The sequence below is a fragment of the Enterobacter sp. E14S genome, assembly GCF_055666685.1.
This window is the reverse complement of record NZ_JBVODQ010000002.1, coordinates 1-56383: the sequence shown is the minus strand read 5'-3', so window position 1 is coordinate 56383 and position 56383 is coordinate 1. Positions and strand designations below refer to the sequence as shown.

The following is a 56383-nucleotide window of genomic DNA, read 5'->3' as shown; positions in this document are numbered from 1 at the left end:
GTACCTGACCAAGAAGCTACAGGTGCTGGGCAAAACGGCGTTTATCTCCGGGCCGGGGGACAGCCGGAATATTTTCCTCAGCAACGCCGCCCGCTATCAGGTGTTTATTGCCGTCTCGCGCAGCGGCGAAACGGAGCAGGTGCTGGATAAAGCGCGGATTGCCAAAAACGTCGGTATGACGATCGTCGCGTTTACCCGCGCCTCGGCCAATACGCTGGCGGGGATGGCGGACGTACATTTTGCCCTCTATGACGAAGCGGTACACTTCGCCGCCGAAGCCGCGGGGGTGACGTCGTTTGAGTCGAATCTGGTGCTGCTGATGGATTTACTGCTGCTGGAAGCAACGGGGTGATATTCACCCCGCCGTAATCAGATTATGCGGTTGGTTTTGAGATCGCGCAGGAAGCCGCCCCAGCGACGCTCGTAGAACGGCGTGATGTGCTCGGTAATAAAGTGGCTGATGCCCTTCTCACCGTTCTTCACCTGGCAGATATCAATCGGCTCGTCGCCCGGCAGCGTGTCGGTCGCCACGCTTCCCGCGGCCTGAATGATATCGTCGATATCGCCGTCCGCCTCAATACCAATCAGCAGAACCGGATGCTCGTCCGCACGCTCTTTAATGGAGCAGAGAAACGCGCGTCTAACCGGTTTCAGGGTTTTGAACAGCGTCGTGAGGGAATCAATCATCTGCGCGGGCGGCTCGGCTACTTCAGACAGCAGCAGCGTTTCGCCCCCTTCCAGCACTTCCTGGGTGCTGAGCGGGTTGCCCTCTTCACCTATCAGATGGCTGATTTCACGCGGGGTAAACTCTTTCCCGGTCGGCAGCTTCGCGTTAAGGAACAGCGTCTGGCCCAGCGTCATTTCGAACAGGGTACGCACCGGCATCACCACGAACGCCTGTTCGTCTTCTACCGCTTCCTGCAGAGCTTCCAGCGAGGTAAAGAACGGGATCACCGACGTGCCGTCGTCTTTCTCCCAGTGCAGCAGATCCAGCGCGCTATCTTCGACAACCTGCTCACCTTCCGCCGCGGTGCCCGGCACCCAGACGGTGGATTCCAGCAGCGTGCGGAAAAATGCCGGACGGTGTGCGGGCTCGGTCGCCGCCTGCTCCAGCAGGGTTTCTAATTCGTTTTTGGTTTCGGACATAATAATTCCAGATGATGCATTTCCCCTCACCCCGGCCCTCTCCCTCAAGGGTGAGGGAGCAAACCATCCCCTCTCCCCTTGGGAGAGGGTTAGGGTGAGGGCAATAAAGATTACTCAGCCGTCAGCAGGTTCGCCACGGTACGCACGCCCAGACCGGTCGCGCCAGCGGACCACTGCTCAACCGCCGCTTTACGGTAGGTTGCGGAACAGTCGATGTGCAGCCAGCCTTCGTGATAATTCTCAACGAAGTGGGACAGGAAGCCTGCTGCGGTGCTGGCACCCGCAGGGTACGCCGCGCTCGCCGTGTTGTTCAGCTCGGCAAAGTTGGACGGCAGCTGGCTGCGGTGGAACTCGGCCAGCGGCAGACGCCAGAACGGTTCGTTTTCGGCAGCGGCGCTTGCCAGCAGGCGAGCGGCCAGCTTATCGTCGAAGCTGAACAGCGCGTGGTAGTCGTTGCCCAGGGCGGTTTTTGCCGCGCCGGTCAGGGTCGCCATGTCGATAATCAGCTCGGGCTTCTGCGCAGACGCGTCGATCAGGCCATCGGCCAGCACCAGGCGGCCTTCGGCGTCGGTGTTCATCACTTCGACGTTTTTGCCGTTGCGATAGCGAATGATGTCGCCCAGCTTGAAGGCGTTACCGCTCACCATGTTGTCCGCGCAGCACAGATACAGCTTCACGCGCTTGTTCAGACCGCGGGTAATGGCGAACGCCAGCGCGCCGGTGATAGTTGCCGCGCCGCCCATGTCGGACTTCATGGAGTCCATAAATGCGCTCTGCTTCAGGCTGTAGCCGCCGGTATCGAAGGTGATGCCTTTACCCACCAGGCAGGCAAATACTGGCGCCGCTTTATCGCCGGTTGGGTTGTAATCCAGCGCCAGCAGGACCGGAGGACGCTCAGAACCACGGCCCACGGTGTGGATACCCATATAATTCTGCTCGCGCAGGTCTTCACCTTTGGTGATGCGGTAGGACATCTTGTCGCCCGCCACGCCGCACAGCAGGTCAACCGCGCGCTGCGCCAGCTGCTCAGGACCAAGCTCTTCCGCCGGGGCGTTGATGGTGTCACGCACCCAGTCGATAATTTGCAGGCGGCTTTCCAGCTCTTTCTGACCGGCGGCATCAAGGTTTGCCCACTCAATTTTGCGGGTGCCTTTCGGGCCTTTGTAGCCTGCCCAGAATGCCCAGCTGCGGTCGGTGTCCCAGCCTTCACCTTCCAGGGAGACATGTTTAATGCCCAGACCATCAATTTTACGCGCGGCACGCTGGATCAGGCCCAGATCATCTTTGCCCGTCAGGTGCAGGGTAATGCCGTCGTTGTTGATGCTGTAGGTGGCTTTCTCGCCCCAGCGCGCATCGGCTGGCTGCGTAGAGAGCGTAATCTTCATCGCTTCGGTCATTTTATTTATCCTTATTAGCAAACGGGCCGCCTGAAGGCAGCCCATAGAGTCTCTTTCCACTAAATGATTCGCGTTGCAGGAAGGCGGCAAGCGAGTGAATCCCCGGGAGCAGAGATAACTCTGTGACCGGGGTGAACAAGCGCAGCCAACGCATCGGCAACGTGAAGCATGACGTGGAAATTATTCTGCTTCATCTAACCAGACTAACAGAATCGCCTCCAGAATTTTTTCATTGGATGCGTTTGGATCGTCGTCGAAATCCTCTAGATCGCAGATCCACTGGTGCATGTCGGTGAATCGTACGGTCTTCGGATCGAGATCCGGGTTCGCGTCGTAGAGCGCTTCGCCGATTTCACGGCTGTCTGTCCACTTCAGTCCCATATCAGTGCTCGCGTGCGTGGTTGATGGTGTAGCGTGGGAATTCCACGACCAGATCTTCATCGGTCACCGCAGCCTGGCAGCTCAGGCGGCTGTCTGGCTCCAGACCCCATGCTTTATCCAGCATGTCGTCTTCGTCTTCGGTGCTCTCGGCGAGAGAGTCGAAACCTTCACGCACGATGCAGTGGCAGGTGGTGCAGGCACAGGATTTTTCACAGGCGTGTTCCACTTCGATACCAGCGCGCAGGGCTACATCGAGAATGGTTTCACCGGTCTTCGCTTCCAGAACAGCGCCATCCGGACAGAGGTCCGCATGAGGCAAAATTACAATCTTTGGCATATTAAACCTCGTCCACGGACTGGCCTTTCAGCGCGACGCGGACAGATTTGTCCATGCGGCGAGCAGCAAAGTCCTGGGTTTGTTTATCAACGTTTTTAATGGCTTCTTCTATTGCGTCAGCGTCATTGCCTTCTGCTACTGCGCTTAAATGCGCGGCAGCGTCGTCAATCACCTGGCGCTCAGCGGCGCTTAACAGCGCGGCATCGGCAGCGAGCGCGCCGTTCAGGCTCTCCAGCACGCGGGCGGCTTCAACTTTCTGTTCAGCCAGCATACGCGCCTTCACATCCTGCTCGGCGTAGCTCATTGAGTCCTGAATCATGGAGGCGATTTCGCCATCGGTCAGGCCGTAGGACGGCTTCACCTGAATGGACGATTCCACGCCGGTGGATTTTTCCATCGCCGTGACGCTCAGCAGACCGTCCGCATCCACCTGGAAGGTAACGCGAATATGCGCCCCGCCCGCAGGCAGCGCCGGGATGCCGCGCAGCGCAAAGCGCGCCAGAGAGCGGCAGTCCTGTACCAGCTCGCGTTCGCCCTGCATCACGTGGATGGACATCGCGGTCTGGCCGTCTTTGAAGGTGGTGAACTCCTGCGCGCGCGCCACCGGAATGGTGGTATTACGCGGGATCACTTTCTCCACCAGGCCGCCCATGGTTTCTAACCCGAGCGATAGCGGGATGACGTCCAGCAGCAGCATTTCGCTGTCCGGCTTGTTGCCGACCAGGATATCGGCCTGGATTGCGGCGCCCACGGCAACCACTTTGTCCGGGTCGATGGAGGTCAGCGGCGTGCGGCCAAAGAATTCGCCCACGCGCTCGCGCACCAGCGGCACGCGAGTCGAACCGCCCACCATGACCACTTCCAGCACCTCGTTCGCCTCAACGCCCGCATCTTTCAATGCGCGACGGCAGGCCAGCAGGGTGCGTTTCACCAGCGGGGCAATCAGATCGCTGAACTGGTCGCGGGCGATCTCACCCTGCCAGCCCGCAACGTTTACGGTAACCGTCTGCGCATCGCTCAGGGCGATTTTAGCGTCGATGGCCGCATCCAGCAGTTCACGCTGCACGCGCGCATCGCTGCGATCGCTGATGCCCGCCTGCTCGCGAATATAATCCGCCAGCAGATGGTCGAAGTCATCGCCGCCCAGCGCGGAATCCCCGCCGGTCGCCAGCACTTCAAACACCCCGCGGCTCAAGCGCAGGATCGAGATATCAAAGGTACCGCCGCCGAGATCGTAAACCGCAATCACCCCTTCCTGACCGGAGTCGAGGCCGTAGGCAATCGCCGCCGCCGTCGGTTCGTTCAGCAGGCGCAGCACGTGCAGGCCTGCCAGACGCGCGGCGTCTTTGGTACCCTGACGCTGTGCATCGTCAAAATAGGCCGGAACGGTGATGACTACGCCGTCCAGATCGCCGCCGAGCGTCGCCGTCGCGCGCGCCGCCAGCGCTTTGAGGATGTCGGAGGAAACGCGAATCGGGTTCAGCAGACCGGCCGCGGTCGCAATCATCGGCAGGCCGTTTTCACTGGCCTGCAGCTGATACGGCAGATGCGGATAGCGGGTCTGAATATCGGCCAGAGAGCGGCCCATCATGCGCTTGACGGAGCTGATGGTGTTGGCCGGATCGCGCGCGGCGTTGGCGCGGGCGTCATAGCCGACCGCGTGACCCTGCTGCTGGTAGTGGACCACGGAAGGCAGCAGATGGCGGCCCTGCTCGTCGGCCAGCGTTTCCGCCTGGCCGCTGCGCACGGTCGCCACGAGGGAATTGGTGGTGCCCAGATCGATACCCACCGCCAGACGACGCTGGTGCGGTGCGGCACTTAAGCCAGGCTCACTAATTTGTAATAAGGCCATAATTGCTTCCGAAATTAAAAATCGAGCAGCTTTTCTTCGAGTTGTTCAGCACTGCTTCGCAGTTTATCGAGAAAACGGAGTTTGCGCACAGTGTCTGCCGCCGCGTCCCAGGTCTCGTTGTTCAGTTGCTCCACCATCTGCTGATGGCGGGTATCGAACATGCCCTTCACGCGCGTGATGAAGCTTTCCAGACGCGCTTCGTCTTTGGCCTGTTCAATCTCATCCAGCTCTTCGCGAAGCTCCAGCTGTTCCATCAGAAACGCGGTGTCGCGCACGGTATGCTGTTCGCTCGCCAGATCGAAACCGTGGAGCGAGAGCAGATATTCTGCACGCGCCAGCGGATGACGCAGCGTCTGCCAGGCCTGGTTGATGGTCGCAGAGTGCGATACCGCAGCCAGCTGTTCTGCCTGAGTACCACTGGCGAATTTATCCGGGTGATACTGACGCTGAAGATCCTGAAAACGGATCGTCAGCGCCTGGAGATCAATCGGGTATTGAGCGGGTAGTCCGAAGAGAGTGAAGTAATCCATAACAATCTCAGGGGTAGCCTGTTAGAACAAACCCCACGCGCAGCAGGTAAGCCACGGTGGGGTTTCGGATGACGCGCGGTTAAACGTGGAAGCTTTCGCCGCAACCACACTCGTCTTTGACGTTCGGGTTCGTGAATTTGAACCCTTCGTTCAGGCCTTCTTTAACGAAGTCCAGCTGAGTGCCGTTGAGGAATTGCAGGCTTTTGCCATCGACCACCACCTTCACGCCCTTGTCTTCAAACACGGTGTCATCAGACGCCGGCTCGTCAACAAACTCCAGTACGTAAGCCATACCAGAACAGCCGGAGGTACGTACGCCCAGTCGCAGGCCAAAGCCTTTACCACGGTTCGCCAGAAAAGAGCTTACTCGCGCGGCAGCGCTGTCGCTAAGGGTAATCGACATACTCAAACCTCAATTATTTTGCTTCACGTTTGCTTTTGTAATCCGCAATGGCGGCTTTGATCGCGTCTTCTGCCAGAATTGAACAGTGAATTTTCACCGGTGGCAGTTCGAGTTCTTCAGCAATATCCGTGTTCTTGATTGCCTGTGCTTCGTCCAGAGACTTGCCCTTCACCCATTCGGTAACCAGGGAGCTGGACGCGATAGCAGAACCGCAGCCGTAGGTCTTGAAGCGCGCGTCTTCAATGATACCTTCATTGTTGACTTTAATCTGCAACTTCATCACGTCGCCACACGCCGGTGCGCCAACCATACCGCTGCCGACAGATTCGTCGCTGTTGTCAAAAGAGCCAACGTTGCGCGGGTTCTCGTAATGATCGATGACTTTTTCGCTGTATGCCATGATTGAATTCTCCTTATGTACCGATTAGTGATGTGACCATTCAATGCTGTTCAGATCCACGCCCTGCTTGAACATTTCCCACAGTGGAGAAAGGTCGCGCAGACGGCCGATGGAGTTGCGAACCAGCTTGATGGTGTAGTCAATCTCTTCTTCGGTAGTGAAACGACCTAAAGAGAAACGGATAGAGCTGTGCGCCAGCTCGTCGGTCATGCCCAGCGCGCGCAGCACGTAGGATGGCTCCAGGCTTGCAGACGTACAGGCAGAACCGGAAGAAACGGCCAGGTCTTTCAGCGCCATGATCAGCGATTCGCCTTCAACATAGTTGAAGCTGACGTTGAGGATGTTTGGAGCGCCCTGCTCGAGATCGCCGTTCAGATACACTTCTTCCATATCTTTCACGCCGTCCCACAGACGGTTACGCAGCGTGCGCAGGCGCGCCATCTCGGTTTCCATCTCTTCTTTTGCAATGCGGTACGCTTCGCCCATGCCCACGATCTGGTGAACAGGCAGCGTGCCGGAACGCATGCCGCGCTCGTGACCGCCGCCGTGCATCTGTGCTTCGATGCGGATACGCGGTTTACGACGAACGTACAGCGCGCCGATCCCTTTCGGGCCATAAATTTTGTGGCCGGAGAAGGACATCAGGTCCACTTTCAGCTGGCTCAGGTCGATAGGCAGTTTGCCCACGCTCTGGGTCGCGTCAACGTGGTAGATGATACCGCGCGCGCGGCACATTTCGCCGATGGTCGCGATGTCCTGAACGACGCCGATTTCGTTGTTGACGTGCATGATGGAAACCAGAATGGTGTCATCACGCATGGCCGCTTCGAGCTCTTTCAGGTCGATGATCCCGTTGCTCTGTGGCGCCAGGTAAGTCACTTCGTACCCTTCACGCTCCAGTTGGCGGCAGGTATCCAGCACGGCTTTGTGTTCGGTTTTGCTGGTGATGATGTGCTTGCCTTTTTTCTGATAAAAGTTGGCTGCACCTTTGATCGCCAGGTTGTCGGATTCGGTCGCACCGGAGGTGAATACAATCTCACGCGGGTCGGCACCCACCAGGTCGGCAATCTGATTACGGGCGATATCAACCGCCTCTTCAGCATGCCAGCCAAAACGGTGTGAACGGGAAGCTGGGTTACCAAAGTTTCCGTCCAGGGTCAGACACTGCATCATTTTCTCGGCAACACGCGGGTCCACCGGCGTGGTTGCGGAGTAATCGAGATAAATCGGTAATTTCATTGCTCTTTAAACTCCGTACATCGCTTCAATGCAAGGAATCAGGCAACCGGCTGGATGTACGACCGAGTACGCGGGGCGTGACCGCCCCGGCCTGATTCTGAAATCTTTATCGTTTTATTACGCGCGCAGTTTGACGTCGATAGCGTCCTGCGCGCGGGTGCTGCGTTGGGAATCCTGACCGTGCTGACGACCAGAGACATCCAGAACTTCCTGGTTATTGACCAGTTCACCCAGGGTGATGTTGTTCAGGAAGCCGGTGAGACGGTCGCTCAGATCGCGCCACAGCGCGTGGGTCAGGCATTTATCGCCGCCCTGGCAGCCGCCTTTACCCTGGCAACGGGTCGCGTCAACGGATTCGTCAACTGCGCTAATCACTTCACCAACTGCAATACTGCCCGCGTCTTTACCCAGCAGATAACCGCCGCCTGGGCCACGAACGCTGGAAACCAGTCCATTTTTACGCAGTCTGGAGAACAGCTGTTCCAGGTAAGAGAGGGAGATCCCTTGTCGTTCAGAAATATCAGCCAACGGAACCGGGCCCGCTTCGGAGTTGAGCGCAACGTCCAGCATCGCGGTCACGGCATAACGCCCTTTAGATGTCAGTCTCATGTCTTACTTAACCTCAAACTCGCCCCTGCCCGGGGTTTTTTATTGTAAAATGGGGGTATTGCATAGCAGGGCCAAGTCTGACATTCCTGACTAAAATGGTCAACTATTTACTTGACTGTTTTAGTCAGGTATTTAACGTTCCGTGCCTTCATAACCCAGGTGCGGCCTGATGCCCTCACCCCGGCCCTCTCCCACGGGGAGAGGGGGAAATCGACACTACTCTTTATTCTTCTGCTCAATCGACGCCAGAATCCCGCGCAGGATATTCAGCTCCTGGCTTTCAGGGCGCGCGCGGGTAAACATACGGCGCAGCTTGTTCATCACCTGGCCCGGGTGGCCTTCACGGATAAAGCCGGTTGAGAGCAGCGTCTGCTCCAGGTGACCGTAGAAGCGCTCAAGATCGTCCACCAGCGGGTAGGCCGTTTCTTCTTTAGGCTCTACCTGTTTCTCCTGCGTCGCCAGCCACGCCATACGCACCTCATAGGCGATAACCTGCACCGCCATCGCCAGGTTCAGCGAGCTGTATTCCGGGTTCGCCGCGATGGCGACGTGATAATGGCACTTCTGCAGCTCGTCGTTGGTCAGGCCAACGCGCTCGCGACCAAACACCAGCGCAACCGGAGCCTGTTCCGCTTCTGAGACGCTTTTCAGGCCGCATTCGCGCGGATCCAGCATCGGCCATGGCAGCGTGCGTGAACGTGCGCTGGTGCCAACAACGAGGCTGCAGCCGGCCAGCGCTTCGTCAAGGGTATCGACGATCTGAGCGTTGCCGATCACGTCGCTGGCACCGGCCGCCAGGGCGATAGCCTGCGAGTCAGGTTTCACCAGCGGGTTAACCAGCCACAGGTTCGTTAAGCCCATGGTTTTCATAGCGCGGGCAACGGAGCCCATGTTGCCGGTGTGCGATGTTTCGACCAGCACGATTCGAATGTTTTGCAGCATAATTTTTAATGTCTGAATTAAGCGTCTGAAGAATATTCCGGCATATTATCATAAACGGGAGACATAATCCGATCCCACTGCTATACTCTGCGCCGATTTTCCTGTTCTTTAACATCCAGTGAGAGAGACCGATGCATCCGATGCTGACCATCGCCGTGCGCGCAGCGCGCAAGGCGGGTAATGTAATTGCCAAACACTACGAAACGCCAGACTCCGTAGAAACCAGCCAGAAAGGCAGCAATGATTTCGTGACTAACGTCGATAAAGCCGCAGAAGCGATTATTATCGAAACGATCCGCAAATCTTACCCGCAGCACACCATCATCACCGAAGAAAGCGGTGAACATGAAGGTACCGATCAGGATGTTCAATGGGTTATCGATCCACTGGATGGCACCACCAACTTTGTTAAACGCCTGCCACACTTCTCTGTGTCTATCGCAGTACGCATTAAAGGCCGTACTGAAGTCGCCGTTGTTTACGATCCAATGCGTAATGAACTGTTCACCGCTACCCGCGGTCAGGGCGCACAGCTGAACGGCTACCGTCTGCGCTGCAGCAACGCACGCGATCTGGACGGCACCATCCTGGCGACCGGTTTCCCGTTCAAGGCGAAACAGCACGCGACCACCTATATGAATATCCTGGGCAAACTGTTTACCGAATGCGCTGACTTCCGCCGCACCGGTTCTGCCGCGTTGGATCTGGCTTATGTAGCAACAGGCCGCGTTGACGGTTACTTCGAGCTGTCACTGAAGCCGTGGGACTTTGCTGCGGGCGAGCTGATCGCACGTGAAGCAGGCGCCATCGTGTGTGATTTCACCGGCGGCCATAACTATATGTCTACCGGCAACGTCGTTGCGGGTAACCCACGCGTTGTGAAAGCCATGCTGGCCAACATGCGTGATGAACTGAGCGATGCGCTGAAGCGTTAATCCAGTTAGTTAAGCCCGGTGGCGCTACGCTTACCGGGCCTACAAAATCCCTCAGTACGCTAGAAAGGCCGCAATCCCCTTCCCACCGGCACGGCGCTCATCCACATCGTCACCGCCGCCACCAGCAGAATCATCCCGCCCGCCAGCGCAAGCGTTGTCCACCCTACCTGCCGCCACAGCACCGGCGTTTTATTGCCGCTGAGTCTGACCGCAAGCTGACGGAAGCTGTGAACCAGCAGCGCTAAAGACGAAATGGTGAGAGACGTCCCTGCCGCCATCGCCAGCGCGGAAAGCATTCCCCAGCCAAACACGCCAATCACCTTACTGAACAGCAGCACCATGATGGCCCCCGAGCACGGGCGCATGCCCATCGAGAGAACAATCATCAGCCGCGCGCGCCAGTCGTCACCGCTCTGCAACTGTTCCTGCGTGGGCAAATGCTGATGCCCGCAGCCGCAGTTTTCATCATGAACATGATGCGGCGTAAAGGTTTTGAATTTCGGTTTTTGCAGCAGCACGCGCAGCTTTTTCAGCGCCCGCCAGCAGAGGATCAGCCCCAGCACGCCCACCAGCGCGTAACTCCCCTTTTCCAGCCAGAAACTGCTCATGTGCAGCTGGCGCGCGGGAAGCTGCAGCAGCGAAAGCACGACCACGACGAGCGCAATCGCCACGCCGCCCTGAAGCAGCGAGGAGGCCAGCGTCAGCCCGATACTCGATTTCAGCTTCGACGGATGGGTCGCGAGCCAGGTCGTTATCACGATTTTGCCGTGCCCCGGCCCCAGCGCGTGCAGAACGCCATAGATAAAGCTGAACACCAGCAGGGATCCGCCCGCTTTGGTCGGGTTCTCCGCCACCGCCTTCAGCAGACCGCTCATCTGCTGGTTGACCTCACGCTGCCAGACGATGCTTTTCATCATGACCTGCGGCCAGGCCTGCCATAGCCAGAGCGAACCGCAAACGGCTAGCAGGAGAAAGAGCGCCAGCGGCCAGAGGTGCAGCCAGCGGCGCGGTTTCCGAACCGGAGAAGAGATCACTGACATTGTAACGTCACCTCCTGCGCGAACTGTTTACCCAGTTCCATGTCCTCAGGCGGTGCATCTTCTTTATCAAGCGAGACCGCAAAGTTCAGCGTCTCTTCGCTGGGTTTCGGGGTGTGCACGCCAATTTTGCAGTTTTTTTGCAGAGCGTCCGGCAGCCGTACGTCGCCGTCTTTGTCATAGCGCATGTCGACATAGTAGGTAGGATCAAAGGTAGAAAAGCGGTACGTTTGCCCCGCCAGCGGCTGCGGATGCGCCAGCGGAAGCACAAACGTCAGCACCGCCTGATGCCCGTCACGCGTCATACCGTATTCCGTTGGCCGGTTAAGAAATTTGACCTTCTGCCCGTTGTGCCAGAATTCCGTGAAGTAGTGCTGGCCGAGCACGTTAGCCATTACTTCCGCCGCCAGCTTTTTCCAGATTTCATCGCCAGGCTTCGCGTTTCCCGCATCATAGAGCAGATCGGCCGAGGTGATTTCATCCATCGTCCAGCGCATCTTCAGGCCGCTCAGCTGCGTGCCGTCGGTAACCAGCTCGGTCTGGAGGTCAATAAAACTGTGAGGGTGTGCGCTGGCGGTGAAGCTGATAACCGCCAAAAATAACGCCATCGCACTTTGTTTAACTGTTTGCATCAATTCCTCACGTCAAAAATTCTGTGATGTTCCCCAGCAATCCTGAGTGAAAGGCCTGCCGGCGCGCTTTTCAGCGCTCATCCTTTAGCTATTCTTATCAAACATTCACACTGGATACCCGACAGATGATGACGACGCTTGAAATTCCATCTGTGCTTTCCAGTTCGCAGCGCCGCTGCCAGGTGCTTTTGATGCTTTACCTGCCCGATGCTGCCGTCACCGCAGAGAGCATAATCGCTGCCAACGGGGTGGACGACGCGATGGCACGGCAAGATATAGCCGAGACGCGCGATGAAATCCAGCGCTATCACCGGCTGGACATCGTTACGCACCACGACGGCAGCTACCGGATTGAAGGCACAGCCCTGAATCAGCGTTTATGCCTGCTGCACTGGCTGCGCCGGGCGCTGCGGCTTTGCCCGCAGTTTGTCTCTCACCAGTTTACTCCCGCATTAAAAACCGCGCTTAAACAACACGGCATTGCGCGGCCGCTGTACGACGATGCGAACCTGCGGGCGCTGATCGGCTTCTGCTCACGCAAGCTCCAGCGCCAGTTTGAATGCCGCGACGTCCAGTTTTTACAGCTCTATCTGCAATACTGTCTTATTCAGCACCAGCTCGGGAATACGCCGCAGTTTTCTCACGTTCAGCGCAGCTGGACCCAGTCGAGAGGGGAGTATTTTACGGCCCAGGAGATCGTGCGTCACTGGAGACGTCGCGTGCCGCAGGGTGCGCACGGGGATGAACAGCTGTTTCTGGCGCTGCTGTTTATGATGCTGCGCACGCCCGATCCGGTGCTCGATAAACACCAGCAGGATCAGCGCTTGCGCCGGGCCATCGTGCGCATGGTCGCCCGTTTTCGCTCGCAGACCGGGATGAACTTCAGCGATGAGCAAGGGCTGACCGATCAGCTGTATATCCATCTGGCTCAGGCGCTGGACCGCTCGCTGTTTGAGATCGGCATCGACAATAGCCTGCCGGAGGAGATCCATCGTCTCTATCCCCGGCTGTTACGCACCACGAAGGAAGCGCTGTTTGAGCTGGAAGCGGAGTTTGGGCTGCGTTTTTCTGATGAAGAGATGAGTCTTGTCGCGGTGATTTTCGGTGCCTGGCTGATGCAGGAGACCGATCTGCACGAAAAACAGGTGATACTGCTGACGGGAGACGATAAAGCCAGCGAGGACCTGATTGAACAGCAGCTTCGCGAGCTAACGCTGCTGCCGCTCAACATTCGCTATCTGACGCTGCAGGCTTTCCAGAAAGAGGGGGCACCGCGCGAAGCCGCGCTGGTTATCACCCCCTACCCTACCGTCCTGCCGCTGTTCTCGCCGCCGCTGATACATGCCGTTGAGACATTGAACGCGCAGCAGCAAGAACATATTCGCGCCATGCTGGAATCATAGTGGCGCGCGAGCGACCACTTTAGGGCGAACAACGATGGCGGGTAAGGCGACCAGCGCCATCACCCAGAAGACGCCATGCCCCAGGTGCTGGTAGAGGAATCCCGCAAAGACCGTCATGATCGCGATACTGCCCCCCATCGCGACCGCCGAATAGACGGCCTGCAGGCGAATAACGTCTCCGCCCTCGCGCGCTGCGATATAGCGCATCGCCGCCAGATGGCACACGGTAAAGGTGCCGCAGTGGAGAATTTGCGCCACTATCAGCCACGGCAGATCGGTCGTCCAGCCCATAATCCCCCAGCGCGCCACGCCGCACACGGCGGAAAGCAGCAGGAGGTCTCGCGCGCCAAAGCGACGGAACAGCTTCTTGCTCAGGGCAAAGATAATGACTTCGGCCACTACCCCCAGCGACCACAGATAGCCCACTGCGGAAGCAGAATATCCCGCCCCCTGCCAGTAGATGGCGCTGAAGCCATAGTACGCCGCATGCGCCCCCTGAAGCAGACAGACACACGCCAGAAAACGCCAGCTCTGGGCCACCAGGCTCCGCCAGGCGGGCCAGCCTGCGCTCTCCTGATGGCGGCTTTCCCCTTGCGGCATCACCGACGGACGCAGCAGCATACCCAGCAGCATCGAGGCAATACCGATACTCAGCAGGGCGAGAATGGCGCGGTAATCGTAAAGGCTGACCAGTTTGCCCACCAGCGCGGAGCCAATCACAAAGGCAATTGAGCCCCACAGGCGCACGCGGCCGTAGTCCATGGTGATCTGCTTTTGCCAGGTGTTCGCCAGGGCATCCGTCAGCGGTACCAGCGGTGAGAAGAACAGGTTAAAGCCGACCATCACCACCATCAGCCAGGCAAACTGGTGGCTGACCCAGAAGCAGGCAACAAAGACCAGCGTCAGCAAAGCAAGAATGCGCACGGCCTTGATCAGTAAGGAGGGATCGCTGACGCGCGGGGCAATCAGCAGGCTGCCGAGGAAACGCGCCACCAGCCCGGCCCCCAGCAGGACACCGATAGTCTCAGGAGTCAGGCCGATACCCTTGAGCCAGACGCTCCAGAAGGGCAGAAAAATACCGTAGCTAAAGAAATAGGTGAAATAACTGAGCGCCAGCCAGCGCGTGGAATGCAAGACCATGAATCCCTCCCGAAATCGAGGCCATAGTCTGGCGAGAATATAAAAATTAAGCAAGTAGATAGCCTGCTATAAATTAACGAAAAATTAACATCTTGTGCAGTCGTCTGGCTTATGGCAGGGAATGAAAATATGTATTACGTTTAAATTACTCCACTTGCAGAGGTTTTTCTGCCATGAACTCACTACGTTATTTCGATTTCGGTCAGTCACGTCACCTGCTGCTGCTGATTGGTCGCATCGCGCTTGTCGTGCTGTTTATCATCTTTGGCTATCCAAAACTGACGGGGTTTAGCGGCACCGTACAATATATGACCTCGCTGGGTACGCCGATGCCCATGCTGGCGGCCATTATTGCGGTGATGATGGAAGTCCCTGCCGCCATTCTGATCGTGCTGGGCTTTTTCACCCGCCCGCTCGCGGTACTGTTTGTATTCTATACGCTGGGCACGGCGATTATCGGTCACCATTACTGGGATATGACCGGTGATGCGGTCGTACCGAATATGATTAATTTCTATAAGAACATCAGTATTGCTGGCGCCTTTATTTTACTGGCCATTGTTGGTCCGGGGGCTATTTCCCTCGACCGGCGTTAAGCCCCAAAAAAAAAGGCCGCAAGCGCGGCCTTTTTTATTTCTGCAAAGCAGAGGAATTACGCGTATACCGGGAAGCGTGCGCAGATATCCAGAACTTTACCTTTGACGCGCTCGATAACCGCTTCGTCATTGATGTTGTCCAGAACGTCACACATCCAGCCAGCCAGCTCTTTCACTTCCGCTTCTTTGAAGCCGCGACGAGTCACGGCCGGAGAACCGATACGGATACCGGAGGTCACGAACGGGCTCTTCGGATCGTTTGGCACGCTGTTTTTGTTCACGGTGATGTTGGCGCGGCCCAGGGCTGCGTCAGCTTCTTTACCGGTCAGGTTCTTATCAACCAGATCCAGCAGGAACAGGTGGTTTTCAGTACCGCCGGAGACCACTTTGTAGCCACGGTTCAGGAACACTTCCACCATCGCTTTAGCGTTCTTAGCAACCTGCTGCTGATAAACCTTGAATTCTGGCTCCATCGCTTCTTTCAGCGCAACGGCTTTAGCCGCGATAACGTGCATCAGCGGGCCGCCCTGCGCGCTTGGGAATACGGCGGAGTTCAGTTTTTTGTACAGCTCTTCGTCACCGCCTTTCGCCAGGATCAGGCCACCGCGTGGACCCGCCAGGGTTTTGTGGGTGGTGGTGGTCACAACGTGAGCGTGTGGAACCGGGTTCGGGTAAACGCCAGCGGCAATCAGACCCGCAACGTGCGCCATGTCGACGAACAGGTAAGCACCAATGCTGTCTGCGATTTCACGCATTTTTGCCCAGTCAACGATACCGGAGTAAGCAGAGAAGCCACCGATGATCATCTTCGGTTTGTGCTCTTTAGCCTGCTTCGCCATGTCTTCGTAGTCAATTTTACCGGACTCATCAATACCGTAAGGGATGATGTTGTACAGTTTGCCGGAGAAGTTAACCGGGGAGCCGTGAGTCAGGTGGCCGCCCTGCGCCAGGTTCATACCCAGAACGGTATCGCCCGGCTGCAGCAGCGCGGTGTAGACCGCGAAGTTAGCCTGAGAGCCAGAGTGCGGCTGCACGTTTGCGTAGTCAGCGCCAAAGAGTTCTTTCGCACGATCGATAGCCAGCTGCTCAACGATATCAACATACTCGCAACCGCCGTAGTAGCGCTTGCCCGGGTAACCTTCAGCATATTTGTTAGTCAGCTGAGAACCCTGCGCCTGCATAACGCGCGGGCTGGTGTAGTTTTCGGAGGCGATCAGTTCGATGTGCTCTTCCTGACGTACTTTTTCCTGCTCCATAGCCTGCCACAGTTCGGCATCATAATCGGCAATGTTCATTTCACGCTTTAACATCCGCATCTCCTGACTCAGCTAACAAGTAAATTTTGGCCTGAAAAGGCAGTCCTGTTGGACGACGGGCAACAGTATAACTGATTAGTTCTGTGATAACAGGTCTTGACAAACGATTTTACGCAAACGTTTTCCTGCGCGCCACGCAAGGGTTTGAGGAATAAAGCTCTCGCCCTTTCGAGCGGATTTCTTTTCAGGTTTGTGATGCATATTTTTCATCTTGCAAAGAACCATTTACAACGCAGGGGTATTTTTTATAAGATGCATTTAAAATACATCATTAAAGTCACATCAGAAGGATGCGCTCATGCTCGACGCTCAAACCATCGCTACCGTTAAAGCCACCATCCCCCTGCTGGTGGAAACCGGCCCTAAACTCACCGCCCATTTCTACGATCGCATGTTTACGCATAACCCGGAGCTCAAAGAAATTTTCAACATGAGCAACCAGCGTAACGGCGATCAGCGCGAAGCGCTGTTCAACGCCATCGCGGCCTATGCCAGCAATATTGAAAACCTGGCTGCACTGCTGCCTGCGGTGGAAAAAATCGCGCAGAAACACACCAGCTTCCAGATCCAACCCGAGCAGTACAACATTGTGGGTGGCCACCTGCTGGCAACGCTGGACGAGATGTTCAGCCCGGGCCAGGAGGTGCTGGACGCGTGGGGGAAAGCCTACGGCGTGCTGGCAAACGTGTTTATCAACCGCGAAGCGCAGATCTACAGCGAAAACGCCAGCAAGAACGGCGGCTGGAAAGGCACGCGCGCCTTCCGCATCGTCGAGAAAACGCCGCGCAGCGCGCTGATTACCAGCTTTGAATTTGAGCCGGTGGACGGACAGCCGGTTGCCGATTACCAGCCGGGCCAGTATCTGGGCGTGTGGCTGAAGCCTGAAGGCTTCCCGCATCAGGAGATCCGCCAGTATTCTCTTACCCGCAAGCCAAACGGCAAAGGCTACCGTATTGCGGTGAAGCGTGAGGACGGCGGTCAGGTATCCAACTGGCTACACAACGAAGCTAACGTGGGCGACGTGGTCCATCTGGCCGCGCCGGCGGGCGATTTCTTCATGGCGGTTGAAGCGAATACCCCGGTTACGCTGATCTCTGCGGGCGTCGGCCAAACGCCAATGCTGGCGATGCTCGATACGCTGGCGAAAGCCAATCACGGTGCGCAGGTAAACTGGTTCCACGCTGCGGAAAACGGCGACGTGCACGCCTTTGCGGATGAAGTGAAAACGCTCGGGGCGTCCCTGCCGCGCTTCACCGCGCACACCTGGTATCGCCTACCGACGGATAAAGACCGCGCGGCCGCTCGGTTTGACAGCGAAGGTCTGATGAATTTAAGCCAGATGGAAGGGGCATTTAGCGCGCCGGACATGCAGTTCTACGTCTGCGGGCCGGTGGCGTTTATGCAGTATGCCGCGAAGCAGCTGGTGGAGCTGGGCGTGAACAAAGACAACATTCATTACGAATGTTTCGGGCCGCATAAGGTGCTGTAATGAAAAAGCCCCTCGTTCGAGGGGCTTTTTTTCGCCGGGTGGCGGCTGCGCCTTACCCGGCCTACAAAACCGTTGGCAATGTTAAATCGCGGCGTCGTCTTCTTCGCCGGTACGGATACGGATCACGCGCGCCACGTCAAAGACGAAGATTTTACCGTCGCCGATTTTGCCCGTCTGCGCGGTGCGGATAATGGTATCCACGCAGGTATCGACGATATCGTCGCTGACCACGATTTCAATTTTTACTTTCGGCAGAAAGTCGACCATGTACTCTGCGCCACGGTAAAGCTCGGTGTGGCCCTTCTGACGACCAAAACCTTTCACTTCCGTCACGGTCATCCCGGTGATGCCGACTTCCGCCAGCGCTTCACGCACGTCATCCAGTTTGAAAGGTTTAATAATCGCATCAATCTTTTTCATGGTGGGTCCTTAAACTCTTGCCTGTAAGCTGCCTCGTAATCGATTGCTCACAGTACCATACGGCATTACTCTTTAAAATCGTTTGCTTCCAGCTCGTGGCGCGACAGCAGCTTGTAGAACTCGGTGCGGTTGCGTCCGGCCATGCGCGCCGCGTGGGTCACGTTGCCTTTGGTGATCTGCAATAGCTTGCGCAGATAGTTCAGCTCGAACTGATTCCGCGCTTCCGCAAACGTCGGCAGAGCCGTGTTTTCCCCTTCCAGCGCCTGCTCCACCAGCGCATCGCTGATCACCGGTGAGGAGGTCAGCGCCACGCACTGCTCAATCACGTTCACCAGCTGGCGCACGTTACCCGGCCAGCCTGCGGCCATCAGCCGCTTCATCGCGTCGGTGGAAAACGCGCGCACGAACGGTTTATGGCGATCGGCCGCCTGGCGCAAAAGATGGTTCGCCAGCAGCGGTATGTCTTCCGCACGCTCCGCCAGCGCCGGGATCTTCAGATTCACCACGTTTAGACGGTAGTAGAGATCTTCGCGAAACTCGTTGCGCGCCATCACTTTTGGCAAGTCGCGGTGGGTGGCGGAAATAATGCGCACATTAATATCGATATCGCGGTTGCTGCCCAGCGGGCGAACTTTTCGCTCCTGCAACACGCGCAGCAGTTTGACCTGCAGCGGCGCGGGCATGTCGCCAATCTCGTCCAGGAACAGCGTGCCCCCTTCCGCGGCCTGGAACAGCCCTTCCCGGCTGCTCACCGCGCCGGTGAATGCGCCGCGGGCGTGACCAAACAGTTCAGATTCGAGCAGCTGTTCCGGAAGCGCGCCGCAGTTAATGGCGATAAAGGCGTTTTTACTGCGCGGGCTGGCGTTATGGATCGCCTGGGCCAGGATCTCTTTCCCGGTTCCGCTCTGGCCGTTGATGAGCACGCTGACGTCGGACTGCGCCACCATCCGGGCCTGTTCAAGCAGACGCAGCATAATGGGGCTGCGGGTGACGATGGACTCCCGCCACGCTTCATCCCCCGCCGGGGCGGCGTGTTCCAGCGCGCTGTCGATAGCCTTATAAAGCGCGTCTTTGTCCACCGGCTTGGTCAGGAAGCTGAAGACCCCCTGCTGCGTCGCGGCAACCGCATCCGGGATCGACCCGTGCGCCGTCAGGATAATCACGGGCATACCCGGCTGCTGCTTCTGGATCTCCGCGAACAGCTGCAGGCCATCCATTTCGTCCATCCGCAGGTCGCTTATCACCAGATCGATTTTCTCGCGGCTGAGGATCTTGAGCCCCTCCAGCCCGCTTTCAGCGGTGACGACGCTGTAGCCTTCGCTCACCAGACGCATCCCCAGCAGCTTTAACAGCCCGGGATCGTCATCCACCAGTAAAAGATGGGCAGGTTTACGGCTCGTCATGCTTCACATCCTCTTGTTTCGGCGTATCGCTGTCCGGTGCAGCGGATGAACTCCCCGGCTGATACTTACGCGACGAGAGCTGCCTTTCGATATCCGTCAGGTTTTCCAGCTTGCGCGTCGTGGTATCCAGCTGCGTACGTAAATGTTGCTGCTGTTGGCGCAGCGTATCAAGCTCGCTGTCGGTTGACTGCTGCAGCTTGCTGTAGCGGGAGCGCTCTTCAGACAGCTGAAGCTGTAATGTCTGCCCATCGCGCCAGAGCTGGTATACCGGGCGTACCTGCACGGGAAGATTGACCACGTACGTGTCCAGTCGGGTCACATTGACGCGGCGTTCAACGGGGGTGATTTTCGCATCTGCGAGTAAAATCCCGCGCTTGAAAGCGTCCTGCCATGTATCGTCATCCAGCATCGCCGCCTTCGAGCGGGCGTCTACCGGCGCAAGACGCTGGGCGCAGTCTATTCCACGCAGCCAGAACAGCGGGTTGCTTTCAACGTCATGTCCTGACAGGTTCCAGATGTCTTCACAGCGGGTGGAGAGGAAATCTGCCAGCTGGTTATCGGGCCATTTATCTTCTTGTTTATCGCTAATGGCACTTTGTGGCGCATGGGAAACACACCCTGCCAGAAATAAACAGGGCAGGCTCAGGCGAAGCGTGTTGCAGGAAAACACCGCGCGTACGGCGCGGAAAAAGACGTGTGACATACTCACCAGACATAGATTCATTTTATTGATTTTTCCGGCTCAGGGGCAGTTCGATACGGAAGCAAACATCTGAACGTTCGTCCGCGGCAATGTTTAGCTCACCCTGCATGCGTCGAATGCAGTCCCGGGCGATGCTCAAGCCCAGCCCGCTTCCTTTAACCGCGCCTTTCCGCTGATGACTTCCCTGGAAAAAGGGTTCGAAGATCATGGTTTTTTCGTCATCGGGGATCGGGGTGCCGGTGTTTGCGACGTCAATAAACACCCGTGAACCATTCGTATTACTTCGGATATAAATGTTACCGGATTCAGTACCATAGTGCACCGCATTGGAGTAAAGATTATCCAGAACGCTCATCAGCAGCATGGGTTCAGCCAGGCACGCAGGCGCATTCAGCTCGACGCCGGTATGCATCATTTTAGCTCTTGCTGGCAAGCTGTGGGCGGAGATCACCATATCCACCAGCGGCTCAATTTCAACGTTTTCCAGTACGACCGCCCCGTCAGCCAGCTTGCGGTTGTAATCCAGCAGTTGCTCAATCAGCTTTTGCAGATTGCGGCTGCTGTTATCCAGGATCTCGACAATTTCTTTCTGTTCTGGCGTAAGGGGCCCGGCCACTTCGTCCGCCAGCAGCTCCGTCCCTTCGCGCATGCTGGCCAGCGGCGTTTTAAGCTCATGAGAGATATGGCGCAGGAACTGATGGCGCTGTGATTCGAGCCACGCCAGGCGCTCGGACAGCCAGATAATGCGCTGGCCTACGGATCGCAGCTCGCGGGGACCTTTAAAGGCGACCGTATCCCCGAGCGATTTCCCCTCCCCCAGACGGTTAATCATACGCTGGATGCCCTTCACCGGGCCGATGATCATGCGGGTAAAGAGCAGTACCAGCCCGAGGCTCACCAGGAACAGCACCAGCGCCTGCCAGCCGAAGAACTGGCCGCGCTCGGCAATCTCCTGCTGGAGCTGCTGGCCGCGAGAGAAAATCACCGCGCGCGTTGACTGCACCATCTCGGTGTTGGCGCTGGCAAAAGCTTCGAGGCGCGCGGCAGCAACGGCATCCGGGCCGCTGTTGCTGCACTGCAGCTGCGCGAGATCGTTTAAATCCTGACGCAACGCTTGATAGAGCTTGTCATCAGGTAGGACCCCCGCGTGAGCGTCCAGCATTTCGCTGTAGCGTTTACGCTGGCTCTGATAAACCTTTTCCAGCGTCCTATCGTCAAGCACGCAATACTGACGATAGCTACGCTCCATCTCCAGCGCGGCGTTGGTCATCGCTTCACTGCGTCTGGCGTCGATGAGCGTCGTGCGGTTGGTCAAAGCCGCCTGCGCGCTCAGCGCGTTCAGGCTTTGCCACGCCTGCCAGGCAAGGATCAGCAGCGGTAGCAGGATCAGCAGGAAGGCCATCATGACGAGCTGCCGCAGGGAGCGGGGGAAAACGGGCCAGCGTTTCAACGCATTACTCTCTTAATGGTGGTTTACGCAGAGCGTAACTGAGTCTGCCCTTCAGATACAACAAAGCCGGGTAAAAACCCGGCTTTGTCATGGAATGAGGCGGTGCCTAACTCGACGTTTCGCCCTGGCCTGATAAAGCATCGCTATGATCAGTAGTTGGACGGCAGGCACCTTTTTGTGCGTCATTCGAAGTTTATGTAGCGCGTCCCGAAGGGGCTGACATAAGAAGGTGAATGAGCCACTGGTTAATATTATGCAACACCCGTGCCAGAATGCAAAACAAAATATTAACAGTTTGAAATTTATGAGTTTTACTCGTTTAGCCTGTTAATTTTCAGTTGAATGATTTCCAGGCTAAGTGTCGCTATTAAGCAACACCTTAACGGGAACCTTTACTGCCATATATAAATCAACGAGTTAAATGTCGCCTTTTGGAGACAGTTGAATTGCGGGTCTGTCGCGCAATTGCGACACAAATAAAAAAGCCCGGTCGAGCTTTCGCTTACCGGGCCTACAGATATTGCCTAAAACTTAACCCAGCTGCTTACGCGCGTTGCGGAAGATACGCATCCACGGGCTGTCCTCGCCCCAGTTTTCCGGGTGCCAGGAGTTGCTCACGGTACGGAATACGCGTTCCGGGTGCGGCATCATGATGGTCGCTCGACCGCTTTCGCTGGTCACTGCCGTAATACCGTTGGCGGAGCCGTTCGGGTTAGCCGGGTAGGTTTCCGTCACCTTGCCGAAGTTATCGACAAAGCGCAGCGCCACCAGGCCTTTGCTCTCCAGCTGAGCCAGATGCGCAGCGTCGCGCACTTCTACCTGACCTTCACCATGGGAAACGGCGATTGGCATCTGAGAACCGACCATCCCCTGCAGCAGCAGAGACGGGCTTTGGGTGACTTCCACCAGGCTGAAGCGCGCCTCGAAGCGGTCAGACTGGTTGCGCACAAAGCGCGGCCAGGCTTCGCTGCCCGGGATCAGCTCGCGCAGGTTAGACATCATCTGGCAGCCGTTACACACGCCCAGCGCCAGGGTCTGCGGACGGTGGAAAAAGGTTTCGAACTCGTCGCGCACGCGGCTGTTAAACAGGATGGACTTCGCCCAACCTTCGCCCGCGCCCAGCACGTCGCCGTAGGAGAAACCGCCGCACGCCACCAGCGCCTGGAAATCTTCCAGCCCGGTACGTCCGGCCAGCAGATCGCTCATGTGGACGTCGATAGCGTCAAAGCCCGCGCGGTGGAAGGCAGCCGCCATCTCAACGTGGGAGTTGACGCCCTGCTCGCGCAGCACGGCCACTTTAGGACGCGCGCCGGTCGCAATGTACGGCGCGGCGATGTCTTCGTTAATGTCGAAGGAGAGCTTCACGTTCAGGCCTGGATCCTGGTCATTCGCTTTCGCGTTATGCTCCTGATCGGCACATTCCGGGTTATCACGCAGGCGCTGCATCTGCCAGGTGGTTTCCGCCCACCACATGCGCAGCGTGGTGCGGCTTTCGCTGAACACCGCGTGACCGTCTGCTTCAATGACGAAGCGGTCGCCCTGAACGGCTTTGCCCAGATAGTGCACGCAGTCTGCCAGACCGTGCTTCGCCAGAATCGCTTCAACCGCGTCGCGATCCGCCGCGCGCACCTGAATCACGGCGCCCAGCTCTTCGTTGAACAGCGCCGCCAGACGGTCTTCGCCAAGCGTCGCAATGTTCGCTTCCACGCCGCAGTGGCCGGTGAAGGCCATCTCTGCCAGGGTCACCAGCAGGCCGCCGTCGGCACGGTCGTGGTAGGCCAGCAGCTTACGCTGCGCCACCAGCGCCTGAATCGCGTCGTAGAAGCCTTTCAGCTGGGCAACGTCGCGCACGTCGGCTGGCTTGTCGCCGAGCTGGCGGTAAACCTGCGCCAGCGCGGTAGCACCCAGCGCGTTGTGGCCTTTACCCAGGTCAATCAGCAGCAGGGCGTTGTCTTCGGTCGCAAGCTGCGGCGTAACGGTGTGACGCACGTCTTCCACGCGGGCAAACGCGGTGATCACCAGCGACAGCGGAGAGGTCATCTCGCGCTGCTCTTTGCCTTCCTGCCAGCGGGTTTTCATCGACATGGAGTCTTTGCCCACCGGAATGGTCAGGCCGAGGGCAGGACACAGCTCCTCGCCCACCGCTTTCACGGCTTCATACAGGCCAGCATCTTCGCCAGGGTGACCGGCTGCGGCCATCCAGTTTGCGGAGAGCTTGATACGTTTGATGTCGCCAATCTGCGTCGCGGCGATGTTGGTCAGCGCTTCACCGACCGCCAGACGGGCAGAGGCAGCGAAGTCCAGCAGCGCCACCGGGGTGCGTTCGCCGAGAGCCATCGCTTCGCCGTAGTAGCTGTCGAGGCTCGCGGTGGTCACGGCGCAGTTCGCGACAGGGATCTGCCACGGGCCGACCATCTGATCGCGCGATACCATACCGGTCACGGTGCGGTCGCCGATGGTCACCAGGAAGGTTTTCTCTGCCACAGCAGGCAGGTGCAGCACGCGGTTTACCGCTTCTGCCACAGTGATGCCCTGGCGATCCAGCGCTTTGCCCGCCGCTTTGCGGGTGGTTACGTCGCGGGTCATCTTCGGCGTTTTACCGAGCAGAACGTCGAGCGGCAGATCGATCGGCTGGTTGTCAAAGTGGGTGTCGCTTAAGGAAAGGTGCTGCTCTTCGGTCGCTTCACCGATGACGGCATACGGCGCGCGCTCGCGGCGGCACAGCTCGTCAAACAGCGGCAGCTGATCCGCAGCAACCGCCAGCACGTAGCGCTCCTGGGATTCGTTACACCAGATTTCCAGCGGGCTCATGCCCGGCTCATCGCTCAGGATATCGCGCAGGTTGAAACGCCCGCCGCGGCCGCCGTCGCTCACCAGCTCCGGCATGGCGTTGGACAGGCCGCCCGCGCCCACGTCGTGAATGAAGAGGATCGGGTTGGCGTCGCCCAGCTGCCAGCAGCGGTCGATCACTTCCTGGCAGCGGCGCTCCATCTCAGGGTTGTCGCGCTGCACGGAGGCAAAGTCGAGATCCGCATCAGACTGGCCGGAGGCCATAGAAGAGGCTGCACCGCCGCCCAGACCGATGTTCATCGCCGGGCCGCCCAGTACGATCAGCTTCGCGCCGACGACGATCTCGCCTTTCTGCACGTGATCGGCACGGATGTTGCCGATCCCGCCCGCCAGCATGATCGGCTTGTGGTAGCCGCGCAGCTCTTCGCCGTTGTGGCTATCCACTTTCTCTTCATAGGTACGGAAGTAACCGTTCAGCGCCGGACGACCAAATTCGTTGTTAAACGCCGCGCCGCCCAGCGGGCCTTCGGTCATGATATCCAGGGCGGTCACGATGCGCTCGGGCTTGCCGAAATCTTCTTCCCACGGCTGTTCAAAGCCCGGGATACGCAGGTTAGAGACGGAGAAACCGACCAGACCCGCTTTAGGTTTAGCGCCACGACCGGTCGCACCTTCGTCACGGATTTCACCGCCGGAGCCGGTCGCCGCACCCGGCCACGGGGAGATCGCCGTCGGGTGGTTGTGGGTTTCCACTTTCATCAGGATATGCGCGGGCTCCTGATGGAAGTCATAGCGCCCTGCTTCGCGATCGGCGAAGAAGCGGCCCACCTCGGAACCTTCCATTACCGCGGCGTTGTCTTTATAGGCAGACAGCACGTGGTCAGGGGTTTGCTCCATGGTGTTTTTGATCATCTTGAACAGCGACTTCGGCTGCTGTTCGCCGTCAATAATCCAGTCGGCGTTGAAAATCTTGTGGCGGCAGTGCTCAGAGTTAGCCTGCGCGAACATGTAAAGTTCGATGTCGTTCGGGTTACGGTTGAGCTTAACAAACGCATCCTGCAGGTAGTCGATTTCGTCTTCTGCCAGCGCCAGGCCGAGACGCAGGTTGGCGTCAATCAGCGCCTGACGGCCCTGCCCCAGCAGGTCTACGCTTTGTACCGGCGCAGGCTGATGGTGAGAGAAAAGCTTCTGCGCGTCATCGAGAGAGGCAAATACGCTCTCCATCATGCGATCGTGCAGTTCAGCCGCAACCGCCTGCCACTGCGCGTCGCTCAGGGTAGAGGCTTCCACGTAGTACGCCACGCCGCGTTCCAGACGGTTAATCTGGCTCAGGCCACAGTTGTGGGCGATATCGGTGGCTTTGGAAGACCAGGGGGAGATGGTGCCCGGACGAGGCGTAGCAAGGATCAGTTTGCCGGTTGGCGTATGGCTGTTCAGGCTTGGACCATACTTGAGCAGGCGTTCCAGCTGTACGCGCTCCTCTGCATTCAGGGGGGCATTCAGGTCAGCAAAATGGACATACTCAGCGTAAATATTGCTTACCGGAAGGTCGGCCGCCTGAAAACGTGCCAGCAGTTTAGTGATACGGAAGGCAGACAGTGCAGGCGAACCACGCAGAATTTCCATCATAAGTCTCTCGTCTTCGAAGCGCCGGGGCGCTTACAGTGTGCGCAAGGGGGGAAAACGGGCGTCATTATAGAGAATCCTGAGCGCCGACGAAACCGTTTGCGTCGAAATAAAATTTGCACAGAGATTTAACAATAGATGTGACCTGTCTCTCTAATTGGTTGCCAAGTGGCGCAAGTTTACGCAAAATGCCGCTCATTCAATGGCAAACCTTATGATTAACATGGCTACAGCAAACTGAGGCAACCGGCGTCGCAGAGAATTAACTAATTGAAAAAATTAAAGATTAATTATCTGCTCATCGGCATTGTAACGTTGCTGCTGGCAGTGGCCCTCTGGCCTTCCATCCCCTGGTTCGGCAAAGCCGAAAACCGTATCGCCGCCATTCAGGAGCGGGGGGAATTGCGCGTCAGTACCCTCAACTCGCCGCTGATTTACAGCGACGTCAACGGCAAAATCATTGGCCTGGATTATGAACTGGCACAACAGTTCGCCGATTATCTTGGCGTGAAGCTTAAAATCACCGTCCGCCAGAATATCAACCAGCTGTTTGACGACCTCGATAACGACGATGCCGATATGCTCGCCGCCGGGCTGGTGTATAACAGCGAGCGCAGCAAGAACTACCAGCCAGGCCCGACCTACTACTCCGTTTCACAGCAGCTGGTTTACCGCGTCGGGAGCCTGCGCCCGCGCTCGCTGTCCACGATTAACGATCGGCAGCTGACGATTGCGCCCGGTCACGTGGTGATTGACGATCTGCGGGAGCTTAAGGAAAAGAAATATCCCGACCTGAGCTGGACGGTGGATCCAAAACTCGGCACGACGGAGCTGCTGGAGCAGGTAAAAGATCAGAAGGTGCCCTACACCATCGCCGATTCGGTCGCGATCAGCCTGTTCCAGCGGGTGCATCCTGAAATCGCCGTGGCGCTGGACGTCACCGACGAGCAGCCCGTGACCTGGTTTAGCCAGCTTGATGACGACCAGACCTTCTCTGCCGCGATGCTTGATTTCTTCAACACCATCAATGAAGACGGTACCCTGGCGCGTCTGGAGGAAAAGTACCTCGGGCACGGCGATGACTTTGACTACGTTGACACCCGCAGCTTCCTGCGCGCGGTAGACAGCGTCCTGCCGGACCTGCAGCCGTTGTTCGAAAAATACGCCCAGGAGATTGACTGGAAACTGCTGGCTGCTATTTCGTATCAGGAATCCCACTGGGATACCCAGGCCACGTCGCCCACGGGCGTACGCGGTTTGATGATGTTAACCAAAAATACGGCGCTGAGCCTGGGCGTGAACGATCGTACCGACGCCGAACAGAGCATCAGCGGCGGCGCGCGCTACCTGCAGGATATGATGGCCAAAGTACCGGAAACGGTGCCGGAAGAAGAGCGGATCTGGTTTGCGCTGGCGGCCTACAATATGGGCTACGCGCATATGCTTGATGCACGAGCATTGACGGCAAAAACGAAAGGTAACCCGGACAGCTGGTCAGACGTTAAGCAGCGCCTGCCGCTGCTGAGCCAGAAGCCATGGTATAACAAGCTGACATACGGCTACGCGCGGGGACATGAAGCCTACGCCTACGTGGAAAATATCCGTAAATATCAGATTAGCCTGGTCGGGTATCTGCTGGAGAAAGAGAAAGAGGCGACGGAGGCCAAACAGCTGGCTCAAAGCTACCCGGTCGTGGCGCCGGACGAGCTTAATCGCCCGACGGCTTCAGTTCTGCCTTTTGCTGCTTTTTCTGCTGACGGCGCATTCGAAAGAAATCGCTTAACAGCCCCGAACACTCTGGTGCAAGCACCCCACCGATAGTCTTCACCTGGTGGTTCATACCCGGGTGACCCAGCACGTCCATCAGCGAACCGGCCGCACCGGTTTTTTCATCCCGCGCCCCAAAGACGAGAGTGCCGATCCGGCTGTGCACCATCGCGCCGGAGCACATCACGCACGGCTCCAGCGTCACATACAGCGTCGTATCAAGCAGGCGATAGTTTTGCAGCACCAGACCGCCCTGGCGAAGCGCCATGATTTCCGCGTGGGCAGTAGGATCGTGGCGGCCTATAGGACGGTTCCACCCTTCGCCAATCACCTGGTTGTTATGAACCAGCACCGCGCCCACGGGCACTTCGCCTTCGTCCCAGGCGCGTTGAGCCAGCGTCAGCGCGTGGCGCATCCAGTATTCATGATTGTGTTCAGGGTTGGACAAAGGCTGATACTCCAGTCGAAAAGCGGGCGGCATTATACACGCCAGTTTTAGAGAAGACTATTCGAGTTGCTGAAGTTCGCCTGATGGTGTGACGCGCCAGCGGTGCTGGCAAAAATAGAGCAGCGGGTTGTCCTGCTTGCTGTCGCTGTAGCCGCTGTACAGGCGCAGCGGCGTACCGATGCGTTTTTCCAGCTGGACCACTTTTTCATGTCCCAGGCAGCGCAGGGTCAGCACCCAGCCGCCGTAGCCGCGGGCAATTTGCGTGGCGATAAGATTCACGCGCGGAAGCCAGGGGGTATCAAAGTAGACCTGCTCCACCAGCGTCTGCGGGGAGCCGGTAATCAGCCAGATGTCGGCATCGTTCGCATCGAGGTAGCTGGTCAGGCGCGCCTGCACCACCGGAAAGGCGGCGACGTGGCCGCGAAACCAGTGCGCAAAATCCTTTTCGAGCTGTTTGAGCCGCGCTTCGCTGTGCCCAAAGGTACATCCCCACAGCAGCAGACTCATCGGCCATCGCGCCGCACGGCCTTTGACCAGCAGCGCGATCCCGATAACCGGTAAGAGCGGCAGCACGAGCAGCGCATTCAAAGGCTGACGCCGCAGCAGGTAACGCATAAACGTACCAAACATATCCTGCTGATGCAGCGTTCCATCCAGGTCGAAAAAGACAACGCGACGCCCGTGATTTGCCAAACCTTACTCCTCTGGGTCGTTGAAACCTAACAGCCAGGTAAACAGGAACCCGGCGATCACCGCTACTAAATAGCCTAACAGATAGAGCATCACTTTTCCGGTCACGATGGTTAATGCCAGCGGTAAACCGGAAAGCCCAAAGGTGATAACGGTAGCGACTTTCCAGTAGCTGATCAGCGCCCCGCCTACCGCGCCGCCCAGACAGGCGGCGAGGAACGGTTTACCCAGCGGCAGCGTAACGCCGAAAATCAGCGGCTCGCCGATGCCGAGCAGTCCGACCGGGAGCGCGCCTTTAATCATTTTTTTCAGACGCGCGTTGCGGGTTTTCATCAGTACGGCAATCGCCGCGCCGACCTGCCCCACCCCCGCCATCGACAGGATAGGCAGCAGCGCGTTATAGCCGTGCGCCTGCACCAGCTCGACGTGGATCGGCACCAGCCCCTGATGCAGGCCAGTCAGCACCAGCGGCAGGAAAGTACCTGACAGCACAGCGCCAACCAGCAGCCCGCCTCGGTCGATAGCCAGAGACGCACCGTGAGCGATGGCTTCAGAGATCCATCCGCCTAGCGGCTGGAGGGCCACAATCGCTACGCTACCGGTAATCAGCGTGGTCAACAGCGGGTTGAGAATCAGCTCGATCGAGCCAGGCAGAACCGCGCGCAGCCTTTTCTCGATCCAGCACATCAGGATGACCACCAGCAGCACGGCGATCACCCCACCGCGCCCGGGCTGGAGCGCCTCACCAAACAGCGTAATCTGCGCCAGCTGCGGGCTGGACAAGATGCCCGCCATTACTCCGCCCATCGCCAGCGATCCGCCAAACACCTTCGCGGTATTTACCCCGACCAGAATGTTCATGATGGCGAAAACAGCGCTGCCGAAGATCCCGAGAATCCCCAGCAGGTTCGGATACTGCGTGGCGAAATCCCCCACAATATCCGGTCGCTTGAGGATATTGATGATCCCGGTGATCAGGCCGGAGGCAATAAACGCCGGGATCAGCGGAATAAAGACGTTTGCCAGCTGACGCAGCGCATCGCTCATGGGGGCTTTGTATTTGGCCTTCGCCTGCGCCCTGGTGCGTTCCGCATCGTCAATCGACGCGCTCGCGCTAATGCCCATCAGCGCGCGCATGGCATCAACAACCTGCGCCGCTTTCCCCGGCCCGACGATCAGCTGGTGCTGCTGCCCTTGTTTCACGTAGCCGCTAACGCCGGAGAGTTGCTTCAGGCGCGGCACGTCGAGCTGGTCGTCGTTATGCACCTCGACGCGCACGCGCGTCATGCAGTTTTCGAGACGCTGAATATTTTTTTCCCCACCGATCCCCTGCAGGATATCGCTGGCGAGCGCTGCTGTTTTGTCCATAGACGCCTCTGTTAGTTTTCTAATGCCGCCCGTAAGAAGCCGTTATGCGCAGCGAGTTTGGCTCTCGCGGCCGCCGCATCCAGCCCGCTCAGGATCATCAAAATGGCCGGTTTAACATCGTGATCGGTCTGCTTGAGTACCGCTTCTGCCTCTTCACGGCCTGCACCTGTCGCCTCCATCACCATACGGCAGGCTCTGTCCACCAGCTTGACGTTGGTGGCCTGCATATCCACCATCAGGTTCTGATAAACCTTGCCGAACTTCACCATCGCGCCGGTGGAGATCATATTAAGCACCAGCTTTTGTGCGGTCCCGGATTTCAGACGCGTGGAGCCGGTGAGCGCTTCCGGCCCGACAACCGGAGAGATAGCAATAGCGGCCACCTGCGCAATCGGGGAGCCCGGATTACAGGAGATGGCCACCGTCGTGCAGCCCGTCCGGTTGGCGTATTCCAGCCCGCCAATGACGTACGGGGTGCGCCCGGATGCCGCCAGCCCGACCACCAGATCCTTCGCGGTCAGATTCAGATCCTTCAGGTCATCCTCGCCCAGCTGTGCATTGTCTTCCGCTCCCTCAACGGCTTTCAGCAGCGCACCGGGTCCACCGGCAATCAGCCCAACGACCAGACCGTGCGGCACCCCAAAGGTGGGCGGACATTCTGACGCATCCAGAACCCCAAGACGCCCGCTAGTGCCCGCTCCCATGTAGATAATTCGACCGCCGGCCTTAAGGGCTTCCGCCGCCGCATCGACCGCTTTCGCCACCTCGGGTAATGTCTCTTTCACTGCCTGCGCGACCAGCGTATCCTGTTGATTAAAGCGGTTAACCAGCTCCAGGGTGGAGAGCGCATCCAGATCCATGGTTTGCGGGTTACGCGTTTCAGAAACAAGTGAGCCAAGATTCATTTTTGTACCTCAAGAATTTTTAATTCATAATAATCACACTATAATGGAATATAAAATTCATTCAGGCGAGCAAAATTCGTATTTGCGCAGATAATCACATTTTCGCCAGGAGACCCTATGAACTGTTTAATTCGCATTCGCCAGCGCTATGCAGGCTTTGCCCAAAGCGACAAGAAGCTGGCGGATTTTCTGCTTTCTCAACCCGACCATGCACGCCATCTCAGCTCGCAGCAGCTGGCGAGTGAAGCCGGCGTGAGCCAGTCCAGCGTGGTGAAGTTTGCCCAGAAGATTGGCTTTAAGGGGTTCCCCGCCCTCAAGCTGGCGATTAGCGAAGCGCTGGTGAGCAACCCCAACCCGCAGTCAATGCCGGTGCATAATCAGATCCGCGGCGATGACCCGATGCGGCTGGTTGGCGAAAAGCTGATCAAAGAGAACGTGGCGGCTATGCACGCGACGCTCGACGTGAATACGGAAGAGAAGCTGCTGGAGAGCGTGGCGATGCTGCGCGGCGCGCGGCGCATCATCCTGACCGGTATCGGGGCGTCCGGACTTGTGGCGCGTAACTTCGGCTGGAAGCTGACGAAAATTGGGCTTAACGCCATCGTCGAGCAGGATATGCACGCCCTGCTGGCGACCGTACAGGCGATGGATCCTGACGATCTGCTGCTGGCCATCTCTTACTCCGGCGAGCGCCGTGAAATCAATATGGCAACCGATGAAGCGCTGCGCGTCGGCGGTAAAATTCTGGCGATCACCGGTTTTACGCCGAATGCCCTGCAGCAGCGGGCAACGCGCTGTTTATATACCATTGCCGAAGAGCAGGCCACGCGCAGCGCGGCTATCTCGTCCACCAGCGCGCAAATGATGCTGACGGACCTGCTGTTTATGGCGCTGGTGCAGCAGGATCTGGAGCGCGCGCCCGAGCGCATTCGTCACAGCGAAGAACTGGTAAAAAAACTGGTTTGACGCGTATAATGCCCGCCCGGTTTGTGTTGTTTCTGAGAATTTCCTGATGGCGCTGTTAATTACCAAAAAATGCATTAATTGCGATATGTGCGAGCCCGAATGCCCGAACCAGGCGATTTCGATGGGCGACAGCATCTATGAGATTAACAGCGACCGCTGCACGGAATGCATCGGCCACTATGAAACGCCGACCTGTCAGAAAGTGTGCCCGATCCCGAATACCATCCTGAAGGATCCGGCCCACGTCGAGAGCGAAGAGCAGCTATGGGATAAGTTTGTCCTGATGCACCACGCGGACAAACTTTAGCTTTCGATGATCACCGTCGCGCTGGCATAGTGACGTTCATCCGCGATCGTCACGTGCATATGATTCACCCCCAGCTTTTCCGCCAGCTTTTGCGCTTCTCCCCACAGACGCAGGCTCGGTTTGCCCAGTTCATCGTTAAACACTTCGAACTGATTAAACGCCAGGCCGTTACGAATGCCGGTCCCGAAGGCTTTGGCCGCCGCCTCTTTTACCGCAAAGCGCTTTGCCAGGAAACGCACCGGCTGCTGATGCGCTTCCCAGATGGCCCACTCGTTATCGCTCAGCACGCGTCTTGCGAGGCGATCGCCGCTACGGGCGATCACCGCTTCAATACGGGCTATTTCAACGATATCGGTGCCTAAGCCCAGAATGGCCATTACTGACGCGCTTCCTGCATCAGGCGTTTCATTTCTGAAACCGCCTCTTTCAGGCCGTTCATCACCGCGCGGCCAATGATGGCGTGGCCGATGTTCAGCTCGTGCATTTCCGGCAGAGCGGCAATGGCCTTCACGTTATGGTAGGTCAGGCCGTGACCGGCGTTAACCTTCAGTCCCAGGCTTGAAGCATACGTGGCCGCTTTGGCAATACGCTCCAGCTCTTTGGCCTGTTCGGCATCATTTTTGGCATCGGCATAGCAGCCGGTGTGGATTTCGATATACGGTGCGCCCACGTCGGCCGCCGCTTTAATCTGGGCGAAATCGGCGTCGATAAACAGAGAAACCAGGATACCTGCATCCGCCAGGCGCTTGCAGGCATCGCGCATTTTGTCGAGCTGACCGGCCACATCCAGACCGCCTTCGGTGGTTACTTCCTGGCGTTTTTCCGGCACCAGGCAGCAGAAGTGCGGCTGGGTCTCGCAGGCAATCACCAGCATCTCTTCGGTGACCGCCATCTCCAGATTCATACGGGTGTCCAGCGTCTGACGCAGAATACGCACGTCGCGATCGGTGATATGGCGACGGTCTTCACGCAGGTGAACGGTAATGCCGTCAGCGCCAGCCTGTTCAGCGATAAACGCCGCCTGAACCGGATCGGGATACGCCGTGCCGCGCGCATTACGCAGCGTGGCGATGTGGTCGATGTTGACGCCTAACAGTAATTCAGCCATGACAATCCTCGGTATTTTGGTTCATTTCTCTACCCCCTCTCCCTCCGGGAGAGGGCTGGGGTGAGGGGTAAAACGTTAACGTTTCGGCACAAACTGCCTGAATAATTCGCGGCTCTTTAAGGGCTTGCCGCCAAGATACGGCTTGAGGGCAATCCGGGTAAAGCGTTTTGCTGCGCGCAGGGTGTCCAGATCGGGAAACTCGCGCTCGTACAGCGCCCGGAGCTGGCGCCCGGTAAAGGTGCTGTTGTCTATCACGATACTGGCAATGAAGCCTTTTTCTTCGCGGTAGCGGTAGGTCATGGTGTCTTCTATCTCATCACCGCTGCCCGCGCAGTGCAGAAAATCTACGCCGTATCCGAGGTGGCCCAGCAGCGCCAGTTCAAAACGACGCAAGGCGGGTTCGGGCGTGCCGGTTGCGCCAGCCAGCGACTGGATACAGTGCAGATAATCGAAGAAAAGTTCAGAGAAGCGGGTCTCATGTTCAAGAACGCGTGAGATGAGTTCGTTGACATACAGACCGCTGTACAGCGTGATGCCGGAAAGAGGAAGCGCCAGGGAGACTGCTTCGGCACTGCGCAGGGTTTTCACTTCCCCTCGCCCACCAAAGCGTACCAGCAGCGGCGTGAAAGGCTGTAGGGCGCCTTTCAGATTAGAACGTTTGGAACGTGCGCCTTTCGCAACAAGGCGCACGCGGCCCGACTCTTCCGTGAAGACGTCCAGCATGAGGCTGGTTTCGCTCCAGGGACGACTATGCAGGACAAAGGCGCGCTGCCATCCATCCATATGCTCGTCGTCTTAAGTTACTGGTCTTCGCCGTAACCGAGGCTGCGCAGAGCACGCTCATCATCGGCCCAGCCAGATTTCACTTTCACCCACAGTTCGAGGTGCACCGGCGCTTCGAACATCTCCATCATGTCCTTACGGGCTTCAATGCCGATGGTTTTGATCTTGGCCCCTTTGTTGCCGATCACCATCTTCTTCTGCCCTTCGCGCTCAACGAGGATCAGGCCGTTGATATCGTAGCCACCGCGCTCGTTGGTCTGGAAACGCTCGATCTCTACCGTTACGGAGTAAGGCAGTTCAGCACCCAGGAAACGCATCAGCTTTTCACGGATGATTTCAGACGCCATAAAGCGCTGAGAGCGATCGGTGATGTAGTCTTCCGGGAAGTGATGAATCGCTTCCGGCAGATGCTTACGCACGATGCCCGCGATGGTATCCACGTTCAGGCCGGTCTCAGCAGACAGCGGAACGATATCAAGGAAGTTCATCTGGCTCCCGAGCCACTGCAGATGCGGCAGCAGGTCGGCCTTTTCCTGCACGTTATCAACTTTGTTGACCGCCAGGATGACCGGGGTTTTGCCGTCACGCAGCTTGTTCAGCACCATCTCGTCGTCCGGCGTCCAGCGGGTGCCTTCCACAACGAAAATCACCAGCTCTACATCGCCGATCGAGCTGCTCGCCGCCTTGTTCATCAGGCGGTTGATGGCACGCTTCTCTTCCATGTGCAGGCCAGGGGTATCGACGTAGATCGCCTGATACGCGCCTTCAGTATGGATGCCGACGATGCGGTGACGCGTGGTCTGCGCCTTACGCGAGGTGATTGAAATCTTCTGCCCAAGCAGATTATTCAGCAGGGTGGATTTGCCAACGTTCGGACGTCCGACGATGGCAATAAATCCGCAATAGGTTTTCTCTTCGCTCATTCCAGCTCCAGCATTTTTAACGCCTGTTCGGCGGCAGCCTGTTCAGCCTTACGACGGCTTGAACCTGTGCCCACCACCGGTTCACTCAGGCCACTGACCTGGCAATGGATGGTAAATTCCTGATCGTGCGCTTCGCCACGCACCTGTACCACCAGATAAGACGGCAGCGGCAGATGACGACCCTGCAAATATTCCTGCAGACGCGTTTTCGGATCTTTTTGTTTATCGCCCGGGCTGATTTCGTCCAGACGGGTCTGATACCAGTTCAGGATCAGCTTTTCTACGGTCTGGATATCGCTGTCCAGGAACACACCACCAATTAATGCTTCGACCGTATCGGCAAGAATAGATTCACGACGGAAGCCGCCGCTTTTCAGTTCACCCGGTCCAAGACGCAGACATTCGCCCAGTTCAAACTCGCGCGCGATTTCCGCAAGGGTATTACCCCGAACCAGCGTAGCACGCATGCGGCTCATATCACCCTCGTCCACACGCGGGAAACGATGATAAAGCGCATTCGCAATTACGAAACTTAAAATAGAGTCGCCTAAAAACTCGAGACGCTCATTATGTTTGCTGCTGGCACTGCGGTGGGTTAATGCCTGTTGCAACAACTCCTGATGATGAAAAGTGTAGCCCAGCTTCCGTTGAAGCCGATTAATTACGATGGGGTTCATGCGATACCAATAAATGAATGCGTCAAAAATGCAGCACACGAAACCGACCTGAGAAAACCAACGCGGTTTCGTGTGCCGTGGCACCCTTGCAGGGCCAACCTTAAACTTCGGGGGAATATTCTATACACAACGACAGGGGATGTCGTTAGTTCGAAGAGATTTATCGTGGAAATAATTCACGTAGCCGCTAATTAACGCGGCTACGCGTTCATTTATTGAGAATTAATGGATTCCGCCGATACGATTCAGGCGTACACCGGTCGGCCATTCGCCTTCCTGCTTCTCAAAACTCATCCAGATGGCGGTGGCTTTGCCGACCAGATTCGCTTCCGGCACAAAGCCCCAGTAACGGCTGTCCGCAGAGTTATCGCGGTTGTCACCCATCATGAAGTAATGTCCTGGCGGTACAATCCAGCTCGCCAGCTGCTGGCCCGGCTGGCGATAGTACATACCCAGCTGATCCTGCGCGATTGGCACGGTGAGGATTCGGTGCGTCACATCACCCAGCGTCTCTTTGCGCTCAACCAGACGGATGCCGTCCTCTTTGGTTTCACCTTTCGGTACCTGGAAGAATCCGCTGGTCGCTTCGCCGCCGTTACGACGGGCAAAGGTCTGCACAAAGTCACTTGGCTCAACGTTTGAGTAAGTGATTGGCAGCGCGTTTTCACAGGCGGTACCGGAGCTGCAGCCAGGCTGAACGGTGACTTCTTTCGCAACCGGATCGTAAGTGACTTTATCACCCGGCAGACCTACCGCGCGCTTGATGTAGTCCAGGCGCGGATCTTCCGGATATTTGAACACCACGATGTCGCCACGTTTCGGATGACCGGTTTCGATCAGCGTTTTCTGATAGATAGGATCTTTTATGCCGTAGGCAAACTTCTCTACCAGAATAAAATCACCAATCAACAGCGTTGGCATCATTGAACCTGATGGGATTTGGAACGGCTCGTAAATAAACGAACGTACCACCAGCACAATTGCCAGCACCGGAAATACCGAGGCGCCCGTTTCCAGCCAGCCCGGTTTCGGGCCGACTTTCTTCAGGGTTTTCGCGTCAATCCCATCTCCAGTGGCTGCCTGAGCGGCAGCCTGACGTTCACGACGTTTTGGGGCGAAGATAAACTTATCCAGACACCACAGCAGACCTGTCACCAGGGTAGCAATGACCAGAATCAGGGCAAACATGTTCGCCATGCCAACTCCTTAGGGTTATTTGCCGTCTTTACCAACATGAAGGATGGCAAGGAATGCTTCCTGCGGCAGCTCGACGTTACCGACCTGCTTCATACGCTTCTTACCTTCTTTCTGCTTCTGCAGCAGCTTTTTCTTACGGCTGACGTCACCGCCATAGCACTTCGCCAGAACGTTTTTACGCAGCTGTTTCACGGTTGAACGCGCGATAATGTGGTTGCCAATCGCCGCCTGAATCGCGATATCGAACTGCTGACGCGGGATCAGATCTTTCATCTTTTCAACCAGCTCTCGGCCGCGGTACGGCGCATTGTCGTTGTGGGTGATCAGCGCCAGCGCATCCACGCGCTCGCCGTTGATCAGCACGTCCACACGCACCATGTTGGAGGCCTGGAAGCGTTTGAAGTTGTAATCCAGTGACGCATAGCCACGGGAGGTCGACTTCAGACGGTCGAAGAAGTCGAGTACCACTTCCGCCATCGGGATTTCATAGGTCAGCGCCACCTGGTTACCGTGGTAAACCATGTTGGTCTGCACGCCACGCTTCTCAATACACAGCGTAATGACGTTACCCAGGAATTCCTGCGGCAGCAGCATGTGACACTCTGCAATAGGCTCACGCAGCTCCTGAATGTTGTTCAGCGGCGGCAGCTTGGACGGGCTATCGACGTAGATCACTTCTTTCGAGGTGGTTTCAACTTCATAGACTACGGTCGGCGCCGTGGTGATCAGATCCAGATCGTATTCGCGCTCCAGACGCTCCTGAATGATCTCCATGTGCAGCAGACCGAGGAAGCCACAGCGGAAGCCGAAGCCCAGCGCCGTTGAGCTTTCTGGCTCGTAGAACAGGGAAGCATCGTTCAGGCTCAGTTTACCGAGCGCGTCACGGAAGTTTTCGTAGTCGTCAGAGCTGACCGGGAACAGACCCGCGTAAACCTGCGGTTTCACCTTTTTAAAGCCTGGCAGCGCTTTGTCCGCCGGGTTACGTGCGCCGGTCAGGGTATCGCCCACCGGCGCGCCGAGGATGTCTTTAATGGCGCAGACCAGCCAGCCTACCTCGCCGCATCTCAGCTCGGTACGGTCAACCTGTTTTGGCGTGAAGATGCCCAGACGGTCGGCGTTGTAGACCTGCCCGGTACTCATTACCTTGATTTTGTCGCCTTTACGCATGGTGCCGTTTTTAATACGCACCAGAGAGACAACGCCCAGATAGTTATCGAACCAGGAGTCGATAATTAGCGCCTGCAGCGGGCCATCCGGATCGCCTTCCGGGGCCGGAATGTCACGTACCAGGCGTTCCAGCACGTCGGTCACGCCCACACCGGTTTTCGCGGAGCAGCGCACGGCATCGGTCGCGTCAATGCCGACAATATCTTCAATCTCTTCCGCTACGCGTTCAGGATCGGCGGCTGGCAGGTCGATCTTGTTCAGAACCGGCACAACTTCGAGATCCATTTCCATCGCGGTGTAGCAGTTTGCCAGGGTCTGGGCTTCAACGCCCTGCCCGGCATCCACCACCAGCAGCGCGCCTTCACAGGCCGCGAGCGAGCGTGAAACCTCATAGGAGAAGTCAACGTGGCCTGGGGTGTCGATAAAGTTCAGTTGATAGGTTTCACCATCAGCCGCTTTGTAATCAAGCGTAACGCTCTGCGCTTTAATAGTGATACCGCGTTCGCGTTCCAGGTCCATGGAGTCCAGAACCTGGGCTTCCATTTCACGATCAGACAGGCCACCGCAAATCTGGATAATACGGTCAGACAGCGTCGACTTACCGTGGTCAATGTGAGCAATGATCGAAAAGTTACGTATGTTCTTCATATAGTTAAATAATTATGCCTTACGAATTCCTGGAGGCCGCTGTTCTTAGCCTGACGTTTTTCAGTGCGAAAACGCAGCATTCTACACTACATCCTCGCTACCTGGAAATGCACTTAGAAGCAGGTATAGCGTGAAGAAAGGCCGTTTTCTGTTTTAGGGTGTAAAAAATGATAAAGCCCGATGGATCACCGGGCCTCAGAAGAGAGCGTTTCAACACGAAGCTGGTCTGGCGCCAGCCCAACGCTGAGAATGACAGGCTGCCACTCCTCGCGCGCGGCGAGCGTCGGAGAGAGACCTTTGGCAAGCCAGAATCCCCCCACGCCACCCAATGCGGCACCGCACATAGCGGCCACATCGGTACCAAACAGCATCTGAAACAGGCCGCCCATGATAAACAGGCCGACCAGCGGAGAGAGATACACCAGCATAGCGGAGCTGAGCAGGCTGCCTTCCGCGATGCCCAGTTCCACCTTCTGCCCCGCCATCAGCGGCTGTTCGCTTGGCACAGAAATCGTGTGCGATGTTTGTGGCCCGAGCTTATTCAACACGCGGCTGCCGCAGCCGGCGCGTGATGCGCAGCTATTACATGAAGCTTTAACATCGCAGCTCACCAGCGCAATGCCGTTTTGCCAGGAGACAACCGTCGCCCACTCTTTGATCATTGTGCAGCCCTGAATTTAATGCTGTCGGAGATGCGCTTCGCCGTCTGCGGAGGGAGTTCTCCCACAATGGTGATCTCTGCGTTATCGCGTACCGTTGTACTCACCGTACGGCGCCCGGTACGCAGCATTTGTTCAGCGCTGTTTGCCGTTGCGCGATTGATATTCACCGAGAAGCTGAACAAACCATCCGAATAGAGGCGCGATTCTACCGGCGTTTCAATCGTTGGTAGCTGACGACGGCTGCTGGACACTTCGCTAAACCCTTGCGGGATCCAGGCAGGCACCCAGTTGAAATTAACGGAATCCCCGGCAGGAACAGAAAGCAGCGGCGGCAGGCTGGCCTTAGCCAGATTCTGCATGCTGTTACCAACCTGATTGTTCACGCTGAAGGAGATAACCCGGAACTGTTCCAGCGTTTCACCGTCACGGTCGAGCAGGTCAACACGCATAGGAAGTTTGGTTTCGGCATCAATCCAGACGATATAGCTGTAGCGCGTTCCGTCCCGGGCAACAACGCGAATTACCTCGCACAGTCTGTCCGCGATGCGGGTACGCCCTACCGAAATAAAATCGTAGTAAGGGGCAAGCCGTTTGAAGTCGGTGTAAATGAGTGACGGCAGGGAATCAACGATATAGTCGCCATTCAGCGTGAAAGGCTCCAGGCCTGGCTCGAAATAGCTGATTTCATTACCACGCTGGACCACTTCCCGACGCGGGCCATCCATCTGTAAAAGCTGGGCGAGCGGCTGATTATCAAGACGGGCATGGCGATAGCGTAACGACTCGACGCCCTGCTTATTGATGCTGATAAATGCCAACTCATAATTGAGTGACTGGCTGGCCAGATTCATTTGCTGCAACAACGCCCCGGATGAAACATCAGCCGAGGCGTTGGCAGAGAAGAACAGGCTACCCGCCATCAAAGACATGGCGAACCAAAGTTGCTTCATTACTGCGATTGCGTTCCTAAAGTTTGGTTTCCGGGCACCTGCACAGCAGCTTGCTGTGTCTGTGCCTGCTCAAACTGAAGCTGTTCGGAGTGCAGACGACGCTGCAACTCGTAATCCTGCAACATCGCATTAATGCGACGGCGCTGCTCCTGAACCTGCTGTTGCTGGCCGCCGCTGGCGGATGCATCAGCCGGTACGCCCAGGCTTACCGGGCTGGCTTTGCCCATCATCGGCAGTGTGTTAAACACTGGCGCTTCTGGCTGCTGATTAGTTTCAGACTGAGTATTATAGTGCTGGACGCCAACAATAACTGCAAGCGATACGCATGCTGCCACACCCATTTGGGTAAGCTGGCTGGCCCACGGACGCACCTTTTGCCAGAACGGCATTTTCTGCCACTGGTGAGGCGCGGGTTGAGCTTCAGGAATCAGCGGAGTGGTCTGATGAACAGGCTCATTCTCGATCGCCGCCATGACGCGGGCTGAGATATCGAAATGGAGAACCTCGCCGGTGTCACCGCGAAGGGTGTCACGGATGAGATGGTAACTCTCCCAGGTCTCTTGCATTTCGGGTGAATGAGACAGCTCGTTGAGCAGCTCGCTATCCACCGTTTCACCATCCATTAAAGCGGAAAGTTTTTCTTTCTGCATGCCTAATACCTTTTCCAGTATCCCGCTATCGTCAACGCCTGATAAGCGGTTGAACTTTATTATCAATAGCTTCTCGCGCACGGAAAATTCGTGAACGTACCGTGCCGACCGGACAATCCATGATAGCGGCTATCTCTTCATAGCTCAGACCATCCAGCTCCCGTAACGTAATTGCCATACGTAAATCTTCCGGGAGCGACTCGATCGTGCGAAAAACGATTTGTCTCAGTTCTTCTGACAACATTAAGTTCTCAGGGTTCGAAATTTCTTTCAATGCGCCGCCACTTTCGAAGTTTTCGGCGTCGATTGCGTCCACATCACTTGAAGGCGGACGACGGCCCTGAGCGACCAGATAATTCTTTGCCGTATTGACCGCAATACGGTACAGCCAGGTATAAAAAGCACTATCTCCCCGGAAAGAATCCAGCGCGCGATAGGCCTTAATAAAAGACTCTTGCACCACATCAGGCACATCGCCTGACGGTACATAGCGGGAAACCAGGCTCGCCACCTTATGCTGGTAGCGGACCACCAGTAGGTTAAAGGCTTTCTGATCTCCCTTCTGGACCCGTTCAACCAGGACCTGGTCCGTTAACTGCTCGCTCATCCGAGGTAATGTCTCCCCAAACCTAAATTCCACGCGTTATCGAAACGCCACTCTAAAAATACCGCACTTTGAGCAAGCACCATTTAGAGTGTCTGATCTTCAATAAGTTCCGTAACGCCTTTGTTTTTGTTCATCGCGCCGCAGACCGTTTATTTTCTCTCATTATAAGTCTGTTCACGATACGCACCACTTTATGACAAGAAACATCTTTTTCCCGCCAGAAGAGTAACGCAACACAGGCTTTATTTCACCACAAAATCTGACGCTAACGATCTGCTTCGCAAAATAATTTCACTCATTTACCCTCCGTTTACCTCCGCTTACGCGTTTAGCCATTGCGACAGCCTCTAAAAAAATACGTGCGATATATCGCATTCAGGTGCTATTCTGACCCAACACTGTTTAGTAAATTAAACAAAAATCATGAACACAACACCTGAACTCCATTGTGATGTACTGATCATCGGTAGCGGCGCTGCCGGTCTCTCTCTGGCGCTGCGCCTGGCCGAGCATCAAAACGTTATCGTTCTGAGTAAAGGACCGATAAGTGAAGGTTCCACGTTTTATGCCCAGGGCGGCATTGCCGCCGTGTTTGATGAGACAGACAGCATTGCTTCCCACGTCGAAGATACGCTCATTGCCGGGGCCGGGATCGTGGATGCACACGCCGCAGAGTTTGTCGCCAGCAATGCCCGTCACTGTGTTCAGTGGCTCATCGACCAGGGCGTCTTATTCGATACTCAGGTTCAACCCAACGGTGAAGAGAGCTACCACCTGACTCGCGAAGGCGGCCATAGCCACCGCCGCATCCTGCACGCAGCGGATGCCACCGGAAAAGAAGTGGAAACCACGCTGGTCAGCAAAGCGCTGAACCATCCTAATATTCAGGTTCTCGAGCGAAGCAATGCCGTTGATCTGATTATCTCTGACAAGATTGGCCTGCCCGGCACGCGTCGCGTGGTGGGCGCCTGGGTCTGGAACCGTAATAAAGAGAAGGTGGAAACCTGCCGGGCGAAGGCAGTGGTGCTGGCGACGGGCGGTGCCTCCAAGGTGTATCAGTACACCACGAACCCTGACATTGCCTCCGGAGACGGTATCGCTATGGCCTGGCGCGCAGGCTGTCGGGTGGCAAATCTCGAGTTTAATCAGTTTCACCCCACCGCCCTGTTCCATCCCCAGGCGCGCAACTTCCTGCTGACGGAAGCCCTGCGCGGTGAAGGCGCGTATCTGAAACGCCCTGATGGCTCCCGCTTTATGCCCGACTTTGACGCCCGGGGCGAACTGGCCCCGCGTGACATCGTTGCCCGCGCCATCGATCATGAAATGAAGCGCCTTGGCGTAGACTGCATGTATCTCGATATCAGCCATAAGCCAGCAGAGTTTATTCGCCAGCATTTCCCGATGATTTATGAAAAGCTGCTCAATCTTGGCATTGATTTAACGCGCGACCCGGTGCCCATCGTGCCAGCGGCCCACTATACCTGCGGTGGCGTAATGGTTGACGATCATGGACGTACTGACGTAGACGGTCTGTATGCTATCGGTGAGGTCAGCTATACCGGACTTCACGGCGCGAACCGTATGGCCTCTAACTCGCTGCTTGAGTGTCTGGTGTACGGCTGGTCGGCGGCGGAAGATATCACGAAGCGCATGCCTTACGCCCGCGAGACAGAGCACCTGCCAGCCTGGGATGAAAGCCGCGTGGATAATCCGGACGAGCTGGTCGTGATCCAGCACAACTGGCATGAGCTACGGCTGTTTATGTGGGACTACGTAGGGATTGTGCGCACCACGAAACGCCTGGAACGCGCCTTGCGCCGCATCACCATGCTGCAGCAGGAAATTGATGAGTATTATGCTAATTTCCGCGTATCCAATAATCTGCTGGAGCTGCGCAATCTGGTGCAGGTTGCCGAGCTGATTGTTCGCTGCGCGATGATGCGTAAAGAGAGCCGCGGGCTGCACTATACCCTGGACTACCCGGATCAGCTTGCTGAATCCGGCCCGTCGATACTCGCCCCGCAGGTTTACATAAACAGATAAAACGCCTGGGTCAGGGCAGTGTAATCTTCGGAATAGCGCTGGTCCGGCCCACGGATCACCATTCGATCATTAAAGCATTCACCCTCTTTTGGCGAGAGCGCCAGCAGCACGCGGTGCGGCAGTCGTCCTTCCGTATCCGAAATATCGGTACGCAGACGTAACGTCCAGCCGATCTCCTGCGCGATACTGATAAACGTGTTGCCGGTACTCTCTGGCAGGACCACACAGAAAAAACCTTCTTCGGAGATGAGCTCTGCCGCACTGGTGAGCAGCGCTTTATGATCGAGGGAGCCGGTATAACGCGCCTGTTCACGCTCGGGTGTCCCGCACTCAACGCCGGGTTCGTAGTAGGGAGGGTTGCTGACAATCAGATCGTAACGCGCGGTTTGTTCAGGCGCCCAGGCGAGTACGTCTGCGCATTCCACCTTCATTCGGACTGCCCAGGGGGATTCGGCCATATTGTCACTCGCCTGCTCTGCGGCCTGCGCGTCCAGTTCGACGGCATCAATGATGACATGTTCTTCCGTACGCTGCGCCAGCATCAGCGCCACCAGCCCGCTGCCGGTACCGATATCAAGAATACGCTTAACACCTGCGACAGGCGCCCACGCTCCCAGTAAAATACCGTCTGTACCGACCTTCATGGCACAGCGATCGTGCGCGACAAAAAATTGTTTAAACGTAAAACCATCGCGGCGCAGCTGCGCTTTGAGTTGAGACATGTCAGGGCAACCTTCTAAGTGAAACTGGAGTAGCATAGGGGAAAGCGAAGTGGCCGAAAAGCGATATCCATACAAACAGATGAAGATTACAGCCGTAACGTCTATAATCAGCGCCCCACACAGAGGTAGAACATGACTGTAACGACTTTTTCCGAACTTGAACTCGATGAAAGCCTGCTCAATGCACTTGAGAGCAAAGGCTTTACACGCCCGACCGCCATTCAGGCAGCGGCCATTCCGCCTGCGCTTGAGGGCCGCGATGTGCTCGGTTCTGCGCCAACCGGCACGGGGAAGACAGCAGCCTATTTGCTGCCTGTGTTGCAGCATCTGCTCGACTTTCCGCGTAAAAAATCTGGCCCGCCGCGTATTTTGATCCTGACGCCTACGCGCGAACTGGCAATGCAGGTTGCCGATCACGCGCGTGAACTCGCGGCAAATACTCATCTGGATATCGCTACCATCACCGGCGGCGTTGCGTACATGAACCACGCCGAAGTGTTCAGCGAAAACCAGGACATCGTCGTTGCGACGACGGGCCGCCTGCTGCAGTACATTAAAGAAGAGAACTTCGACTGCCGCGCGGTTGAAACGCTGATCCTCGACGAAGCCGACCGCATGCTGGACATGGGCTTCGCACAGGATATCGAGCACATTGCAGGGGAAACGCGCTGGCGTAACCAGACGATGCTGTTCTCTGCCACCCTCGAAGGGGAAGCGATCAAAGACTTCGCAGAGCGTCTGCTGGAAGATCCGGTGGAAGTCTCGGCGACGCCGTCCACCCGTGAGCGTAAGAAGATCCACCAGTGGTACTACCGCGCGGACAACCTTGAGCACAAGGTCGAATTGCTGAAACACCTGCTGAAGCAGGAAGATGCGCTGCGCACAATCGTATTTGTGCGTAAGCGCGAGCGCGTGCACGAGCTGGCTGAGATGCTGCGTAACGCCGGGATCAACAACTGCTATCTTGAAGGCGAGATGGCGCAGATCAAGCGTACCGAAGGGATTAAGCGTCTGACCGATGGTCGCGTTAACGTGCTGGTTGCGACTGACGTTGCCGCACGCGGGATCGACATCCCGGACGTCAGCCATGTCATTAACTTCGATATGCCGCGCAGCGGAGATACCTACCTGCACCGTATTGGCCGTACCGGCCGCGCGGGCCGCAAAGGGATTGCGATTTCACTGGTCGAAGCGCATGACTACCTGCTGCTGCAGAAAATTGGCCGCTATGTTGATGAGCCGCTGAAAGCGCGCGTTATTGACGAACTCCGCCCGACCACGCGTGCGCCGAGTGAAAAGATGACGGGTAAACCGTCCAAGAAAGCGCTCGCGAAACGTGCTGAGAGAAAAGAGAAAGAAAAAGAGAAACCGCGCGTGAAGCAGCGCCACCGCGATACCAAAAATATTGGTAAGCGCCGTAAGCCAAGCTCTGCCACACCAGAGACGAAAACTGAAGAGTAAAAAAAAAGCCGGGGAAATTCCCGGCTTTTTTATTCCCCCCTGCTGAAGCCGTTACAGGCTTTCAGTAAAGGTACGGGCGATAACGTCGCGCTGCTGTTCTGGAGTCAGTGAGTTAAAGCGAACCGCATAGCCAGACACGCGGATGGTCAGCTGTGGGTATTTTTCTGGATGCTCAACGGCATCCATCAGCGTTTCGCGGCGCAGCACGTTTACGTTCAGGTGCTGACCACCTTCCACGCGCACTTCCGGCTGCACTTCCATAGGAACTTCACGGTATTCAATTTCGCCCAGTTTGTTTACCGGTACGATTTCATCTTCAGCAAAACCCGCTTTCGCAACGACGCAGCGCGCTTCGTTCTTCTCGCTGTCCAGCAGCCAGAAAGAATTGAGCAGATCGTCATTTGCAGCTTTAGTAATCTGGATACCTTTGATCATGTGTTGCCTCCCTTAGGCTACATTAACTCGTGTCGGCCTCTCGCGGCCAATTGGTAAAACCATTGTTTCTTGTGTGTATATATAACATTCACACCCCGGCGATTTATTGATTTAAATCAACAAAAACACCAACCACATAAAGAGTGTGGTTTAAATTTATTGTTTTAGATCAATTTAACAGCCTTACCAATTCAACTTACCCTGTATCTTTTCAAAATAAATTTAGCCACTTAGCACGTATTTCAGCGCGTAATTTTGCTCACCGGGGTGAAACAGGTAAGCTAGTCAGAGATTGAGATTCGCAGGAGAGCGAGATGACGACACCTTTAACCTGGCATGACGTGCTGGCAGAAGAAAAGCAGCAGCCTTATTTTATCAATACGCTCAGCACCGTTGCCGCTGAGCGTCAGTCCGGACAGACGATTTACCCGCCGCAGAAAGACGTGTTTAACGCCTTTCGCTACACAGAACTGAGCGATGTGAAAGTGGTCATTCTGGGTCAGGATCCCTATCACGGCCCCGGGCAGGCGCATGGGCTGGCGTTTTCCGTTCGTCCGGGCGTGGCGATCCCCCCTTCTCTGCTCAACATGTATAAAGAGCTTGAAGCAACCGTGCCCGGTTTTACCCGGCCAAACCACGGTTACCTGGAAAGCTGGGCGCGCCAGGGGGTGCTGTTACTGAATACGGTGCTTACCGTACGGGCCGGTCAGGCGCACTCGCACGCCAGTCTGGGCTGGGAGACGTTTACCGATAAAGTCATCAGCCTGATCAACGAGCATCGTGAAGGGGTGGTGTTTTTACTCTGGGGTTCTCACGCGCAGAAGAAAGGGGCGATTATTGACCGTCAGCGTCATCACGTGTTGAAGGCACCGCACCCATCACCGCTGTCTGCACATCGCGGTTTCTTTGGCAGTAATCATTTTGTTCTGGCGAATGAATGGCTGGAAAAACGTGGCGAAAAGCCAATTGACTGGATGCCTGTATTACCGGCAGAGAGCGAGTAGTTTGAGGTTGTATGCCCGGCTCACCGGGCATACAAAAAGCATAATGGCTTATGCCTTGTTCTGACGCCACCATTCGGCCAGCAGTACGCCGGTCGCAACGGATACGTTCAGACTTTCCACATTGCCTGTTCCGTCGATAGAGACGCTCAGATCCGCACTGGAGAGCGCCGCGTCAGACAGACCATCACGTTCCTGACCTAATACCAGCACCATTTTGCGCGGCAGCGTCGCTTTAAACAGCGGCGTACCGGCATGGCTTGAGGTGGTCACGATGGAATAACCCGCTTTACGGAACTGCTCGAGGGCGTCCAGAACGCTGTCGCCGGTGATCGGCTGTACGTGCTCGGCTCCGCCTTCCGCAGTACGGATCGCGGCGCCGGATTCCAGCAGCGCGGCATCCTGCAACAGCACGCCTTTCACGCCAAAGTGCGCGCAGCTGCGCATCATTGCGCCCAGGTTGTGCGGGTTGCCCACATCTTCCAGGGCCAGCACGCAGTCATCGGCATCCGCCTGGCTGACCCACTGCTGCACGGTCGTGCCGTTACGCTTTTTGATCAGGAAGCAGACGCCGCCGTGGTGTTCAGTGCCGGACGCTTTGGTCAGCTCGGCATCATCAACCACGTGGTAGGCTTTACGGTTCGCGGCCATCCAGCGCAGCGCTTCTTTAAAGCGCGGGGTCACGCTCTGGATAAACCAGGCGCGGACGATACACTCAGGACGGCTCAGGAACAGCGCCTGGCAGGCGTTCTCGCCATACACGCGGGTCTCTTCCGCACGCTGACGGCGCAGCACTTCCGGGTCGATAAAGCTTTTACCGCTGATACCGCCGTGATCGGCTTTTTCAGGCGTCTCATCGCCAGGGGCGCGAGAAACGGTGCGCCACGGGGAGGCGTTATCACGTGAGAAGTCATCACGCGGACGATCGTCGCGTGGACGGTCACTGCGTGGGCGGTCGGAACGCGGACGGTCATCGCGTTTGCGATCGTCACGTTTGCGGTCATCACCGCGGTTATTTCTGTCATCGCGGGCGGGGCGACGGCCACCGTCTGCACGAGAAGACGCCGGACGCCCGCCACCTTTTCCGGTACGCGGATTTTGGGTGCGTTTATCAGAGTCATCATCACTGCGGACATACATCACTTTGACCTTGCCGCTTTTGTTTTTCATTTCGTCGTTCATGCTTTTCTCCACCAGCGCTGCGCGAAGCGCGCAGATTACCCGATGTGCCAGCGCATAGCCATAATTTCGTACAAAAGCCTGTGACTATTGTTCTCATTGAATAAAACGCATTGTTGTTTCAAACAGGCTCATTGATAATATGTAACATATTAGAAACATTATCGGCGCTGTGCCGCTGTCCCACGGCTCTATCAGAGGTTAGTTATGAATACCGTATGTGCCAACTGTCAGGCTCTTAATCGCATTCCGGACGATCGGATGGAAGATGGTGCGAAATGCGGACGTTGTGGCCATGAATTATTTGATGGCGATGTCATTAACGCGACGGGTGCTACGCTGGACAAACTCCTCAAGGACGATCTTCCTGTCGTGATCGATTTCTGGGCGCCATGGTGCGGCCCTTGCCGTAGCTTCGCGCCGATTTTCGAAGATGTGGCCGAAGAGCGCAGCGGAAAAATGCGGTTCGTTAAGGTCAATACCGAAGCCGAACCCGAACTGAGCGCACGTTTTCGTATTCGCAGCATCCCGACCATTATGATTTTCAAAAATGGCGAAGTGATCGATATGCTCAACGGTGCGGTTCCAAAAGCACCTTTTGAAAGCTGGTTAAACGAGTCGCTGTAACATTCACGGGGCACGTCTTGTGCCCCGCTCCCGCCTCTGCGAAAATAGCGTTTTTACTGCATTTCGCCCATGACTGATAACGCCGTTCTTAAATTACGCGCCGAACGCCTTGCGCGCGCCACCCGACCGTTCCTCGCCCGAGGCAACCGTATTCGCCGCTGTCAGCGCTGCCTGCTGCCGCTGAAGGTTTGTCTGTGCGAGACGCTCGCTCAGAGTACGGCGGAGAGCCGTTTTTGTCTGGTCATGTTCGATACCGAGCCGATGAAACCCAGCAATACGGGGCGTCTTATCGCCGATATTCTGCCGGATACCGCCGCGTTTCAATGGTCCCGTACGGAGCCGCCTCAGGCCCTGCTCGATTTAGTGGCCAGCCCCGACTATCAGCCGATGGTCGTCTTCCCCGCGTCTTATGCAGGTGCGGAGCGCCAGGTGCTTTCAACGCCGCCATCCGGTAAACCGCCGCTGTTTATCATGCTGGACGGTACCTGGACCGAAGCGCGAAAAATGTTTCGCAAAAGCCCGTATCTCGACGCGCTGCCGGTGATTTCTGTCGATCTTTCCCGCGTCTCCGCCTACCGCCTGCGTGAAGCGCATGCTGACGGGCAATACTGCACCGCCGAAGTGGCGATTGCGCTTCTGGATTTAGCGGGAGATACCGCTGCGGCTGGTGCCCTGGGCAACCATTTCTCATGCTTCCGGGAGCGCTATCTGGCGGGAAAAACCGTTCATAAGGGCAGCGTCACAGCGCCCGAGCCAGAAAGCGTTTAAAATCATCAGGTCGCTTGCATTCACAGGAGGCCTGCATGAGCCAGCGAGGGTTAGAAGCGCTACTTCGTCCTAAATCCATTGCCGTTATCGGCGCATCAATGAAGCCGGATCGTGCTGGTTATCTGATGATGCGCAATCTGCTGGCCGGGGGTTTTAATGGCCCCGTCATGCCCGTCACGCCGTCTTATAAGGCCGTTCAGGGAGTGCTTGCATGGCCTGATGTGCAAAGCCTGCCTTTCGTGCCGGATCTTGCCGTACTCTGTACGAACGCGAAGCGCAACCCGGAACTGCTGGAATCACTCGGCAAGAAAGGGTGTAAAACCTGCATAATTCTCTCGTCTCCGCCTGAACAGAAAGCCGAGCTTCTGGCCTGCGCCAGCCGCTATCAAATGCGCATTCTCGGGCCAAACAGTCTGGGCCTGCTCGCCCCCTGGCAGGGGCTGAATGCCAGTTTCTCCCCGGTTCCAATCCGCAAAGGCAAACTGGCGTTTATCTCGCAGTCGGCTGCGGTATCGAACACCATCCTCGACTGGGCGCAGCAGCGTGAAATGGGATTCTCCTACTTCATTGCCCTGGGCGACAGCCTGGATATCGACGTTGATGAGCTGCTGGATTTTCTGGCGCGTGACGGCAAAACCAGCGCGATCCTGCTTTATCTTGAGCACCTCAGCGACGCGCGTCGTTTTGTCTCGGCTGCGCGAAGCGCTTCGCGCAATAAGCCGATCCTGGTGATCAAAAGCGGACGCAGCCCTGCGGCACAGCGTCTGCTGCATTCTCATTCCGGCATGGATCCCGCCTGGGACGCCGCCATTCAGCGCGCGGGGTTGCTGCGGGTACAGGATACGCACGAGCTTTTTTCCGCCGTTGAGACGTTAAGCCATATGCGCCCGTTGCGCGGTGAGAAGCTAATGATTGTCAGTAACGGTGCGGCGCCTGCCGCGCTCGCGCTGGACGAGCTGTGGCGGCGCTTCGGCAAGCTGGCAACGCTGAGTGAAGAGACGCTGCAGCGCCTGAAAGAAGCGCTTCCGACCAGCGTGATGCCCGGCAATCCGCTTGATTTGCGCGATGACGCCAGCAGCGACCGCTATATCAGGGCGATATCCATTTTGCTGGATAGCCAGGATTTTGATGCGCTGATGATTATCCACTCCCCCAGCGCGGTCGCGCCGGGCAGTGAAAGCGCGCGCGCGCTCATTGATGCCGTGCGCAACCATCCGCGAGGTAAATACGTTACGCTGCTCACCAACTGGTGCGGTGAGTTTTCCTCTCAGGAGGCGCGGCGCTTGTTCAGCGAGGCCGGGCTGCCAACCTACCGCACGCCGGAAGGCACCATCACCGCATTTATGCATATGGTGGAATATCGCCGCAACCAGAAACAGCTGCGTGAAACACCGGCTTTACCCGGGAATCTGACGGCGAACACCGTCGACGTTCACCGGCTGTTGCAGCAGGCCATTGAAGAAGGCGCGACCTCGCTTGATACCCATGAGGTCCAGCCCATTCTGGGCAGCTACGGGATGCAAACCCTGCCGACCTGGATCGCCGGCGACAGCGCAGAGGCCGTGCATATAGCCGAACAGATTGGCTATCCGGTGGCCCTGAAGCTGCGTTCCCCGGATATCCCGCATAAGTCTGATGTTCAGGGGGTGATGTTATACCTGCGTACGGCGACTGAGGTGCAGCAGGCAGCTGATGCCATTTTCGACCGGGTCAAAATGGCCTGGCCGCAGGCAAGGATCCACGGATTGCTGGTGCAAAGCATGGCAAACCGCGCAGGGGCTCAGGAACTGCGGGTAGTGGTTGAACACGATCCCGTCTTCGGCCCGCTCATCATGCTGGGAGAGGGTGGCGTTGAGTGGCGTCCGGAGGAGCAGGCCGTGGTGGCGTTACCGCCGCTGAACATGAACCTGGCGCGTTATCTGATCATCCAGGCGATCAAAAGTAAAAAGATCCGTGGCCGGAGTGCGCTGCGCCCGCTTGATATTGCCGGGTTAAGTCAGTTCCTGGTGCAGGTGTCTAACCTGATTGTGGATTGTGCCGAAATCCAGCGGCTGGACATTCATCCGCTGCTCGCCTCGGGCAATGAGTTTACGGCGCTGGACGTGACCCTGGATATCGCGCCATTCGAAGGAGACAGAGAGAGCCGTCTGGCGATCCGCCCGTATCCCCTGCAGCTGGAAGAGTGGGTTGAGATGAAGAATGGGGAACGCACCTTGTTCCGCCCTATTCTGCCGGAAGATGAGCCCCAGCTGCGGGCCTTTATCTCTCAGGTCACGAAAGAGGATCTTTATTATCGCTATTTTAGCGAAATCAACGAATTTACCCACGATGATTTAGCCAATATGACCCAGATCGACTACGATCGAGAAATGGCGTTTGTTGCCGTTCGTCGTTCCGATAAGGGGGATGAGATCCTCGGCGTCACGCGTGCGATTTCTGACCCGGATAACGTGGATGCGGAGTTTGCGGTGCTGGTGCGCTCCGATCTTAAAGGCCTGGGTCTGGGCAGACGGCTGCTGGAAAAACTCATCAGTTATACGCGAGATCACGGATTGTTACGCCTTAATGGCATTACTATGCCTAACAATCGCGGTATGGTGACCCTGGCGCGAAAACTTGGGTTTGACGTTGATATTCAGCTGGACGAAGGTATTGTGGCCTTGTCCCTCAGTCTGACATCAGCAGACAAACGCGAGTAAGCTACTGGAAATGTTACCCACTTTGGACGGGACTGGTGGTATCATTGTCCGCTTATGTTGTTTGCATGGTACAGACAACCCTTCAATGAACAGAGAAGAAATGCACTGTGATGTTGTCAAAATTTAAGCGTAATAAACATCAACAACACCTTGCTCAACTACCGAAGATTTCTCAGTCAGTTGATGATGTAGAGTTCTTTTACGCTCCCGCTCATTTTCGGGAGACGCTTCTGGAAAAGATTGCCAGCGCCACGCGACGCATTTGCATTGTAGCGCTCTATCTTGAACAGGATGAAGGCGGGCGCGCGATCCTGAACGCGCTCTATGAAGCCAAACGTCAGCGTCCGGAACTTGATGTTCGCGTGCTGGTAGACTGGCATCGCGCTCAGCGTGGCCGTATTGGCGCTGCCGCCTCAAACACCAATGCTGACTGGTATTGCCGCACGGCGCAGGAAAATCCTGGCGTTGATGTGCCTGTTTATGGCGTCCCGGTAAATACCCGTGAAGCGCTCGGCGTCCTTCATTTCAAGGGATTCATCATTGATGACAGCGTACTTTACAGCGGCGCAAGTCTGAATGATGTTTACCTTCATCAACTCGATAAATATCGCTACGACCGCTACCATCTGATCCGTAATCCGCAGATGGCCGATATTATGTTTAACTGGGTTGATAAAAATCTGGTCCATGGCCGTGGTGTTAATCGCCTTGACGATCCCGAACGCCCTAAAAGCCCGGAAATCAAAAACGATGTTCGCGCCTTCCGCCAGGAGCTGCGTGATGCGGTCTATCATTTCCAGGGCGATGCGAACAACGAAGAGTTATCCGTTACCCCGCTGGTAGGGCTCGGCAAATCAAGCCTGCTGAACAAAACGATCTTCCATCTGATGCCGTGCGCGGAGCAGAAACTCACCATCTGTACGCCGTACTTCAACCTTCCTGCCGTGCTGGTGCGTAATATCATTCAGCTGCTGCGCGACGGTAAAAAAGTGGAAATCATCGTTGGTGATAAAACCGCAAACGACTTCTTCATTCCTGAAGATCAGCCGTTCAAAATCATCGGTGCGCTGCCTTATCTCTATGAGATTAACCTGCGCCGTTTCCTGAGCCGTTTACAGTATTACGTAAACACTGACCAGCTGGTTGTGCGTCTCTGGAAAGATGAGGACAACACTTACCATCTGAAAGGAATGTGGGTCGACGATGAGTGGATGCTGCTGACCGGTAATAACCTGAACCCACGCGCGTGGCGACTGGATCTGGAAAACGCTATCCTGATCCATGACCCGCAGCACGAGTTAGCCGCAAAACGTGAGCGTGAGCTGGAGCTGATTCGCACACATACCACTGTGGTTAATCATTACCGCGAACTGCAGAGCATTGCCGATTATCCGGTAAAAGTCCGGAAGCTTATCCGCCGCTTACGTCGTATCCGTATCGACCGACTTATCAGCCGTATTCTGTAATGTCCAGGCCCTGCCACCCGCAGGGCTTTTTTATGGAGCCGTTGATGCGTATTCCTCTGTTACTTAGCGTCCTCTGTCTGACTGGCTGTAGCCATATGGCCAACGATAACTGGTCCGGACAGGATAAAGCCCAGCATTTCCTCGCTTCCGCGATGTTGTCCGCAGCCGGTAATGAATATGCGCAGCATCAGGGATACAGCCGGGATCGTAGCGCGGCGATAGGGTTGATGTTCTCAGTCAGTCTTGGAGCATCAAAAGAACTGTGGGATAGCCGCCCCGCAGGGAGCGGCTGGAGCTGGAAAGATTTCGCCTGGGATGTCGCCGGCGCAACGACCGGCTATGCCGTGTGGCAGATGGCGCGCTATTAAAGTCGAATGCCTTTCCCTTTGCGATGCAGCATCAGGGAAACAATAAAGGCCAGTGCGCCCATTATCGTTACGTACCAGAAGAATGTCGTTTCACTTCCCCATGATTTAAGCGATAACGCAACGTACTCTGCCGATCCGCCAAACAACGCATTAGCTACCGCATAAGAGAGCCCTACCCCTAAAGCACGTACCTGCGCCGGGAACATTTCGGCTTTCAGTATTCCGCTAATAGAGGTATAGAAACTGACAATCACCATCGCCAGCATCACCAGCGCAAACGCGGCATACGGCGAAGTCACGTGCTGAAGGGCAGACAGAATAGGTACGGTACATAACGCCGACAGGCCGCCGAAAATCAGCATCGACGTACGTCGACCGATTTTATCCGAGAGCGCACCAATAATGGGTTGTATGAGCATAAAGACAAACAGCGCCACGGTCATGACTACGCTGGCGACGTTTGCGTGCATGCCGGTGGTGTTCACCAGGTACTTCTGCATGTAGGTGGTGAATGTGTAAAAACTGAGAGAGCCGCCCGCAGTAAAGCCCAGCACCATAAGGAAAGCTTTGCGGTTACGCCATAACCCTTTGAATGTTCCAGCCTCCTTCAGCGTTCTGACTTCCTTCTGAGAGGTTTCATCTAACTGACGGCGTAGCCAAAGTGCGACAACCGCCAGTACTGCGCCCATCGCGAAAGGAATTCGCCATCCCCAGGCGTGAAGTTGTTCGTCCGTCAGAATTTGCTGCAGGATCACCACCACAAGAATGGCCAGCAGTTGACCACCAATCAGCGTGACATACTGGAATGAGGCGTAAAAACCTTTACGGCCTTCCAGGGCAATCTCACTCATGTACGTCGCACTGGTACCGTATTCTCCGCCCACCGATAATCCCTGAAATAAGCGGGCCAGTAAAAGTAGCGCCGGTGCCCAGGTACCAATCGATTCATATCCCGGTAAGCAAGCGATCACCAGAGAACCAAAGCACATCATGCACACCGAGATCAGCATAGAAGCCTTACGGCCGCGACGATCCGCAATGCGGCCAAACAGCCAGCCCCCGATGGGTCGCATCAAGAATCCTGCGGCAAATACCCCCGCCGTTTGTAGCAGCTGAGTTGTGGTGTTGCCGGATGGGAAGAAAATATGTGCGAAGTAGAGTGAACAGAATGAGTAGACGTAAAAGTCGAACCATTCAACCAGATTCCCTGAAGAGGCGCTGACGATTGCCCATACCCTTCTTCGGGTATCACTGTTAGCCAGCGTCCCGTTTGATGTAATGCTTTCTGTCATTGTGATTATGCTCCTGCCATAAACAGCGGCGTATTGAGCCAGGAGACTCAATTACCTCGTAAATGAAATGTTATAATTTTGTTATAAATAACATTGAGACAGGGATCACACATTCCATTAGCAGGATAAGGGATTAAGAGAAAGGCCAGAGAGGATAAGCACAAAGCAAAAAACCCCGCACCTTACGGTACGGGGTTCTTTTATTTGATGCCTGGCAGTTCCCTACTCTCACATGGGGAGACCCCACACTACCATCGGCGCTACGGCGTTTCACTTCTGAGTTCGGCATGGGGTCAGGTGGGACCACCGCGCTAAAGCCGCCA

56 protein-coding genes and 1 rRNA gene (1 of these 57 cut by a window edge) are annotated in these 56383 nt (G+C 56.5%); 16 read left to right on the top strand and 41 right to left on the bottom strand.

Annotated features, from left to right (window positions below; genetic code table 11):
• On the top strand, positions 1–352 hold the end of the coding sequence (locus tag ACZ6J2_RS05535; protein ID WP_047652683.1) for a MurR/RpiR family transcriptional regulator. 419 nt of this gene lie to the left of the window's left edge; 352 of the gene's 771 nt are visible here — the last part of the coding sequence; the start codon falls outside the window, past its left edge; the stop codon is at positions 350–352.
• A 17-nt stretch (positions 353–369) separates the two neighbouring features.
• Here ACZ6J2_RS05535 and sseB read toward each other — a convergent pair whose 3' ends face one another.
• The 11 genes from sseB to trmJ form a co-directional block, all read right to left on the bottom strand.
• A complete protein-coding gene (sseB, locus tag ACZ6J2_RS05530; RefSeq protein ID WP_023333036.1) occupies positions 370–1146 on the bottom strand; it encodes an enhanced serine sensitivity protein SseB in 777 nt (258 codons plus the stop codon).
• Between the two features lie 110 nt (positions 1147–1256).
• On the bottom strand, positions 1257–2543 hold the full coding sequence (gene pepB, locus ACZ6J2_RS05525; protein ID WP_032659444.1) for an aminopeptidase PepB: 1287 nt from the start codon (positions 2541–2543) through the stop codon (positions 1257–1259).
• A 180-nt stretch (positions 2544–2723) separates the two neighbouring features.
• Positions 2724–2924, bottom strand: coding sequence for a Fe-S cluster assembly protein IscX (gene iscX / locus ACZ6J2_RS05520; protein ID WP_003860650.1), 201 nt, complete (start codon positions 2922–2924; stop codon positions 2724–2726).
• Between the two features lies 1 nt (position 2925).
• Positions 2926–3261 carry an ISC system 2Fe-2S type ferredoxin gene (fdx, locus tag ACZ6J2_RS05515; protein WP_003860652.1) on the bottom strand — a complete coding sequence of 112 codons (336 nt, stop codon included), beginning with the start codon at positions 3259–3261 and terminating at the stop codon, positions 2926–2928.
• Position 3262: 1 nt separating this feature from the next.
• A complete protein-coding gene (gene hscA / locus ACZ6J2_RS05510; RefSeq protein WP_033146222.1) occupies positions 3263–5113 on the bottom strand; it encodes a Fe-S protein assembly chaperone HscA in 1851 nt (616 codons plus the stop codon).
• Positions 5114–5127: 14 nt separating this feature from the next.
• Positions 5128–5643 carry a co-chaperone HscB gene (hscB, locus tag ACZ6J2_RS05505; protein WP_048976602.1) on the bottom strand — a complete coding sequence of 172 codons (516 nt, stop codon included), beginning with the start codon at positions 5641–5643 and terminating at the stop codon, positions 5128–5130.
• A gap of 79 nt (positions 5644–5722) precedes the next feature.
• The gene (gene iscA, locus ACZ6J2_RS05500) at positions 5723–6046 is read right to left on the bottom strand and encodes an iron-sulfur cluster assembly protein IscA (protein ID WP_003860659.1); all 324 of its coding nucleotides are present in this window, start codon (positions 6044–6046) and stop codon (positions 5723–5725) included.
• 13 nt (positions 6047–6059) lie between these two features.
• Positions 6060–6446 carry a Fe-S cluster assembly scaffold IscU gene (gene iscU, locus ACZ6J2_RS05495; RefSeq protein ID WP_003860661.1) on the bottom strand — a complete coding sequence of 129 codons (387 nt, stop codon included), beginning with the start codon at positions 6444–6446 and terminating at the stop codon, positions 6060–6062.
• Positions 6447–6470: 24 nt separating this feature from the next.
• Positions 6471–7685 carry a cysteine desulfurase gene (iscS, locus tag ACZ6J2_RS05490; protein ID WP_008502157.1) on the bottom strand — a complete coding sequence of 405 codons (1215 nt, stop codon included), beginning with the start codon at positions 7683–7685 and terminating at the stop codon, positions 6471–6473.
• Positions 7686–7802: 117 nt separating this feature from the next.
• A complete protein-coding gene (gene iscR, locus ACZ6J2_RS05485) occupies positions 7803–8294 on the bottom strand; it encodes a Fe-S cluster assembly transcriptional regulator IscR (protein ID WP_023308826.1) in 492 nt (163 codons plus the stop codon).
• Positions 8295–8510: 216 nt separating this feature from the next.
• Positions 8511–9236, bottom strand: coding sequence for a tRNA (cytosine(32)/uridine(32)-2'-O)-methyltransferase TrmJ (gene trmJ, locus ACZ6J2_RS05480; protein WP_033146224.1), 726 nt, complete (start codon positions 9234–9236; stop codon positions 8511–8513).
• Between the two features lie 131 nt (positions 9237–9367).
• On the opposite strand from trmJ, the gene suhB reads away from it, so the two are divergent.
• On the top strand, positions 9368–10171 hold the full coding sequence (suhB, locus tag ACZ6J2_RS05475) for an inositol-1-monophosphatase (RefSeq protein ID WP_023308828.1): 804 nt from the start codon (positions 9368–9370) through the stop codon (positions 10169–10171).
• A gap of 59 nt (positions 10172–10230) precedes the next feature.
• Here suhB and ACZ6J2_RS05470 read toward each other — a convergent pair whose 3' ends face one another.
• The gene (locus ACZ6J2_RS05470) at positions 10231–11211 is read right to left on the bottom strand and encodes a nickel/cobalt transporter (protein ID WP_471725095.1); all 981 of its coding nucleotides are present in this window, start codon (positions 11209–11211) and stop codon (positions 10231–10233) included.
• A complete protein-coding gene (locus tag ACZ6J2_RS05465) occupies positions 11202–11840 on the bottom strand; it encodes a DUF1007 family protein (RefSeq protein ID WP_121931818.1) in 639 nt (212 codons plus the stop codon). Before ACZ6J2_RS05465 ends, ACZ6J2_RS05470 begins: the two co-directional genes overlap by 10 nt.
• Before the next feature lie 125 nt (positions 11841–11965).
• Between ACZ6J2_RS05465 and csiE the strand changes: the two genes are divergently transcribed.
• The gene (gene csiE, locus ACZ6J2_RS05460) at positions 11966–13243 is read left to right on the top strand and encodes a stationary phase inducible protein CsiE (RefSeq protein WP_033146227.1); all 1278 of its coding nucleotides are present in this window, start codon (positions 11966–11968) and stop codon (positions 13241–13243) included.
• Here the strand turns inward: csiE and ACZ6J2_RS05455 are convergent.
• Complete coding sequence (locus tag ACZ6J2_RS05455; protein ID WP_471725094.1) at positions 13238–14383, bottom strand: 3-phenylpropionate MFS transporter; 1146 nt, start codon at positions 14381–14383, stop codon at positions 13238–13240. The two genes, csiE and ACZ6J2_RS05455, sit on opposite strands and share 6 nt — an antisense overlap.
• A 173-nt stretch (positions 14384–14556) precedes the next feature.
• On the opposite strand from ACZ6J2_RS05455, the gene ACZ6J2_RS05450 reads away from it, so the two are divergent.
• Positions 14557–14979: a DoxX family protein gene (locus tag ACZ6J2_RS05450; protein WP_471725092.1), complete on the top strand. Its 423-nt coding sequence runs from the start codon at positions 14557–14559 to the stop codon at positions 14977–14979.
• 56 nt (positions 14980–15035) lie between these two features.
• Here the strand turns inward: ACZ6J2_RS05450 and glyA are convergent, their stop codons facing one another.
• Positions 15036–16289, bottom strand: coding sequence for a serine hydroxymethyltransferase (gene glyA / locus ACZ6J2_RS05445; protein WP_008502165.1), 1254 nt, complete (start codon positions 16287–16289; stop codon positions 15036–15038).
• Between the two features lie 304 nt (positions 16290–16593).
• Between glyA and hmpA the strand changes: the two genes are divergently transcribed.
• Complete coding sequence (gene hmpA, locus ACZ6J2_RS05440) at positions 16594–17784, top strand: NO-inducible flavohemoprotein (protein ID WP_471725090.1); 1191 nt, start codon at positions 16594–16596, stop codon at positions 17782–17784.
• Positions 17785–17865: 81 nt separating this feature from the next.
• On the opposite strand, the gene glnB is transcribed toward hmpA, so the two are convergent.
• The 5 genes from glnB to purL form a co-directional block, all read right to left on the bottom strand.
• The gene (gene glnB / locus ACZ6J2_RS05435) at positions 17866–18204 is read right to left on the bottom strand and encodes a nitrogen regulatory protein P-II (RefSeq protein ID WP_003860685.1); all 339 of its coding nucleotides are present in this window, start codon (positions 18202–18204) and stop codon (positions 17866–17868) included.
• 65 nt (positions 18205–18269) lie between these two features.
• Entirely contained in the window at positions 18270–19607 is a 1338-nt protein-coding gene (gene glrR, locus ACZ6J2_RS05430; protein ID WP_023308835.1) for a two-component system response regulator GlrR, read from the bottom strand.
• Complete coding sequence (qseG, locus tag ACZ6J2_RS05425) at positions 19594–20331, bottom strand: two-component system QseEF-associated lipoprotein QseG (RefSeq protein WP_369604426.1); 738 nt, start codon at positions 20329–20331, stop codon at positions 19594–19596. Before qseG ends, glrR begins: the two co-directional genes overlap by 14 nt.
• Position 20332: 1 nt before the next feature.
• The gene (gene qseE, locus ACZ6J2_RS05420; RefSeq protein WP_069303181.1) at positions 20333–21760 is read right to left on the bottom strand and encodes a two component system sensor histidine kinase QseE/GlrK; all 1428 of its coding nucleotides are present in this window, start codon (positions 21758–21760) and stop codon (positions 20333–20335) included.
• A 531-nt stretch (positions 21761–22291) separates the two neighbouring features.
• Positions 22292–26179, bottom strand: a complete 3888-nt coding sequence (gene purL / locus ACZ6J2_RS05415) for a phosphoribosylformylglycinamidine synthase (RefSeq protein WP_471725089.1) — start codon at positions 26177–26179, stop codon at positions 22292–22294.
• 267 nt (positions 26180–26446) lie between these two features.
• On the opposite strand from purL, the gene mltF reads away from it, so the two are divergent.
• The gene (gene mltF / locus ACZ6J2_RS05410; protein WP_045888302.1) at positions 26447–27997 is read left to right on the top strand and encodes a membrane-bound lytic murein transglycosylase MltF; all 1551 of its coding nucleotides are present in this window, start codon (positions 26447–26449) and stop codon (positions 27995–27997) included.
• Here the strand turns inward: mltF and tadA are convergent.
• Genes tadA through murQ form a run of 4 tightly spaced genes read right to left on the bottom strand, consistent with a single transcriptional unit; the run spans position 27885 to position 31354 of the window.
• Positions 27885–28424 carry a tRNA adenosine(34) deaminase TadA gene (gene tadA / locus ACZ6J2_RS05405; RefSeq protein ID WP_319876426.1) on the bottom strand — a complete coding sequence of 180 codons (540 nt, stop codon included), beginning with the start codon at positions 28422–28424 and terminating at the stop codon, positions 27885–27887. The two genes, mltF and tadA, sit on opposite strands and share 113 nt — an antisense overlap.
• Positions 28425–28448: 24 nt before the next feature.
• Positions 28449–29084, bottom strand: a complete 636-nt coding sequence (yfhb, locus tag ACZ6J2_RS05400) for a phosphatidylglycerophosphatase C (protein WP_121425131.1) — start codon at positions 29082–29084, stop codon at positions 28449–28451.
• Between the two features lie 3 nt (positions 29085–29087).
• A complete protein-coding gene (locus tag ACZ6J2_RS05395; protein ID WP_471725088.1) occupies positions 29088–30449 on the bottom strand; it encodes a PTS transporter subunit EIIC in 1362 nt (453 codons plus the stop codon).
• Between the two features lie 11 nt (positions 30450–30460).
• Entirely contained in the window at positions 30461–31354 is an 894-nt protein-coding gene (gene murQ, locus ACZ6J2_RS05390) for an N-acetylmuramic acid 6-phosphate etherase (protein WP_029741136.1), read from the bottom strand.
• 117 nt (positions 31355–31471) lie between these two features.
• Here murQ and ACZ6J2_RS05385 point away from each other — a divergent pair, with 117 nt between their 5' ends.
• Together ACZ6J2_RS05385 and ACZ6J2_RS05380 are read left to right on the top strand one after the other, a co-directional pair.
• Positions 31472–32320 carry a MurR/RpiR family transcriptional regulator gene (locus ACZ6J2_RS05385; RefSeq protein ID WP_023308844.1) on the top strand — a complete coding sequence of 283 codons (849 nt, stop codon included), beginning with the start codon at positions 31472–31474 and terminating at the stop codon, positions 32318–32320.
• A 46-nt stretch (positions 32321–32366) separates the two neighbouring features.
• Positions 32367–32627: a YfhL family 4Fe-4S dicluster ferredoxin gene (locus tag ACZ6J2_RS05380; protein ID WP_008502177.1), complete on the top strand. Its 261-nt coding sequence runs from the start codon at positions 32367–32369 to the stop codon at positions 32625–32627.
• Here the strand turns inward: ACZ6J2_RS05380 and acpS are convergent.
• The 12 genes from acpS to rseD form a co-directional block, all read right to left on the bottom strand.
• Positions 32624–33004 (bottom strand): holo-ACP synthase, encoded by a 381-nt coding sequence (acpS, locus tag ACZ6J2_RS05375; protein ID WP_023294331.1) that lies wholly within the window; start codon positions 33002–33004, stop codon positions 32624–32626. The two genes, ACZ6J2_RS05380 and acpS, sit on opposite strands and share 4 nt — an antisense overlap.
• Positions 33004–33735, bottom strand: coding sequence for a pyridoxine 5'-phosphate synthase (gene pdxJ, locus ACZ6J2_RS05370; protein ID WP_471725087.1), 732 nt, complete (start codon positions 33733–33735; stop codon positions 33004–33006). The genes acpS and pdxJ overlap by 1 nt, the downstream gene beginning before the upstream one ends.
• A gap of 75 nt (positions 33736–33810) precedes the next feature.
• Positions 33811–34518, bottom strand: a complete 708-nt coding sequence (gene recO / locus ACZ6J2_RS05365) for a DNA repair protein RecO (RefSeq protein ID WP_039263761.1) — start codon at positions 34516–34518, stop codon at positions 33811–33813.
• A gap of 17 nt (positions 34519–34535) precedes the next feature.
• On the bottom strand, positions 34536–35441 hold the full coding sequence (gene era / locus ACZ6J2_RS05360) for a GTPase Era (RefSeq protein WP_006176722.1): 906 nt from the start codon (positions 35439–35441) through the stop codon (positions 34536–34538).
• Positions 35438–36118 carry a ribonuclease III gene (gene rnc / locus ACZ6J2_RS05355; RefSeq protein ID WP_003860711.1) on the bottom strand — a complete coding sequence of 227 codons (681 nt, stop codon included), beginning with the start codon at positions 36116–36118 and terminating at the stop codon, positions 35438–35440. The genes era and rnc overlap by 4 nt, the downstream gene beginning before the upstream one ends.
• 222 nt (positions 36119–36340) lie before the next feature.
• Positions 36341–37315, bottom strand: a complete 975-nt coding sequence (gene lepB, locus ACZ6J2_RS05350; RefSeq protein WP_023308848.1) for a signal peptidase I — start codon at positions 37313–37315, stop codon at positions 36341–36343.
• Positions 37316–37330: 15 nt separating this feature from the next.
• Positions 37331–39130 (bottom strand): translation elongation factor 4, encoded by a 1800-nt coding sequence (gene lepA / locus ACZ6J2_RS05345; protein ID WP_032659499.1) that lies wholly within the window; start codon positions 39128–39130, stop codon positions 37331–37333.
• Positions 39131–39315: 185 nt separating this feature from the next.
• Complete coding sequence (rseC, locus tag ACZ6J2_RS05340) at positions 39316–39792, bottom strand: SoxR-reducing system protein RseC (protein WP_023308850.1); 477 nt, start codon at positions 39790–39792, stop codon at positions 39316–39318.
• A complete protein-coding gene (gene rseB, locus ACZ6J2_RS05335; protein WP_023308851.1) occupies positions 39789–40742 on the bottom strand; it encodes a sigma-E factor regulatory protein RseB in 954 nt (317 codons plus the stop codon). The genes rseC and rseB overlap by 4 nt, the downstream gene beginning before the upstream one ends.
• Positions 40742–41392 (bottom strand): anti-sigma-E factor RseA, encoded by a 651-nt coding sequence (rseA, locus tag ACZ6J2_RS05330; protein ID WP_008502186.1) that lies wholly within the window; start codon positions 41390–41392, stop codon positions 40742–40744. Before rseA ends, rseB begins: the two co-directional genes overlap by 1 nt.
• Positions 41393–41423: 31 nt before the next feature.
• Positions 41424–41999: an RNA polymerase sigma factor RpoE gene (gene rpoE, locus ACZ6J2_RS05325; RefSeq protein WP_006176728.1), complete on the bottom strand. Its 576-nt coding sequence runs from the start codon at positions 41997–41999 to the stop codon at positions 41424–41426.
• Positions 41996–42082: a rpoE leader peptide RseD gene (gene rseD, locus ACZ6J2_RS05320; RefSeq protein WP_223862639.1), complete on the bottom strand. Its 87-nt coding sequence runs from the start codon at positions 42080–42082 to the stop codon at positions 41996–41998. Before rseD ends, rpoE begins: the two co-directional genes overlap by 4 nt.
• A 340-nt stretch (positions 42083–42422) precedes the next feature.
• Between rseD and nadB the strand changes: the two genes are divergently transcribed.
• Positions 42423–44042, top strand: coding sequence for an L-aspartate oxidase (gene nadB, locus ACZ6J2_RS05315; RefSeq protein WP_471725086.1), 1620 nt, complete (start codon positions 42423–42425; stop codon positions 44040–44042).
• On the opposite strand, the gene trmN is transcribed toward nadB, so the two are convergent.
• Positions 44027–44764, bottom strand: a complete 738-nt coding sequence (trmN, locus tag ACZ6J2_RS05310) for a tRNA(1)(Val) (adenine(37)-N(6))-methyltransferase TrmN (protein WP_240608646.1) — start codon at positions 44762–44764, stop codon at positions 44027–44029. The two genes, nadB and trmN, sit on opposite strands and share 16 nt — an antisense overlap.
• Before the next feature lie 132 nt (positions 44765–44896).
• Here trmN and srmB point away from each other — a divergent pair, with 132 nt between their 5' ends.
• Positions 44897–46225, top strand: coding sequence for an ATP-dependent RNA helicase SrmB (gene srmB, locus ACZ6J2_RS05305; RefSeq protein WP_047647043.1), 1329 nt, complete (start codon positions 44897–44899; stop codon positions 46223–46225).
• Positions 46226–46276: 51 nt separating this feature from the next.
• On the opposite strand, the gene grcA is transcribed toward srmB, so the two are convergent.
• Positions 46277–46660 carry an autonomous glycyl radical cofactor GrcA gene (gene grcA / locus ACZ6J2_RS05300; protein ID WP_058841740.1) on the bottom strand — a complete coding sequence of 128 codons (384 nt, stop codon included), beginning with the start codon at positions 46658–46660 and terminating at the stop codon, positions 46277–46279.
• A 314-nt stretch (positions 46661–46974) separates the two neighbouring features.
• Here grcA and ung point away from each other — a divergent pair, with 314 nt between their 5' ends.
• Positions 46975–47664: a uracil-DNA glycosylase gene (gene ung / locus ACZ6J2_RS05295; RefSeq protein WP_023308856.1), complete on the top strand. Its 690-nt coding sequence runs from the start codon at positions 46975–46977 to the stop codon at positions 47662–47664.
• A 48-nt stretch (positions 47665–47712) separates the two neighbouring features.
• Here the strand turns inward: ung and ACZ6J2_RS05290 are convergent, their stop codons facing one another.
• Entirely contained in the window at positions 47713–48843 is a 1131-nt protein-coding gene (locus ACZ6J2_RS05290) for a tRNA/rRNA methyltransferase (protein WP_029741125.1), read from the bottom strand.
• Between the two features lie 204 nt (positions 48844–49047).
• Between ACZ6J2_RS05290 and trxC the strand changes: the two genes are divergently transcribed.
• The 5 genes from trxC to ACZ6J2_RS05265 all read left to right on the top strand — a co-directional run bounded on the left by trxC (position 49048) and on the right by ACZ6J2_RS05265 (position 54768).
• Complete coding sequence (trxC, locus tag ACZ6J2_RS05285; protein ID WP_023308858.1) at positions 49048–49467, top strand: thioredoxin TrxC; 420 nt, start codon at positions 49048–49050, stop codon at positions 49465–49467.
• Between the two features lie 69 nt (positions 49468–49536).
• Positions 49537–50235: a tRNA-uridine aminocarboxypropyltransferase gene (locus tag ACZ6J2_RS05280; protein ID WP_471725085.1), complete on the top strand. Its 699-nt coding sequence runs from the start codon at positions 49537–49539 to the stop codon at positions 50233–50235.
• Positions 50236–50270: 35 nt separating this feature from the next.
• Complete coding sequence (locus tag ACZ6J2_RS05275) at positions 50271–52934, top strand: bifunctional acetate--CoA ligase family protein/GNAT family N-acetyltransferase (protein WP_471725084.1); 2664 nt, start codon at positions 50271–50273, stop codon at positions 52932–52934.
• Positions 52935–53044: 110 nt separating this feature from the next.
• Positions 53045–54400 carry a CDP-diacylglycerol--serine O-phosphatidyltransferase gene (gene pssA, locus ACZ6J2_RS05270; protein WP_023333068.1) on the top strand — a complete coding sequence of 452 codons (1356 nt, stop codon included), beginning with the start codon at positions 53045–53047 and terminating at the stop codon, positions 54398–54400.
• A 44-nt stretch (positions 54401–54444) separates the two neighbouring features.
• Positions 54445–54768, top strand: a complete 324-nt coding sequence (locus tag ACZ6J2_RS05265; protein WP_471725083.1) for a YfiM family lipoprotein — start codon at positions 54445–54447, stop codon at positions 54766–54768.
• Here the strand turns inward: ACZ6J2_RS05265 and ACZ6J2_RS05260 are convergent.
• Both ACZ6J2_RS05260 and rrf read right to left on the bottom strand, forming a co-directional pair.
• Positions 54765–56060, bottom strand: coding sequence for an MFS transporter (locus ACZ6J2_RS05260; protein WP_029741120.1), 1296 nt, complete (start codon positions 56058–56060; stop codon positions 54765–54767). The two genes, ACZ6J2_RS05265 and ACZ6J2_RS05260, sit on opposite strands and share 4 nt — an antisense overlap.
• 209 nt (positions 56061–56269) lie before the next feature.
• Positions 56270–56383, bottom strand: a 5S ribosomal RNA gene (rrf, locus tag ACZ6J2_RS05255); the annotation flags it as partial.

Excerpts from the sequence above, each read along its gene's own strand:
- sseB (WP_023333036.1), bottom strand. The coding sequence starts at position 1,146 with ATGTCCGAAACCAAAAACGAATTAGAAACCCTGCTGGAGCAGGCGGCG.
- pepB (WP_032659444.1), bottom strand. The coding sequence starts at position 2,543 with ATGACCGAAGCGATGAAGATTACGCTCTCTACGCAGCCAGCCGATGCG.
- iscX (WP_003860650.1), bottom strand. The coding sequence starts at position 2,924 with ATGGGACTGAAGTGGACAGACAGCCGTGAAATCGGCGAAGCGCTCTAC.
- fdx (WP_003860652.1), bottom strand. The coding sequence starts at position 3,261 with ATGCCAAAGATTGTAATTTTGCCTCATGCGGACCTCTGTCCGGATGGC.
- hscA (WP_033146222.1), bottom strand. The coding sequence starts at position 5,113 with ATGGCCTTATTACAAATTAGTGAGCCTGGCTTAAGTGCCGCACCGCAC.
- hscB (WP_048976602.1), bottom strand. The coding sequence starts at position 5,643 with ATGGATTACTTCACTCTCTTCGGACTACCCGCTCAATACCCGATTGAT.
- iscA (WP_003860659.1), bottom strand. The coding sequence starts at position 6,046 with ATGTCGATTACCCTTAGCGACAGCGCTGCCGCGCGAGTAAGCTCTTTT.
- iscU (WP_003860661.1), bottom strand. The coding sequence starts at position 6,446 with ATGGCATACAGCGAAAAAGTCATCGATCATTACGAGAACCCGCGCAAC.
- iscS (WP_008502157.1), bottom strand. The coding sequence starts at position 7,685 with ATGAAATTACCGATTTATCTCGATTACTCCGCAACCACGCCGGTGGAC.
- iscR (WP_023308826.1), bottom strand. The coding sequence starts at position 8,294 with ATGAGACTGACATCTAAAGGGCGTTATGCCGTGACCGCGATGCTGGAC.
- trmJ (WP_033146224.1), bottom strand. The coding sequence starts at position 9,236 with ATGCTGCAAAACATTCGAATCGTGCTGGTCGAAACATCGCACACCGGC.
- suhB (WP_023308828.1), top strand. The coding sequence starts at position 9,368 with ATGCATCCGATGCTGACCATCGCCGTGCGCGCAGCGCGCAAGGCGGGT.
- ACZ6J2_RS05470 (WP_471725095.1), bottom strand. The coding sequence starts at position 11,211 with ATGTCAGTGATCTCTTCTCCGGTTCGGAAACCGCGCCGCTGGCTGCAC.
- ACZ6J2_RS05465 (WP_121931818.1), bottom strand. The coding sequence starts at position 11,840 with ATGCAAACAGTTAAACAAAGTGCGATGGCGTTATTTTTGGCGGTTATC.
- csiE (WP_033146227.1), top strand. The coding sequence starts at position 11,966 with ATGATGACGACGCTTGAAATTCCATCTGTGCTTTCCAGTTCGCAGCGC.
- ACZ6J2_RS05455 (WP_471725094.1), bottom strand. The coding sequence starts at position 14,383 with ATGGTCTTGCATTCCACGCGCTGGCTGGCGCTCAGTTATTTCACCTAT.
- ACZ6J2_RS05450 (WP_471725092.1), top strand. The coding sequence starts at position 14,557 with ATGAACTCACTACGTTATTTCGATTTCGGTCAGTCACGTCACCTGCTG.
- glyA (WP_008502165.1), bottom strand. The coding sequence starts at position 16,289 with ATGTTAAAGCGTGAAATGAACATTGCCGATTATGATGCCGAACTGTGG.
- hmpA (WP_471725090.1), top strand. The coding sequence starts at position 16,594 with ATGCTCGACGCTCAAACCATCGCTACCGTTAAAGCCACCATCCCCCTG.
- glnB (WP_003860685.1), bottom strand. The coding sequence starts at position 18,204 with ATGAAAAAGATTGATGCGATTATTAAACCTTTCAAACTGGATGACGTG.
- glrR (WP_023308835.1), bottom strand. The coding sequence starts at position 19,607 with ATGACGAGCCGTAAACCTGCCCATCTTTTACTGGTGGATGACGATCCC.
- qseG (WP_369604426.1), bottom strand. The coding sequence starts at position 20,331 with ATGAATCTATGTCTGGTGAGTATGTCACACGTCTTTTTCCGCGCCGTA.
- purL (WP_471725089.1), bottom strand. The coding sequence starts at position 26,179 with ATGATGGAAATTCTGCGTGGTTCGCCTGCACTGTCTGCCTTCCGTATC.
- tadA (WP_319876426.1), bottom strand. The coding sequence starts at position 28,424 with ATGCCGCCCGCTTTTCGACTGGAGTATCAGCCTTTGTCCAACCCTGAA.
- ACZ6J2_RS05395 (WP_471725088.1), bottom strand. The coding sequence starts at position 30,449 with ATGGACAAAACAGCAGCGCTCGCCAGCGATATCCTGCAGGGGATCGGT.
- murQ (WP_029741136.1), bottom strand. The coding sequence starts at position 31,354 with ATGAATCTTGGCTCACTTGTTTCTGAAACGCGTAACCCGCAAACCATG.
- ACZ6J2_RS05385 (WP_023308844.1), top strand. The coding sequence starts at position 31,472 with ATGAACTGTTTAATTCGCATTCGCCAGCGCTATGCAGGCTTTGCCCAA.
- ACZ6J2_RS05380 (WP_008502177.1), top strand. The coding sequence starts at position 32,367 with ATGGCGCTGTTAATTACCAAAAAATGCATTAATTGCGATATGTGCGAG.
- acpS (WP_023294331.1), bottom strand. The coding sequence starts at position 33,004 with ATGGCCATTCTGGGCTTAGGCACCGATATCGTTGAAATAGCCCGTATT.
- pdxJ (WP_471725087.1), bottom strand. The coding sequence starts at position 33,735 with ATGGCTGAATTACTGTTAGGCGTCAACATCGACCACATCGCCACGCTG.
- recO (WP_039263761.1), bottom strand. The coding sequence starts at position 34,518 with ATGGATGGATGGCAGCGCGCCTTTGTCCTGCATAGTCGTCCCTGGAGC.
- era (WP_006176722.1), bottom strand. The coding sequence starts at position 35,441 with ATGAGCGAAGAGAAAACCTATTGCGGATTTATTGCCATCGTCGGACGT.
- rnc (WP_003860711.1), bottom strand. The coding sequence starts at position 36,118 with ATGAACCCCATCGTAATTAATCGGCTTCAACGGAAGCTGGGCTACACT.
- lepB (WP_023308848.1), bottom strand. The coding sequence starts at position 37,315 with ATGGCGAACATGTTTGCCCTGATTCTGGTCATTGCTACCCTGGTGACA.
- lepA (WP_032659499.1), bottom strand. The coding sequence starts at position 39,130 with ATGAAGAACATACGTAACTTTTCGATCATTGCTCACATTGACCACGGT.
- rseC (WP_023308850.1), bottom strand. The coding sequence starts at position 39,792 with ATGATCAAAGAGTGGGCGACGGTTGTCTCCTGGCAAAACGGCATTGCG.
- rseB (WP_023308851.1), bottom strand. The coding sequence starts at position 40,742 with ATGAAGCAACTTTGGTTCGCCATGTCTTTGATGGCGGGTAGCCTGTTC.
- rseA (WP_008502186.1), bottom strand. The coding sequence starts at position 41,392 with ATGCAGAAAGAAAAACTTTCCGCTTTAATGGATGGTGAAACGGTGGAT.
- rpoE (WP_006176728.1), bottom strand. The coding sequence starts at position 41,999 with ATGAGCGAGCAGTTAACGGACCAGGTCCTGGTTGAACGGGTCCAGAAG.
- rseD (WP_223862639.1), bottom strand. The coding sequence starts at position 42,082 with ATGGTGCTTGCTCAAAGTGCGGTATTTTTAGAGTGGCGTTTCGATAAC.
- nadB (WP_471725086.1), top strand. The coding sequence starts at position 42,423 with ATGAACACAACACCTGAACTCCATTGTGATGTACTGATCATCGGTAGC.
- trmN (WP_240608646.1), bottom strand. The coding sequence starts at position 44,764 with ATGTCTCAACTCAAAGCGCAGCTGCGCCGCGATGGTTTTACGTTTAAA.
- srmB (WP_047647043.1), top strand. The coding sequence starts at position 44,897 with ATGACTGTAACGACTTTTTCCGAACTTGAACTCGATGAAAGCCTGCTC.
- grcA (WP_058841740.1), bottom strand. The coding sequence starts at position 46,660 with ATGATCAAAGGTATCCAGATTACTAAAGCTGCAAATGACGATCTGCTC.
- ung (WP_023308856.1), top strand. The coding sequence starts at position 46,975 with ATGACGACACCTTTAACCTGGCATGACGTGCTGGCAGAAGAAAAGCAG.
- ACZ6J2_RS05290 (WP_029741125.1), bottom strand. The coding sequence starts at position 48,843 with ATGAACGACGAAATGAAAAACAAAAGCGGCAAGGTCAAAGTGATGTAT.
- trxC (WP_023308858.1), top strand. The coding sequence starts at position 49,048 with ATGAATACCGTATGTGCCAACTGTCAGGCTCTTAATCGCATTCCGGAC.
- ACZ6J2_RS05280 (WP_471725085.1), top strand. The coding sequence starts at position 49,537 with ATGACTGATAACGCCGTTCTTAAATTACGCGCCGAACGCCTTGCGCGC.
- ACZ6J2_RS05275 (WP_471725084.1), top strand. The coding sequence starts at position 50,271 with ATGAGCCAGCGAGGGTTAGAAGCGCTACTTCGTCCTAAATCCATTGCC.
- pssA (WP_023333068.1), top strand. The coding sequence starts at position 53,045 with ATGTTGTCAAAATTTAAGCGTAATAAACATCAACAACACCTTGCTCAA.
- ACZ6J2_RS05265 (WP_471725083.1), top strand. The coding sequence starts at position 54,445 with ATGCGTATTCCTCTGTTACTTAGCGTCCTCTGTCTGACTGGCTGTAGC.
- ACZ6J2_RS05260 (WP_029741120.1), bottom strand. The coding sequence starts at position 56,060 with ATGACAGAAAGCATTACATCAAACGGGACGCTGGCTAACAGTGATACC.